This is a genomic window from Streptomyces sp. NPDC020597, from assembly GCF_044335095.1.
GTDB lineage: Bacteria > Actinomycetota > Actinomycetes > Streptomycetales > Streptomycetaceae > Streptomyces.
In genome coordinates this window covers 517,449-574,103 of sequence record NZ_JBIRUL010000001.1, presented here as the reverse complement: position 1 = coordinate 574,103, position 56,655 = coordinate 517,449, and the positions used below count along the sequence as shown (strand labels likewise).

At 72.8% G+C, this 56,655-nt stretch carries 49 protein-coding genes and 2 tRNA genes (2 of these 51 running past the window's edge); 19 read left to right on the top strand and 32 right to left on the bottom strand.

All coding sequences use genetic code 11. The annotated features are described in order from the left end of the window. The 3 genes from aroA to ACH4ZA_RS02700 all read left to right on the top strand — a co-directional run. On the top strand, positions 1-825 hold the 3' portion of the coding sequence (aroA, locus tag ACH4ZA_RS02710) for a 3-phosphoshikimate 1-carboxyvinyltransferase (protein ID WP_319278696.1). It extends 519 nt beyond the left edge of the window; the window shows 825 of its 1,344 coding nt (coding positions 520-1,344); its start codon lies off the left edge, out of view; its stop codon occupies positions 823-825. Between the two features lie 11 nt (positions 826-836). Then, positions 837-1,847 (top strand): ribosome small subunit-dependent GTPase A, encoded by a 1,011-nt coding sequence (gene rsgA, locus ACH4ZA_RS02705; RefSeq protein WP_398427669.1) that lies wholly within the window; start codon positions 837-839, stop codon positions 1,845-1,847. 199 nt (positions 1,848-2,046) lie between these two features. Further along, entirely contained in the window at positions 2,047-2,370 is a 324-nt protein-coding gene (locus tag ACH4ZA_RS02700; RefSeq protein ID WP_062642293.1) for a multidrug efflux SMR transporter, read from the top strand. Between the two features lie 39 nt (positions 2,371-2,409). Here the strand turns inward: ACH4ZA_RS02700 and ACH4ZA_RS02695 are convergent, their stop codons facing one another. Next, positions 2,410-3,021, bottom strand: a complete 612-nt coding sequence (locus ACH4ZA_RS02695; protein WP_319278699.1) for a helix-turn-helix domain-containing protein — start codon at positions 3,019-3,021, stop codon at positions 2,410-2,412. A gap of 168 nt (positions 3,022-3,189) precedes the next feature. Between ACH4ZA_RS02695 and hisN the strand changes: the two genes are divergently transcribed. From hisN to ACH4ZA_RS02680, 3 genes are all read left to right on the top strand, one after another. Then, on the top strand, positions 3,190-3,990 hold the full coding sequence (gene hisN / locus ACH4ZA_RS02690) for a histidinol-phosphatase (protein WP_319278701.1): 801 nt from the start codon (positions 3,190-3,192) through the stop codon (positions 3,988-3,990). Between the two features lie 158 nt (positions 3,991-4,148). Then, positions 4,149-4,541: a CBS domain-containing protein gene (locus ACH4ZA_RS02685; protein ID WP_319278703.1), complete on the top strand. Its 393-nt coding sequence runs from the start codon at positions 4,149-4,151 to the stop codon at positions 4,539-4,541. A gap of 116 nt (positions 4,542-4,657) precedes the next feature. After that, positions 4,658-5,077: a Fur family transcriptional regulator gene (locus tag ACH4ZA_RS02680; RefSeq protein WP_319278704.1), complete on the top strand. Its 420-nt coding sequence runs from the start codon at positions 4,658-4,660 to the stop codon at positions 5,075-5,077. Between the two features lie 123 nt (positions 5,078-5,200). Here the strand turns inward: ACH4ZA_RS02680 and ACH4ZA_RS02675 are convergent. From ACH4ZA_RS02675 to ACH4ZA_RS02660, 4 genes are all read right to left on the bottom strand, one after another. After that, positions 5,201-5,274 (bottom strand) — tRNA-Met (locus tag ACH4ZA_RS02675). A 125-nt stretch (positions 5,275-5,399) separates the two neighbouring features. Beyond that, positions 5,400-7,256 (bottom strand): tetratricopeptide repeat protein, encoded by a 1,857-nt coding sequence (locus ACH4ZA_RS02670; protein WP_319278705.1) that lies wholly within the window; start codon positions 7,254-7,256, stop codon positions 5,400-5,402. Positions 7,257-7,462: 206 nt separating this feature from the next. After that, a tRNA-Met gene (locus ACH4ZA_RS02665) sits at positions 7,463-7,536 on the bottom strand. Between the two features lie 40 nt (positions 7,537-7,576). After that, on the bottom strand, positions 7,577-10,546 hold the full coding sequence (locus tag ACH4ZA_RS02660; RefSeq protein WP_398427832.1) for a UPF0182 family protein: 2,970 nt from the start codon (positions 10,544-10,546) through the stop codon (positions 7,577-7,579). Between the two features lie 164 nt (positions 10,547-10,710). Between ACH4ZA_RS02660 and ACH4ZA_RS02655 the strand changes: the two genes are divergently transcribed. Further along, the gene (locus tag ACH4ZA_RS02655; RefSeq protein WP_319278707.1) at positions 10,711-11,253 is read left to right on the top strand and encodes a PPA1309 family protein; all 543 of its coding nucleotides are present in this window, start codon (positions 10,711-10,713) and stop codon (positions 11,251-11,253) included. A gap of 60 nt (positions 11,254-11,313) precedes the next feature. Here ACH4ZA_RS02655 and ACH4ZA_RS02650 read toward each other — a convergent pair whose 3' ends face one another. The 4 genes from ACH4ZA_RS02650 to ACH4ZA_RS02635 form a co-directional block, all read right to left on the bottom strand. Beyond that, a complete protein-coding gene (locus ACH4ZA_RS02650) occupies positions 11,314-12,405 on the bottom strand; it encodes a PDZ domain-containing protein (RefSeq protein ID WP_398427667.1) in 1,092 nt (363 codons plus the stop codon). A 54-nt stretch (positions 12,406-12,459) separates the two neighbouring features. Next, the gene (locus ACH4ZA_RS02645) at positions 12,460-12,654 is read right to left on the bottom strand and encodes a hypothetical protein (RefSeq protein WP_398427843.1); all 195 of its coding nucleotides are present in this window, start codon (positions 12,652-12,654) and stop codon (positions 12,460-12,462) included. Positions 12,655-12,842: 188 nt separating this feature from the next. Next, positions 12,843-13,304, bottom strand: coding sequence for a molybdenum cofactor biosynthesis protein MoaE (locus tag ACH4ZA_RS02640; RefSeq protein WP_319278710.1), 462 nt, complete (start codon positions 13,302-13,304; stop codon positions 12,843-12,845). A gap of 123 nt (positions 13,305-13,427) precedes the next feature. Then, positions 13,428-14,537 (bottom strand): SDR family oxidoreductase, encoded by a 1,110-nt coding sequence (locus ACH4ZA_RS02635; RefSeq protein ID WP_319278712.1) that lies wholly within the window; start codon positions 14,535-14,537, stop codon positions 13,428-13,430. Between the two features lie 192 nt (positions 14,538-14,729). Between ACH4ZA_RS02635 and ACH4ZA_RS02630 the strand changes: the two genes are divergently transcribed. Both ACH4ZA_RS02630 and ACH4ZA_RS02625 read left to right on the top strand, forming a co-directional pair. Further along, positions 14,730-16,190, top strand: coding sequence for a zinc-dependent metalloprotease (locus ACH4ZA_RS02630; RefSeq protein WP_319278714.1), 1,461 nt, complete (start codon positions 14,730-14,732; stop codon positions 16,188-16,190). Further along, positions 16,187-16,702: an NUDIX hydrolase gene (locus ACH4ZA_RS02625; protein WP_319278716.1), complete on the top strand. Its 516-nt coding sequence runs from the start codon at positions 16,187-16,189 to the stop codon at positions 16,700-16,702. The genes ACH4ZA_RS02630 and ACH4ZA_RS02625 overlap by 4 nt, the downstream gene beginning before the upstream one ends. Before the next feature lie 60 nt (positions 16,703-16,762). Here the strand turns inward: ACH4ZA_RS02625 and ACH4ZA_RS02620 are convergent, their stop codons facing one another. The 4 genes from ACH4ZA_RS02620 to ACH4ZA_RS02605 all read right to left on the bottom strand — a co-directional run bounded on the left by ACH4ZA_RS02620 (position 16,763) and on the right by ACH4ZA_RS02605 (position 20,623). Then, complete coding sequence (locus tag ACH4ZA_RS02620; protein WP_319278718.1) at positions 16,763-17,518, bottom strand: AIM24 family protein; 756 nt, start codon at positions 17,516-17,518, stop codon at positions 16,763-16,765. Positions 17,519-17,534: 16 nt separating this feature from the next. Then, positions 17,535-18,215: an AIM24 family protein gene (locus tag ACH4ZA_RS02615; protein WP_079659796.1), complete on the bottom strand. Its 681-nt coding sequence runs from the start codon at positions 18,213-18,215 to the stop codon at positions 17,535-17,537. Positions 18,216-18,226: 11 nt separating this feature from the next. Further along, the gene (locus ACH4ZA_RS02610) at positions 18,227-19,882 is read right to left on the bottom strand and encodes a TerD family protein (protein WP_398427665.1); all 1,656 of its coding nucleotides are present in this window, start codon (positions 19,880-19,882) and stop codon (positions 18,227-18,229) included. Positions 19,883-20,026: 144 nt separating this feature from the next. Next, positions 20,027-20,623 carry a M48 family metallopeptidase gene (locus ACH4ZA_RS02605; protein WP_319280577.1) on the bottom strand — a complete coding sequence of 199 codons (597 nt, stop codon included), beginning with the start codon at positions 20,621-20,623 and terminating at the stop codon, positions 20,027-20,029. Positions 20,624-20,862: 239 nt separating this feature from the next. Between ACH4ZA_RS02605 and ACH4ZA_RS02600 the strand changes: the two genes are divergently transcribed. Both ACH4ZA_RS02600 and ACH4ZA_RS02595 read left to right on the top strand, forming a co-directional pair. Continuing rightward, a complete protein-coding gene (locus ACH4ZA_RS02600) occupies positions 20,863-22,074 on the top strand; it encodes a TOMM precursor leader peptide-binding protein (RefSeq protein ID WP_398427663.1) in 1,212 nt (403 codons plus the stop codon). Next, positions 22,067-23,476, top strand: a complete 1,410-nt coding sequence (locus tag ACH4ZA_RS02595; protein WP_398427662.1) for an ABC1 kinase family protein — start codon at positions 22,067-22,069, stop codon at positions 23,474-23,476. The genes ACH4ZA_RS02600 and ACH4ZA_RS02595 overlap by 8 nt, the downstream gene beginning before the upstream one ends. A gap of 38 nt (positions 23,477-23,514) precedes the next feature. On the opposite strand, the gene ACH4ZA_RS02590 is transcribed toward ACH4ZA_RS02595, so the two are convergent. From ACH4ZA_RS02590 to ACH4ZA_RS02570, 5 genes are all read right to left on the bottom strand, one after another. Continuing rightward, positions 23,515-23,727, bottom strand: a complete 213-nt coding sequence (locus ACH4ZA_RS02590; protein ID WP_398427661.1) for a hypothetical protein — start codon at positions 23,725-23,727, stop codon at positions 23,515-23,517. A 135-nt stretch (positions 23,728-23,862) separates the two neighbouring features. Continuing rightward, positions 23,863-24,189: a hypothetical protein gene (locus ACH4ZA_RS02585; RefSeq protein ID WP_319280584.1), complete on the bottom strand. Its 327-nt coding sequence runs from the start codon at positions 24,187-24,189 to the stop codon at positions 23,863-23,865. Next, positions 24,186-24,554 carry a WhiB family transcriptional regulator gene (locus tag ACH4ZA_RS02580; protein WP_319280586.1) on the bottom strand — a complete coding sequence of 123 codons (369 nt, stop codon included), beginning with the start codon at positions 24,552-24,554 and terminating at the stop codon, positions 24,186-24,188. The genes ACH4ZA_RS02585 and ACH4ZA_RS02580 overlap by 4 nt, the downstream gene beginning before the upstream one ends. A 175-nt stretch (positions 24,555-24,729) precedes the next feature. Continuing rightward, entirely contained in the window at positions 24,730-25,047 is a 318-nt protein-coding gene (locus tag ACH4ZA_RS02575; RefSeq protein ID WP_319280588.1) for a hypothetical protein, read from the bottom strand. A 187-nt stretch (positions 25,048-25,234) separates the two neighbouring features. Then, on the bottom strand, positions 25,235-27,439 hold the full coding sequence (locus tag ACH4ZA_RS02570) for an ATP-dependent DNA helicase UvrD2 (protein ID WP_398427659.1): 2,205 nt from the start codon (positions 27,437-27,439) through the stop codon (positions 25,235-25,237). Between the two features lie 166 nt (positions 27,440-27,605). Between ACH4ZA_RS02570 and ACH4ZA_RS02565 the strand changes: the two genes are divergently transcribed. Beyond that, positions 27,606-27,863, top strand: coding sequence for a mycoredoxin (locus ACH4ZA_RS02565; protein ID WP_319280593.1), 258 nt, complete (start codon positions 27,606-27,608; stop codon positions 27,861-27,863). Between the two features lie 74 nt (positions 27,864-27,937). On the opposite strand, the gene ACH4ZA_RS02560 is transcribed toward ACH4ZA_RS02565, so the two are convergent. The 6 genes from ACH4ZA_RS02560 to ACH4ZA_RS02535 all read right to left on the bottom strand — a co-directional run bounded on the left by ACH4ZA_RS02560 (position 27,938) and on the right by ACH4ZA_RS02535 (position 38,625). Further along, complete coding sequence (locus ACH4ZA_RS02560; protein WP_319280595.1) at positions 27,938-28,060, bottom strand: hypothetical protein; 123 nt, start codon at positions 28,058-28,060, stop codon at positions 27,938-27,940. 117 nt (positions 28,061-28,177) lie between these two features. Beyond that, positions 28,178-29,122, bottom strand: a complete 945-nt coding sequence (gene nudC / locus ACH4ZA_RS02555) for an NAD(+) diphosphatase (protein ID WP_319280597.1) — start codon at positions 29,120-29,122, stop codon at positions 28,178-28,180. 151 nt (positions 29,123-29,273) lie between these two features. Next, positions 29,274-30,686, bottom strand: coding sequence for a dipeptidase (locus tag ACH4ZA_RS02550; protein WP_398427657.1), 1,413 nt, complete (start codon positions 30,684-30,686; stop codon positions 29,274-29,276). Positions 30,687-30,696: 10 nt separating this feature from the next. Further along, on the bottom strand, positions 30,697-34,404 hold the full coding sequence (locus ACH4ZA_RS02545; protein ID WP_398427656.1) for a UvrD-helicase domain-containing protein: 3,708 nt from the start codon (positions 34,402-34,404) through the stop codon (positions 30,697-30,699). 220 nt (positions 34,405-34,624) lie between these two features. Beyond that, a complete protein-coding gene (locus ACH4ZA_RS02540) occupies positions 34,625-37,972 on the bottom strand; it encodes an ATP-dependent helicase (RefSeq protein ID WP_398427654.1) in 3,348 nt (1,115 codons plus the stop codon). 266 nt (positions 37,973-38,238) lie between these two features. After that, complete coding sequence (locus ACH4ZA_RS02535; RefSeq protein WP_319280605.1) at positions 38,239-38,625, bottom strand: MGMT family protein; 387 nt, start codon at positions 38,623-38,625, stop codon at positions 38,239-38,241. Positions 38,626-38,811: 186 nt separating this feature from the next. On the opposite strand from ACH4ZA_RS02535, the gene ACH4ZA_RS02530 reads away from it, so the two are divergent. The 3 genes from ACH4ZA_RS02530 to ACH4ZA_RS02520 all read left to right on the top strand — a co-directional run bounded on the left by ACH4ZA_RS02530 (position 38,812) and on the right by ACH4ZA_RS02520 (position 44,865). Then, positions 38,812-41,499 (top strand): lysylphosphatidylglycerol synthase domain-containing protein, encoded by a 2,688-nt coding sequence (locus tag ACH4ZA_RS02530; protein ID WP_319280607.1) that lies wholly within the window; start codon positions 38,812-38,814, stop codon positions 41,497-41,499. 74 nt (positions 41,500-41,573) lie between these two features. Continuing rightward, positions 41,574-43,118 (top strand): alpha/beta hydrolase, encoded by a 1,545-nt coding sequence (locus tag ACH4ZA_RS02525; RefSeq protein WP_398427652.1) that lies wholly within the window; start codon positions 41,574-41,576, stop codon positions 43,116-43,118. Between the two features lie 178 nt (positions 43,119-43,296). Further along, positions 43,297-44,865, top strand: a complete 1,569-nt coding sequence (locus ACH4ZA_RS02520; RefSeq protein WP_319280610.1) for an alpha/beta hydrolase — start codon at positions 43,297-43,299, stop codon at positions 44,863-44,865. A 95-nt stretch (positions 44,866-44,960) separates the two neighbouring features. Here the strand turns inward: ACH4ZA_RS02520 and moeZ are convergent, their stop codons facing one another. From moeZ to ACH4ZA_RS02485, 7 genes are all read right to left on the bottom strand, one after another. Further along, entirely contained in the window at positions 44,961-46,139 is a 1,179-nt protein-coding gene (moeZ, locus tag ACH4ZA_RS02515; protein WP_319280613.1) for an adenylyltransferase/sulfurtransferase MoeZ, read from the bottom strand. A gap of 63 nt (positions 46,140-46,202) precedes the next feature. Continuing rightward, the gene (locus ACH4ZA_RS02510; RefSeq protein WP_398427650.1) at positions 46,203-46,961 is read right to left on the bottom strand and encodes a spherulation-specific family 4 protein; all 759 of its coding nucleotides are present in this window, start codon (positions 46,959-46,961) and stop codon (positions 46,203-46,205) included. Further along, positions 46,949-47,911, bottom strand: coding sequence for an NAD-dependent epimerase/dehydratase family protein (locus ACH4ZA_RS02505; protein WP_319280617.1), 963 nt, complete (start codon positions 47,909-47,911; stop codon positions 46,949-46,951). The genes ACH4ZA_RS02510 and ACH4ZA_RS02505 overlap by 13 nt, the downstream gene beginning before the upstream one ends. Before the next feature lie 246 nt (positions 47,912-48,157). Continuing rightward, positions 48,158-49,468 (bottom strand): hypothetical protein, encoded by a 1,311-nt coding sequence (locus tag ACH4ZA_RS02500; protein WP_398427649.1) that lies wholly within the window; start codon positions 49,466-49,468, stop codon positions 48,158-48,160. Continuing rightward, positions 49,465-51,261 carry a DUF3492 domain-containing protein gene (locus ACH4ZA_RS02495; protein WP_398427648.1) on the bottom strand — a complete coding sequence of 599 codons (1,797 nt, stop codon included), beginning with the start codon at positions 51,259-51,261 and terminating at the stop codon, positions 49,465-49,467. The genes ACH4ZA_RS02500 and ACH4ZA_RS02495 overlap by 4 nt, the downstream gene beginning before the upstream one ends. A 364-nt stretch (positions 51,262-51,625) precedes the next feature. After that, positions 51,626-52,729: a DUF3152 domain-containing protein gene (locus ACH4ZA_RS02490; RefSeq protein WP_398427647.1), complete on the bottom strand. Its 1,104-nt coding sequence runs from the start codon at positions 52,727-52,729 to the stop codon at positions 51,626-51,628. A gap of 310 nt (positions 52,730-53,039) precedes the next feature. Beyond that, positions 53,040-54,017 carry an alpha/beta hydrolase gene (locus ACH4ZA_RS02485; protein ID WP_319280623.1) on the bottom strand — a complete coding sequence of 326 codons (978 nt, stop codon included), beginning with the start codon at positions 54,015-54,017 and terminating at the stop codon, positions 53,040-53,042. Positions 54,018-54,305: 288 nt separating this feature from the next. On the opposite strand from ACH4ZA_RS02485, the gene ACH4ZA_RS02480 reads away from it, so the two are divergent. The 4 genes from ACH4ZA_RS02480 to ACH4ZA_RS02465 all read left to right on the top strand — a co-directional run bounded on the left by ACH4ZA_RS02480 (position 54,306) and on the right by ACH4ZA_RS02465 (position 56,283). After that, positions 54,306-54,524 (top strand): hypothetical protein, encoded by a 219-nt coding sequence (locus ACH4ZA_RS02480; protein ID WP_319280625.1) that lies wholly within the window; start codon positions 54,306-54,308, stop codon positions 54,522-54,524. A 181-nt stretch (positions 54,525-54,705) separates the two neighbouring features. Next, complete coding sequence (locus tag ACH4ZA_RS02475) at positions 54,706-55,347, top strand: TetR/AcrR family transcriptional regulator (protein ID WP_107442030.1); 642 nt, start codon at positions 54,706-54,708, stop codon at positions 55,345-55,347. A gap of 143 nt (positions 55,348-55,490) precedes the next feature. After that, positions 55,491-55,718, top strand: coding sequence for a DUF3107 domain-containing protein (locus tag ACH4ZA_RS02470; protein ID WP_189920010.1), 228 nt, complete (start codon positions 55,491-55,493; stop codon positions 55,716-55,718). A 295-nt stretch (positions 55,719-56,013) separates the two neighbouring features. Then, on the top strand, positions 56,014-56,283 hold the full coding sequence (locus ACH4ZA_RS02465; RefSeq protein ID WP_319280626.1) for a hypothetical protein: 270 nt from the start codon (positions 56,014-56,016) through the stop codon (positions 56,281-56,283). A gap of 153 nt (positions 56,284-56,436) precedes the next feature. Here ACH4ZA_RS02465 and ACH4ZA_RS02460 read toward each other — a convergent pair whose 3' ends face one another. After that, positions 56,437-56,655: the final stretch of a ferritin-like fold-containing protein gene (locus tag ACH4ZA_RS02460; protein WP_306949411.1), read on the bottom strand. The gene runs 519 nt beyond the window's last position; 219 of the gene's 738 nt are visible here — the last part of the coding sequence; its start codon lies beyond the right edge, outside the window; the stop codon is at positions 56,437-56,439.

Genomic DNA, 56,655 nt, shown 5'->3' with positions numbered 1-56,655 from the left:
GCGCTGGACGGCGGCCCGGTGGAGATCGACGCCTCGTCCTCGTCCCAGTTCGTGTCGGCCCTGCTGCTGTCGGGGCCGCGTTTCAACCAGGGCGTGGAGGTGCGGCACATCGGCTCCTCGCTGCCCTCGCTGCCGCACATCCGTATGACGGTCGACATGCTGCGCGCGGTCGGCGCCCAGGTGGACACCCCGGAGTCGGGCGGCGAGCCGAACGTCTGGCGGGTCACGCCCGGCGCCCTGCTGGGCCGGGACCTCACGATCGAGCCGGATCTGTCCAACGCCCAGCCGTTCCTGGCGGCGGCGCTGGTCACCGGCGGCCGGGTGCTGATCCCGGACTGGCCGGCCCGCACCACCCAACCGGGTGACCGGCTGCGCGAGATCTTCACCGAGATGGGCGGTTCCTGCGAACTGGCCGACTACGGCCTCGTCTTCACCGGCTCGGGCTCGATCCACGGCATCGACGTCGACCTCGGCGACGTCGGCGAGCTGACGCCGGGCGTCGCGGCGGTCGCCGCCCTCGCGGACTCCCCGTCCACCCTGCGCGGCGTCTCCCACCTGCGGCTGCACGAGACGGACCGGCTGGCCGCGCTGACCAAGGAGATCAACGAACTGGGCGGGGACGTCACGGAGACCGCCGACGGTCTGCACATCCGCCCGCGCCCGCTGCACGGCGGGGTCTTCCACACCTACGACGACCACCGCATGGCGACGGCCGGCGCGATCATCGGCCTGGCCGTGGAGGGCGTGCAGATCGAGAACGTGGCGACGACGGCGAAGACCATGCCGGACTTCCCGGAACTGTGGACCGGGATGCTCGGGGCGTAGGGACTTCTGCCATGCGCCGCTACGGCAAGCACACCGACGAGGACGACATCCGCAGCCGCCCGAACCGCAAGGGCAACCGGCCTCGCACCCATATCCGGCCCAAGCACGAGGACTCCGTCGAGGGCATGGTCCTCACCGTCGACCGGGGCCGGCTGACCTGCCTGGTCGAGGACCGCATCGTGCTGGCGATGAAGGCCCGCGAGCTGGGCCGCAAGGCGGCCGTGGTGGGCGACCGGGTCGACCTGGTCGGCGACCTGTCGGGCACCAAGGACACGCTGGCCCGCATCGTCCGCATCGGCGAGCGCACGTCGGTGCTCCGCCGCACCGCGGACGACGACGACCCGTACGAGCGCGTCGTCGTCGCCAACGCCGACCAGCTGGCCGTCGTCACCGCACTGGCGGACCCGGAGCCCCGCCCCCGTCTGATCGACCGCTGTCTCGTCGCGGCCTTCGACGGCGGTCTGACCCCCCTGCTGGTCATGACGAAGTCGGACCTGGCCTCACCGGACAAGCTGCTGGAGCTGTACGGCCACCTCGACATCCCGTATGTCGTCACCAGCCGTGACGAGCTGGAGAACGGCGCCGCCGCGGACGTGGTGCGCGAGCACCTGGCGGGGCGGATCACGGCGTTCGTCGGACACTCCGGCGTCGGCAAGACGACGCTCGTCAACGCGCTGGTCCCGCAGGAGCGGCGGCGGGTGACCGGCCATGTGAACGCGGTGACCGGACGCGGCCGCCACACCACGACGTCGGCGCTGGCCCTGCCGCTTGCGGGCACGGACGACTGGGTGATCGACACTCCGGGCGTGCGGTCCTTCGGTCTGCACCACGTCGACCCGTCCCGGGTGATCCTCGCCTTCCCCGATCTGGTGCCCGGCACCGAGGGCTGCCCGCGCGCGTGCAGCCACGACGAGCCGGACTGCGCGCTGGACGCCTGGGTGGCCGACGGCCACGCCGACCCGGCACGGCTGTACTCGCTGCGCAGGCTGCTCTCCACGCGCGAGCGCACGGAGGGCGACTGACCGTCGCGGCCGGTCCGTCGGTCGGCGGGTTCGTGGGCGGGTCCGCCTGCCGATGTGCCGGCCGGGGCGTCGGCCGACCTCGAGCCTGATGCTCCGTCACACTCACCGGCCGACCGCCGCGTTGTTTGCGTCGGCCCGGAGCCGGTAAGTGCATAATCGCACCGAGCCTGACCGGGCCGGTCAAACGGAGGGACAGCACATGGCGTGGCTGCTGGTCGTCGTGGCCGGACTGCTCGAGACCGGTTTCGCCGTCTGCCTCAAGCTGTCCCACGGCTTCACGAGGCTCTGGCCGACCATCGCCTTCTGCGCCTTCGCCCTGGGCAGCTTCGGTCTGCTGACCCTCTCGCTGAAGAAACTCGACGTGGGCCCCGCCTACGCGGTGTGGACGGGCATCGGCGCGGCGGGCACCGCCATCTACGGCATGGTCTTCCTGGGCGACCTGGTGTCGACGCTGAAGCTCGTCTCCATCAGCCTGGTGATCATAGGAGTGATCGGGCTGCAGCTGTCCGGTTCGGCGCACTAGGGGCGTCTTTCGAAAGGCCCGTGCGCCGGGTGGGGCCGCCTAGTTCCTCGACGGTCGGTGCAGGGCGCCCCGCACGAGGTCGCCGACCCCGTCCTCCCCCTGCGGCGGCGCGGCGACGCAGGACAGGGCGAGACGGACGGCGAGTTCGGAGCAGCGGGCGAGATCGGCCGCGTCGGCGCGGACGGCGCCGGGGCCGGAGAGCACGGCGACGGCCCGGTCGCGGACGGCGCCCACGAGGTCGGCGGGTGAGGGCAGCGGTCCGTCCGCCCGCCGCTGCGCCGGCACGGCGGAGGAGGACGGCACCGCCGAGAGCGTCGGCGAGGGCAGCCGTTCGCTCCAGAATCCGGTGAGGACGGCCCGTACGAGGACGTTCTCGCGGGCGGCGGAGGCGGTCCACTCGGCGGTGGCGGCGAGCCGCTCGCGGATGTCGCCGTGCGCGGCGAGCGCGCGCTCGACCCCGGCGAGGTATCCGTCGGCCTCGCGCCTGACCAGGGCCCGGGCCAGGCCCTCCTTGCTGCCGAACTCGTTGTACAGCGTCTGCCGCGACACCCCGGCGGACGCCGCGACGTCCACCATCCGCACCGCGGCCCACGGCCGTAGCGCCAGCGCCTCGAAGGCGGCGTCCAGTAGGGATTCCCGCGCTGCAGGCATGTCGCCTCCCGGGAGCGAGTGGCTCTGCGCCCAGATTTGACGCGCACGGCCGCACTGTCAAGGGTGGCGGAGGCACCGGACGGCGATCCGCGCCTTCCGGGCCGCCCCGGGCCTTCCTCCGCCGCCCCCTGTGGCCCCTGTTCGGCTTGGCCGGATACGGTTCGTCCCATGCCGGACTACCTGGACGACCTCCGACTCGCGCACGTCCTCGCGGACGCCGCCGACGCCGCGACCATGGCCCGTTTCAAGGCCCTCGACCTCAAGGTCGAGACCAAACCGGACATGACCCCGGTGAGCGAGGCCGACAAGGCCGCCGAGGAGCTCATCAGGGGCCACCTCCAGCGCGCCCGTCCCCGGGACGCGGTCCTGGGCGAGGAGTACGGCGTCGAGGGCACCGGCCCCCGTCGCTGGGTGATCGATCCGATCGACGGCACGAAGAACTACGTCCGGGGCGTGCCCGTCTGGGCCACCCTGATCTCGCTGACGGAGGCGGCTGAGGGCGGCTACCAGCCCGTCGTCGGTCTCGTCTCCGCTCCGGCGCTCGGCCGCCGCTGGTGGGCCGCGAAGGGGCACGGCGCGTACAGCGGCCGCAGTCTGTCGTCCGCGACCCGGCTGCACGTCTCGGGCGTCTCGCGGATCGCCGACGCCTCCTTCGCGTACTCCTCGTTGAGCGGCTGGGAGGACCGCGGGCTGCTGAACGGCTTCCTCGACCTGACCCGCGACGTGTGGCGCACGCGCGCGTACGGCGATTTCTGGCCGTACATGATGGTCGCCGAGGGCTCGGTCGACCTGTGCGCCGAACCCGAGCTCTCCCTCTGGGACATGGCGGCCAACGCGATCATCGTGACGGAGGCGGGCGGCTCCTTCACCGGCCTCGACGGCCGCCCGGGCCCGCACAGCGGCAACGCGGCCGCCTCGAACGGTCTCCTGCACGAGGAGCTGCTGGGCTATCTCGAACAGCGCTACTGAGGCGCGCCGGAAACGCCCAGATGAGCGCGCGCGCCCTCAATCGGCCGCGCGCGCCCTCTTGTTGACCCCTGCTTTACCTGCCACGCTGACAGCACCCCCACTTGTGAACTTGTGAATCCATGAACGACCCGTGGATTCTTAGGAGGTGGCATCAGCCCATGCTCGTCCGCGACGCCATGAGCACGGTGGTCCTGACCATCGGCCCCGCACACACCCTCCGCCAGGCCGCCGCCCTGATGGCCGCCCGCCGCGTCGGCGCGGCGGTCGTCCTGGATCCGGACGCCGGCGGCATCGGCATCCTCACCGAACGGGACATCCTCAACTCCGTCGGCCTCGGCCAGGATCCCGACATCGAACGCACCCACGCGCACACCACCGACGACGTCGTCTTCGCCGCCCCGACCTGGACCCTGGAGGAGGCGGCCGGGGCGATGGCCCACGGCGGCTTCCGCCATCTGATCGTCCTCGACCGCGGCGGACCGGCCGGCATCGTCTCGGTCCGCGACATCATCCGCTGCTGGGCGCCGGCCCGGCTGCAGGTGCCCGCCTGAGCGCGGAACTCGCCCGGCATCACAGGACACATCTACCTGGAATCCGTCCAAGTCCATCAGAAATCTAAAGTCACACTGGTTCGGGACCTGGTCAGGTCGACTGTTAGGCTGGATCCATGAGTGACCTTCTGGAGCGGCTGCGCGGACGCGGCTGGCGGATGACCGCACAGCGACGCGTCGTGGCCGAGGTGCTCGAGGGCGACCACGTCCATCTGACGGCCGACGAGGTGCACGCGAGAGCCGTGGTCAGGCTGCCCGAGATCTCCCGGGCGACCGTCTACAACACCCTCGGCGAGCTCGTATCGCTCGGCGAGGTGCTCGAGGTCGCCACCGACAAGCGCGCCAAGCGGTACGACCCCAACGCCCACCGTCCGCATCATCATCTGGTCTGCGCCCGCTGCGGCGCGATCAAAGACGTCCATCCCGTGGGCAACCCGCTGGCCGACCTCCCCGACTCGGAGCGCTTCGGCTTCGCCGTGTCGGACGTCGAGGTGACCTACCGCGGCATCTGCCCGAACTGCGCTGCCGCCGCCTGACCCACGCCCGGCCGTGGCCCCGGACTCCCCCACGGGAGGCCGGGGCCACGCTGTCGCCGCATGCGGTGACGGCGAACGCACCGAGGGCCGGAACCCTTTCGGATTCCGGCCCTCGGCCTTCAGTAGCGGGGACAGGATTTGAACCTGCGACCTCTGGGTTATGAGCCCAGCGAGCTACCGAGCTGCTCCACCCCGCGTCGGTGAACCCCACGTTACGTGAAGGGCGACGAGGAAGGCAAATCAATACGACGGCCACCCATACGCCCAGGTCAGCACGGTCGGGCGGGTCGAGGCCCGCGGGATCGGCGGCGCCGGCCACGCGTCACGCCGACAGCTCTTCCCGCAGCGCGTCGCGCAGCCGGGCCGCCCGCTCGGCCACCTCCGCCGGGCCGAGGGACACCGCCCGGTCGGCCCACCGCTTCCCCTCCGCCAGCTCACCGCGACGCGCGTAGACCAGGGCCAGCCGCAACGCCGCCCGCCCGTGCCCGGCGTCGGCCGCACGCGTCCACCACACGGCCGCCTCGGGCTCGCTGCCCTCCCGCGCGAGCAGCAGCCCCAGGTTGAAGGCCCCGTTGCGCGAACCGGCCTCCGCGGCCGTCCGGTACCAGCGTGCGGCCTCGACGACGTCACCGCGCGCGGCGGCCAGCATCCCGACGCGGACCTGCGCACGACGGTGCCCCTGGGTCGCGGCGCGCTCGTACCACTCCTCGCACTCGGTCTTCTCGTGCACGATCTCCCCGAGCTCGTGCGCGGGCTGGGGCGGCCTGCGCGCGTCGAGCACGGCCGCCAGCCGGTACGCGGCCTCCGCGTTCCCGCCGCCGGCCGCACACCGCAGATGCCTTTCTGCCTCCTGCTCGTCCCCGTCGCGCAGGCGCGCGATGCCGACCTGCAGCGCCGCCTCGGTGTGTCCGGCGGCCGCAGCCCGCTCGTACCAGCGCAGGGCGACCGCCTCCTCGCCGCGCCCGGCGAACAGGATCCCGAGGTTGAACGCGGCGTCGACGCTGCCCGCCTCCGCCGCCTTGGAGAACCAGGGCTCGGCCCCGGCCGTGTCGCCGACCTGGAGCAGCAGGACGGCGAGGGCGTTGGCGGCCTCCCGGTGCCCGGCGTAGGCGGCGCGCCGGTACCACTGCTCGGCCTGCGCGGTGCGGCCCTGCTCGGCGCAGAGCAGGGCGAGGTTGTAGGCGCCGTTGTCGTCCCCGGCGTCCATCGCGGCCCGGTACCAGCGTTCGGCGGTCTGGGTCTGCCCGCGCTCGGCGTGCAGCGCGCCCAGCGCGTTCGCCGCGTTGCCGTCGCCGTCCTGTGCGGCCCGCAGCCACCAGACCGCGGCGTTCTCGGTGTCGCCGGCGTCGCGCAGCAGGAATCCGAGCGCGCAGGCGGCCCGCGCCTCGCCGTCCTTGGCCGACGTGAGGTACCAGCGCCCGGCCTCCTTCAGATCGCCCCGGCCCTCGAGGATCGTCCCGAGGTGCAGCGCGGCGCGGCGGTGTCCGCGCGCGGCGGCCTGCCGGTACCACTGCTCGGCCTCGGTCCGCCCGGCGACACCGTTGTCGCGTGCGCCCTCTTCCGGGGCGCCGTCCTGGAGCGGGCCGCGGTGCTGGTCGAGGGCGCGGGCCAGCCGGTAGGCCGCCTCGCGGTGGCCGCGCTCGGCGGCGACCCGCATCCACTGCTCCGCCCCGGCGTCCCCGCGGTGCTCCAGCAGGTCGGCGAGGGCGTACGCGCCCAGGGTGTGCCCCTGCTCGGCGGCCTGGCGCAGCCAGTACTCGGCGGCCGGCTCGTCCCCGCACTCGCGGCGGTGGCGGCCCAGCGCGTGGGCGGCCGCGGCGGAGCCGGCCACCGCGGCGACCCGCCACCAGCCCGCGGCCTCGTCGGGGTAGCCGCGCTGGTGGAGCAGCACGCCCAGGTTGTTGGCGGCGGCGCGGTCGCCCTCCGCGGTGGCGGCACGCAGATGGGGCTCGGCGCCGTCCAGGTCGCCGCGGCGCAGCAGCATGGCCCCGAGGACGCTCATGGCCTCGGCGTCGCCGGCTTCCGCCGCGAGCCGCAGGCGCATCTCCTCGACGGCCTCCCCCGTGTCGACGGCGTCGGCCGTCTCGTCCCGGCTCTCGTCCGGGGTCGCTTCCTCTTCGGAAGTCTGCACAAACCGCCCTGTCTCGAACAGAGTTGCCTTGTCCCCCATAACGTCCATCGTCGCACCACCCGCAACCCGGGTACACCTGGTATACCGCGGCCCGTAAGGTCACTTCAGCGTTTTGTCGACTTGCCCACAGAGAGACAAGTCAAACACAGATGGCGCAACTCCCCACAGCGGCGCGGCCATCGGTTTTTCCGGCACATGCGTTCGCACACCACGAAGGCCCGGATCCGTTTCCGGATCCGGGCCTTCGTCTTCAGTAGCGGGGACAGGATTTGAACCTGCGACCTCTGGGTTATGAGCCCAGCGAGCTACCGAGCTGCTCCACCCCGCGTCGTGTTCCACAACCGTACCACGACGCGGGGTGAGCATGATCAGCTGCTGCTGGGGCTCGGTGTCGGACTGGGTTTGCCGGCGGATCCGCCGCTCGGACTCGCCGAACCGGTGGGACTCGCGCTCGGGCTGCTGCTCGGCTTGACGCCCTTGTCGGCCGCCGCCTGCGCCTCCTCGGCCCGCTTCAGCGCGTCCTCGAGGTCCTTCTGCGCCTTGGCGTACGCGGCCCAGTCGGGCTTCTTCAGAGCCTCCTGGCCGGCGGCGAAGGCCTTCTGGGCATCGGCCAGCGCCTGCCGGACGGTCGGGTTGCTCGACGTCGGCGGCGGAGTGGTGCCGCCCCCCTCGTCCGTCGGCGGCGGGGTGGTCCCCTCCGCGCCGAAGACCTTGTTGAGGGCCTCGTCCAGGGTGTCCTCGAAGGCGGTGTTGCCGCCGTAGGTCACCAACACCTTCTTCAGGAGCGGGTACTTGAGCCCGCCGCCGCGCACGTAGACAGGTTCCACGTAGAGCAGTCCGCCGTCGAGCGGCACCGTCAGCAGGTTGCCGTACTCGATGTCGGAGTCGCCGCCCTTGAGGAGCCTGATGGACTCGGCGATGTCCTGTTCGGAGTTGAACTGGCTCTGCACCTGTTTCGGCCCGTCGACGGTCGTGCTCGTCGGCAGTTTCAGGATTCTGATCTTGCCGTAGTCGGGAGTGCCCGCTTCGGAGTCGACCGCCATGAACGCGCTGAGGTTGTCCCGGCCGTTGGGCGTGAGCGTCGTCGTCAGCGAGAACGCCTGTGCCTTCTGGTCGGGCATCTTCATGCTCAGGTAGTACGGCGGCACCGCGTCGCCCGACTTGTTGGACGGGTCGTCCGGCACCTGCCACACCTCGCTGCCGCTGAGGAACGTCGTGGCGTCCTTCACGTGGTAGCGGGTGAGCAGCTCGCGCTGCACCTTGAACAGGTCCTGCGGGTACCGCAGATGGGCCATGAGCGACTTGGAGATCGTCGACTTGGCCTTCACCGTGCCCGGGAACGCCTTCATCCACGTCTTCAGGACCGGGTCCTCGGTGTCCCACTGGAAGAGCTTGACCTCGCCGCTGTACGCGTCGACGGTGGCCTTCACCGAGTTGCGGATGTAGTTGACCTGATTCTGCTGGGCCACCACCGCGCGGTTGTCGTTGGTCGCGGTCAGCGAGTCGGCCGTCGTGTCGCCGAGGGTCGTACGGGAGGCGTACGGGTAGCCGTTCGTCGTCGTGTACGCGTCGACGATCCACTGGATGCGGCCGTCGACCACGGCCGGGTAGGCGTCGCCGTCGATGGTCAGCCAGGGGGCGACGGCCTCCACGCGCTCCTTGGGCGTGCGGTTGTACAGAATCCGCGACCCCTCGCCGATCGCGCCGGAGTAGAGGATCTGCGGCTCGCCGAACGCCATCGCGTACGCGGCCCGGTTGACCGGGTTGGAGAGGTTGACCCCGCTCTTGCCCTGGTAACTGGTGGTCTTCTCCCCCGCGTCGTCGGAGTAGTCGATCTCCTTCTGGGGACCGCCGACGATCGAGTACGTGGTGGTCTTCTCGCCGTAGTAGACGCGCTGCTCGTACGTGCCGAGCTCGCCCTCGGACGGCAGGTTGGACTCGGTGAACAGGGGCCGGCCCTCGGAGTCGGACGTGGTGCCCTTCGCCGCGACCACCCCGTAACCGTGGGTGTAGCGGAAGTGGTTGTTGATCCAGTTCTGCTTGTCCACGCCCGCGAGGTTCAGCTCGCGCAGACCGATCACCGTGTCCTGGTCGGCGCCCTTCACGCTGTAGCGGTCCACGTCCAGGTTGGTCGGGAACGCGTAGTACTTGCGCATCTGCTGGAGCTGCTGGAACGTCGGGGAGACGATGTTCGGGTCCAGGACGCGGATGCTGGCGGTCGCGTCGACGTCGTCGCGCAGCGTCGTCTTGTCCTTGGTGGTGCTCGTGCCCGAGTACTCGGTGACCTGCGTGCCGTCGATGCCGTACGCCTCACGCGTCGCCTTGAGGTTCTTCGCGACGTACGGGGCTTCCTTGGCCTGCTCGTTGGGCTGGACCTGGAACTTCTGGACGATCGCCGGGTAGAGCCCGCCGATGAGGATCGCCGAGAGCACCATCAGGCCGAAGCCGATCACGGGCAGCTGCCAGGTGCGCCGCCACAGCGTGGCGAAGAACAGCAGGGCGCAGATGACCGCGATGCAGAACAGGATCGTCTTGGCCGGCAGGTAGGCGTTGGCGTCGACGTACCGCAGGCCCGTCCAGTTGTCCGTGGCCTTGAAGTCGCTGGACTTCACCGCCAGGCCGTACCGGTCGAGCCAGTAGGCGACCGCCTTCAGCGCGACGAAGACGCCCAGCAGCACCGACAGGTGACCGGTGGCCGCGGAGGTGGCACGCGCGCCGGGGCTGGTGACGCGCAGCCCGCCGTACAGGTAGTGGGTGAGCGCGGCGGCGATCAGGGAGAGGATCGTGGCGGCGAAGCCGAAGCCGAGCAGGAACCGGTACCAGGGCAGGTCGAAGGCGAAGAACGACACGTCGAGGTGGAACTGCGGGTCCTTCTGCCCGAAGGGCACGCCGTTGACCCACATCAGCCAGGTGCGCCACTGTCCCGCCGCCGAGGCTCCGGCGATCAGGCCGACCAGGGCGGTGATGCCGAGCAGCAGCCACGTCTTGTACGGCGCGATGCCCATGCGGTAGCGGTCGAGACTCTGCTGCTCCACCGACATCGCGCTCAGCGGCGGCCGCAGCCGGTGGGCCAGCCAGATGTTGAAGCCGACCGCGAGGGCCATCAGCAGGCCGAAGACGAAGAACAGCCCGATCTTGGTCCAGAGCATGGTCGTGAACACGGACGAGTAGTTCACCGAGCGGTACCAGAGCCAGTCCGTCCAGAACCCGGCGAACATCGTGAACGCCATGCCGAGTACGGCTAGGACGCCCAGTGTCGTCAGCAGGGTCCGGACGCGCCGGGACGGGCGGCCCACTCTGATCCGCGGCCCCGTGGGGCCTCCGCCGCGGTCCGGCATCTGGAAAGCCAAGGTGCGCACCTCGAATGTCGCAGTTGATCCGTCAGGCCCGCGTGTTCGTGGACCGTGCGTGGCCCCCCGTGATCGCGGGCCCACACCTATGCAACTTACTCACCGTTTACTCGGTTCCCGATTCCGCCCAGGAACGAGAGAGGATTGTGACCATGTCCAACACTCCCATGGCGGCGAGCCCGCTCACCCGGGCCGTACTCGAGATCGACGAGTACGCCTCCGGCCTCGGCTGGGACCAGCCCGCCCGCCTTTTCGCCCTCGTAGACACCGCTCGGCTGCGAGCCCAGGAACCGTCGCTCGCGACCCAGCTCGGCCTTCAGGACGAGCCCGAGACCACCGGTCTCACCCCGATCGAGCAGGACGAAGTGCCAACGGACAAGCCGCTCGACGAGTTCCTCGCCACGATCGCCTGGCCGGACGCGGTGGTGGGCTGCGCCCTCACCGTCGAGCGCCTGATGCTGCCGCCGTCCGCCGAGTCCCAGGTCCCGAAGGGCCTCAGCGAAGCGAAACTCGCGAAGTGGGTGGCCGAGCACCCCGACCGCCACGAGGTCCGGATGACGGTCGGCGTGCTGCGCGACGGCACCCGGGACTCGGCGCTGCGGCTGCGTGAGAAGGACGCGCCTACGGAGGTGCTCACGGGCGCCGGGCTCGTCCCGGGTCTCGCGGAGGCGCTGTCGGCGACGTTCGCGGAGTAGCGGCGCCCCGCGGCCCCGGCGGGGCGGCCCGGGGCCTGTCCTCCGATCAGGCCCCGGCGGCTACTTCGTGCACTTCGGCAGGGCCGCCGTGTCGCCGCTGCGGATGTCCTCGAGGGCGGCGAGGGCGTCGTCGATGGTGTCGACCTTGACGAGCCTGAGTCCCGAGGGGGTGTCCGCGGCGGCCGCCTTGCAGTTGTCGGCGGGCGTCAGGAAGAACTGGGCGCCCTTGCTGCGCGCGCCGACGGTCTTCATCTCGATGCCGCCGATCGGGCCGACCTTGCCGTCGTCGTCGATGGTCCCGGTGCCGGCCACGAACCTGCCGCCGGTGAGACTGCCCGGGGTGAGCTTGTCGTAGATGCCGAGCGCGAACATCAGGCCGGCGCTGGGGCCGCCGACGTCGGCGAGCTTGATGTCGACGGTGAAGGGGAAGGTGTGGTCGGTCCCGGCCGAGATCCCGACGATCGCGCGCTTCGTGCCGCTGTCGTCGGAGGCCGCGGTGGTGATCGAGACCTTCTGCGTGGCGGTCGCGGTCCTGTGCGCCTTCTCGGCCGCCGCCTGCTCCTTCGCCGGAACGATCGTGAAGACGACCTTCTCGCCGGCCTTGTGCTTGGTCACCAGCTTCGCCACGTCACCCGGCTCCTTCACCGCGGCGCCGTCCACGGCCTTGATCACGTCCCCGGCGTGCAGCCTGCCCTCCGCCGGGGACCCCTTCACCACGGTCGAGACGATCACCCAGGACGTCACCGGGACGTTCAGCTCCTTCAGGGCGGCGACCTTGGCGCTCTCCTGGGACTGGCTGAACTCCTCGGCGTTCTCCTGGGTGGACTGCTCCTCGGTCTTGCCGTCCGGGTAGAGGGTGTCGTGCGGGACGACCCTGTTGTCGTGCGCGAGCCATCCGTAGACGGCCTCGACGAGGTTCATCCGGTAGTCGGCGCTGGTCACCCGCACGGTGGTCATGTTCAGGTGACCGGTGGTCGCGTAGGTCTTGCGTCCGGAGACCTGCAGCACCGGCTCACCGTCGTGGTCTCCGAGCGTGTTCACCGTCGGCCCCGGGGACATCTCCGAGTACGGAACGGGAATGAGTACTCCCGCGCACAGAAGTGCGATGAGCATCAGGGTGGAGGCGAGCATCGTCGCGGTGCGGCGTGGCATGACTCGACAGTACGGGACGCCTCTGTCAGCGCACGGTCAGGGCTGCCACCCGGGTCACGCGCGGGAGTGCGGCTTCTCCATGGCGGCCCGGAAGCGGGCGTATCCGTCCAGCTCAGGGCCGTCACCGCGAGCCTTGCGGGTCCGGTTCGCCCAACTCCCCCACAGTCCCGCGCCGATCGCGGCGACAAGCGGAATCAGCAACCAGGCGAGCGCCGCCATGCCGACCTCCCAACCCCGGTGAGCAACCACAACTGACTGATCAGCAGATTAACCATCCGCAGTGACAACGCTCACGGCAGGGGGCCGGTTACGCAACCGGACGGGTGGTGCCCGATGGATCAGGGCGAGCGGCCGGTCGATCAAGGGGGTGGCCGGTCGGTGAGGAGGGGGTGGTCGGTCGATCGGGACGGGTGGCCGGCGGGTCGGGTGTCCGAGGGTCAGCAGGCCCCCACCCACTCCTCGGTGCCGTCGGAGAACCTCTGGTGCTTCCAGATGGGCACCTCGTGCTTGAGGTCGTCGATCAGCTTCCGGCACGCCTCGAAGGCCTCCCCGCGGTGCGGGCAGGACACGGCGACGACGACCGCCAGATCGCCCACGGCCAGCTCCCCCACCCGGTGGACGGCCGCCAGCGCCCGCACCGGGTACTCGGCGGCGATCTTCTCCGCGATCCGCCGCATCTCCGCCTCGGCGCTCGGGTGGCAGGAGTATCCGAGCGCGTCGACGTCGGCGCCCGCGTCGTGGTTGCGCACGGTGCCCACGAAGAGCGCCGTCCCGCCGGCGGCGTCGTCCCCGACGGCCTTGAACACCTCGTCCAGAGAGAGCGCGGTGTCGCGAACGGCGATCAGCTTGATGGGATCCTGCGCCGCCCGCTCGCCGGGGTGCTCGTCGTTGGCTGCCATACCCACCATCGTGCCGCACCGCGGTAAACCGGCGAAATAGCGTGATCGCCCGGCACGCGCGCGTGGTGCTTTGGAGCGACCTCCAAGGGGGCCCGCGGCGCAGCACGCCGCACGCCCCCGCGCTCAGCGCCGCCGGGCTCTGCGGGCCCGTCTCACCACGGCCGCCGCACCCAGCAGGGCGACCGTCGCCCCGGCCGCGCCCGCGGCCGTCGCGTCCTTGCGCCCGAGCCGCCGTCCGACGACGGTGTGCCGGCCGGCCACCTCCTCCAGCAGCTCCGCCAGGACCTCCTCGTTGGTCCAGCCCGGCCGCCACCCCGCGTCGTGCAGCCGGCTTCCGCTCACCACCCAGGGGTACATCGTGTACGCCAGGTCGCCCGCCGGGGACGGCGTCAGCCCGATCCGGTGCAGCCGCGCGGCAGCGCCCAGGGCCACCGCCGACGGCAGCTCCATGCGCCGGATCCCGCTGAGCTCCTCGACCTCCTCCTGCTCCAGCCACCCGTCGCACCCGACGGCGAGCTCCCCGTCGACCTTCTCCAGGACGGCGTACTCCAGGGCGCTCACCAGGTCCTCGACGTGGCAGAACTGCCAGGCCGGCCGCGACCCGGCGACGACCAGCAGCCGCGGCGACTCGAAGTACCGGGTCAGCGCCGTGTCCGTGCCGCCGACCAGGGTCGCGGGCCGCACCACGGTGACGTTCAGACCGGGATGCGCCCGGGGCGCGCGGCGCGCGAGCCGCTCGATCTCCAGGAGGTCCCCGACGCCGGTCGCCTCCGCCGTCGCCCGCAGCTCGGCGTCCTCCGAGAGCGGCAGCTCGTTGTCCTCCAGCGCTCCGTAGACCATCGCGGAGGTGCACAGCACGACGCGGCGCACCCCGGCCGCCGCGGCGGCCGTCAGGACGGTCTGCGTGCCGCGCACGTTGTAGGCCGTCCGGGCGGCGGCGTCACTCCCCAGGTCGAGGTCGAGCGCGAGGTGGACCACGACGTCCGCGCCGCGCAGCTTGTCGGCGATCGCCGGATCGCGGACGTCGAGGATGTGCCACTGCGCCGCGTCGCACTCGCCTCGCCGCTCGTCGATGGCGACGACCTGCTTGATCTCCTCCGACGCGGCGAGCCGCTCCGTGAGCAGCGCGCCCACCCCGGTCGCCGCGCCGGTCACGGCGACGACGGGCCCGCGGGCGCCGGCCCGGGGCGAAGGGTTTCGCGCTGCGCGAACCTGCGGATCTGGGGAACTCACCAGGTGTCTCCAGCGGTTGTCTTGGCATACGGGCGCGAGTGACGCGTACGTACCAGGTGGCATCCATCCTGCCGCAGCGCGGGAGTCGGCGAAGCACCGAGGCCCTATCGAGCCGGGGTGTCTACGCTGGGTGGTGTTGCAGGGCAGTCGCCGCCGGCCGCAAACCGGTGGCCTTACCAGCCGAGGAACCCCGTGAGTGACACCCCATTCGGATTCGGCCTTCCGCCGGAGGAGCCGGAAGACGGCGACGAGGGCAAGAAGAAGGACTCGCAGAGCGGCGGTGGTCAGGGACAGGCCAACCCGTTCGGCTTCGGCGGGCTGCCCGGCGCCGGCGGCTTCGGCGCCCCCGGCGCGGACAACCCGCTCGCCGCGATGTTCGGTTCGCTGAACCCCAACGACCTGGGGGCCGCGTTCCAGCAGCTCGGTCAGATGCTCTCGTACGAGGGCGGCCCGGTGAACTGGGACATGGCCAAGCAGATCGCCCGGCAGACGGTCGCCCAGGGCACCTCCGACGGCGTCAAGGACTCCAGCGTCGGTCCGTCCGAGCGCACCGCCGTCCAGGAGGCCGTCCGCCTGGCCGACCTGTGGCTCGACGACGCCACGTCGCTGCCGTCCGGTGCCGCCTCAGCCGTGGCGTGGTCCCGCGCGGAGTGGGTCGAGGCGACCCTGCCCGCCTGGAAGGAGCTCGTCGACCCGGTCGCCGAACGCGTCGGCGCGGCCATGGGCGACGTCCTGCCGGAGGAGATGCAGGCCATGGCCGGCCCGCTGATCGGCATGATGCGCTCCATGGGCGGCGCGATGTTCGGCTCGCAGATCGGCCAGGCCGTGGGCGTGCTCGCGGGCGAGGTCGTCGGCTCGACCGACATCGGTCTGCCGCTCGGCCCGGCCGGGCGCGCCGCGCTGCTGCCGGTGAACATCGAGGCCTTCGGCAAGGACCTGGGCGTCGGCAAGGACGAGGTGCGGCTCTACCTCGCACTGCGCGAGGCCGCCCACCAGCGCCTCTTCGCGCATGTGCCGTGGCTGCGCTCGCATCTGTTCGGCGCGGTCGAGGGGTATGCGCGGGGGATCAAGGTCGACACCGCCAAGCTGGAGGACGTGGTCGGCCAGTTCGACCCGCAGAATCCCGAGCAGCTGCAGGAAGCGCTCCAGCAGGGCATGTTCCAGCCGGAGGACACCCCGGCGCAGAAGGCGGCCCTGGCCCGTCTGGAGACGGCTCTGGCGCTCGTCGAGGGCTGGGTGGACGCCGTGGTGCACGCCGCTGCGAAGCCGCGTCTGTCGTCCGCCGACGCGCTGCGCGAGACCCTGCGCCGCCGCCGGGCCACGGGCGGTCCGGCCGAGCAGACGTTCGCGACGCTGATCGGCCTGGAGCTGCGTCCCCGCCGTCTGCGCGACGCCTCCCGCCTGTGGGCCTCGTTGACGGACGCGCGCGGGGTCGACGGCCGGGACGCCCTGTGGGCCCACCCGGACATGCTGCCCACCGCCTCCGACCTGGACGACCCGGACGGCTTCGTGCACCGCGAGCAGATGGACTTCTCGGAGCTGGACAGGATGCTCGGCGAGGCGGCCGGCGGCGGCCTCGGCGACGGGCCGAACCTGAAGAAGGACGACACCACGGACGACGGGAACGACTCCGGGGGCGACGACGCCAAGTGAGCCTGCACGACGACGCGGTCCTCGTCCTGAAGGGGTACGAGGGCCAGGAAGAGCTGTGCCGGACCTACCTGGACCATCTCGCGGCCCATCCGGACGGCGTGTGGAAGGGCTGCGCGGACGGGCACATCACGGCGAGTGCGCTGGTGATCGACCCGGAGCGCGGCCGCGTGCTGCTCACGCTGCACAGGAAGCTGCGGATGTGGCTGCAGACGGGCGGTCACTGCGAGCCGGTCGACGCGACGCTGGCGGGCGCGGCGCTGCGGGAGGGGACGGAGGAGTCGGGCGTGCCGGGGCTGAGCCTGCTGCCCGGCGGTCCGGTGCGCCTGGACCGGCATCACACGCCCTGCGCCTGGCACTACGACGTCCAGTACGCGGCGCTCGCCCCGGCCGGGGCGGTGGAGAGCATCAGCGGCGAGTCCCTGGACCTGCGCTGGTTCGCCTATGACGAGGTGGGGAGCGTGGCCGACGCGTCGGTCGTGCGTCTGCTGGAGGCGGCCCGGGCGCGGCTGTGACCGGGACGGGTGAGGGGCGACCACCCGGGTGGTCGCCCCTCACGTCTGCCGTGCGGACGGTCAGCTCCAGACGTTGCCCTGGTTCTGTCCCCGCGCGCCTTGCTGGCCCATGCCGTACTGCGCGGCGATACCGGACCCGAACTGGGCGTTCTGCGGCGGCAGCAGCTCGCTGGGCTGGACCAGCGCGTAGCCGGCGCCCATGAAGCTGAGCTCCCAGCCCTCACCGGTGTTGCCGCGCCGCCGCCAGACCCCGGAGGAGTGCGTCTGCGCCTGCATCTGCACGCGCAGTCCGGTGGACCAGGCCACGATGGCGTCGGCGTCGCAGTTGACGTACTTGTCGGGGGTGACCTGCATCATCAGCGGCGCGCCCGAGGTCATCAGGGCGACCTTGCCGCGGCCGGTGATGTTGAGCTGGTACTTCCCCGAGCCGGAGATGCCGTAGAGGCTGTCGACGGCGATGACTTCGTGGTGCAGCGAGGAGTCCATGGCCAGCACATAGCTGCTGTCCACGGTCAGCCCGTCCTGCTCCACGTCCATCACGTGGATGTGCTGGGCCAGGTTGGCGAGGTACACGGTGCCCTGGCCGTGGCAGCGCATCAGGCTCAGGCCCTCGCCCGTGTGGGCACGCGCGCGTCCCTGCTGGTTGCTCTGGTACTCGGCGTCGAACTCCATGAGGCCCTGGTAGGCGACCATCGTCCCCTTGCGGGCGAGGATGTCGTCGTGGCCCTCCAGGGTGACCCGGAGCATCTGCTTGTTCTGCAGGCTCCAGCGGTCCTGGGTCTGCGAGTCGTTGTGTGCGAAAAGTGAGCTCTGCATGGTGTTTCCGGCTCCCTCAGCCCCGTACCCGGAGGCGGTCGGTGCTGTCCTCGCTGGGCTGGACGACGACGATGCCCTGACCGGAGAAGGCCATCTGGTAGGCCTCGCCGCTGCCCCGGCCGATGAGCGACTGCGCCTTGAAGCTGCGCTTGCCCTTCACCTTGAGGTTCGGTGACCAGGCGACGAGCGCGTCGGGGTCGACGTACGTCTCGTCCTCGCCGCCGCCGCAGTCGACGACGATCGGCTTGCCCCGGGAGGTCAGCGCGACCCAGCCCTGCCCGGAGATCTTGGTGTTCCACAGCCCCTGGCCGGCGAACTTCGCGAGACCCTTGACGCGCTCGACGCCCCAGGTCAGGTGCGCGTCGAAGGCGAGCAGATTGGTGGCGTTGACGGAGATGCCGTCGCCGTTGAGGTTGATGACGACGACGTTCGCACCGTAGTCGGCGAGGTAGAGCAGACCGTCGCCGGTGCACTTCATCAGGGGCGCGCCCTCGCCGGTCATCCAGTCGCGGGCGATCTGGCGTACGGCCGGCGGGTTGGGCTCGTACTGGACGAAGCCCTCGTAGGCGACCATCGAGCCCACGCGCGCGAAGAGGTCGTTACCGGTCTGCATGGCGACCTTCAGCATGTGGTTGCCGTGGTTCTCCATGCGGGCGGTGACGGGTGCGGGCGCGTAGCCCGCGAGCGGCTGGTTCATGACGGGCTCCCTCAGACCTCGTACGGCTGGACGACGATGAAGTTGCCGGGAGCGCCCCGGAACTGGAGGTTGACGCTCTCTCCGGTGTCGCCCGGGTAGGCGTTGCGGCGCATCCGCACCTGGCTGGAGACGACCACCTGGGAGGCCGCCGACCAGGCGACGACGGCGTTGCAGTCGGCGAACGTGGTGGGCGTCACCGGCAGGACCACGGGGGTGCCGTGCGTCTTCACGACGATCGTGCCGGTGCCCTGGAACTGCATGGTGAACAGCGCGCCGCCGGGGATGCCGTGCCCCTCGATGCGACGGACCTCGTACTGGAGGCTCTCGTCGAAGGCGAGGACGTTCTCGGCGGAGACGCAGATCGCGTCACCCTGGAGCTCGATGGGGTGCACATGGGTGGAGTTCTCGGCGAGGAACACCTGCCCCTGGCCGGTGCAGCGCATCAGCTGCATCTCCTGGCCGGTGGCGTTGCCGACGATCCGGCCGGCGAACCCTGCGCCCTTGTAGCTGAAGTCGACCTTGCCCTGGTAGAGGACCATGCTGCCCTGGCGGGCGAGGACGGGCTGGCCGCCGATGCCGAGGTCGACCCGGATCATCTTCCTGTTCTGCTGCGTCCAGCGCTGCCCGGTGGGCGTCTCCTTGAACTGCTGGAGTGCCGACGCCACGCCGGCGCCGCCCTCGGGCGCGCCCTGCGGCACGCCGTAGGCCTGCTGTCCCGGGACCTGCCCGAAGGGGGGCTGCTGACCGTAGCCGGGCGGCGGGGCCGGCTGTCCGTAGCCGGGCGGGGCCTGGGGGGCCTGCGGCTGCTGCCCGTAGCCGGGGGGCATCGGCGCGGCCGGCGCGGGGCCCTGGCCGTACGGCTGGGGCTGCGGCGGCTGACCGTAGGGAGCCGGGGCGGGGGCGGGCGGCGGGACGTGGCCGCCGGGAGGGACGAGCGGCGCGACGATGGTCGGCGCGGCGTGCACCGCGGGAGCGGGGGCCGGCGGCGGGGTCGCGCCGGGCGGGGGCGCGAAGCCCTGTGCGGCGGGCTGCGGCTGCTGCGGCGCGGGCGCCGGAGCGGGGGGCGCGCCGAAGGCGGGCGGGGCGAAGCTCGGAGCGGCGCCGGTCTGCGGCTGCTGCGGCGCGGCGGGCGCCTCCTCCTCCGCGACCTCGCCGCCGAAGTTCTTCAGCAGCGCTTCCAGGCCGCCGTCGAAGCCCTGGCCGACGGCCGCGAACCGCCACACGTCCTTGAGGTAGAAGTCGCCCAGCATCACGGCCCGCTCACTGGTGAACTCGGAGCCGTTGAACGCGTAGCGGGCCACCTCCTCACCGCCCGCGACGATGCGCAGGTAGCCGGGGTTGATCTGCGACATCTGCCCGGCGCCGTCCAGCGTCGCCGTGAAGGACAGCTTCTGGATCTGCGGCGGGATCCGGTCGAGGGTGATGCGGAAGGACTCGGTGTCGCCCGCCTGGGGGCCCAGGAGCTGGATGGACTCCTCGGGGGACTTGGGCTGGTTGAAGAAGACGAAGTACCGGTCGTCCGAGAGACGCTCGTCGGCGTCGAGACCGAAGCAGCTGATGTCGAAGGTCAGGCCGGGGGCGGTGATCTGCACGCCTACGTACAGATCGGTACCCGCCGTGAGGTCACTGATCCTGGCCTTGTGGCCGCGTTGGAATTCCCTGGGCATGCGTAACGACCGTCCCCCATCCCGATTGCGAGTGCGTCGCGTCAGGCTAACGGCAAAGTCCGACAACGCACGATGTCGGTACAGAGCCGGTACACAAGCGACGTCACGGGACGCCCGCGAGGTTCACCCCACGCGCGCCGCAGGTCACTCCCCGTTCGGGTCCGGCGGGTGGGGCAGGCGTTCCGCCGCGACGACGCCCTCGAGATAGCCCCGGGCGCGCTCGGTGCGCGGGTAGGCCTCCAGCAGCCGCCAGAAGTCGGGGCCGTGGCCCGGCACGAGCAGATGCGCGAGCTCATGGGCGAGGACGTAGTCGATGACGTACTCGGGCATGCCCTTCAGGCGGTGCGACAGCCGGATGCTGCCCTCGGCCGGTGTGCACGAGCCCCAGCGGGTGTTCTGGTTGGTCACCCAGCGCACCGAGGCGGGCCGGGCCCGGCCGTCGAAGCACTGGGCCGACAGGCGCTCGGCGCGTTCGGCGAGCTCGGCGTCGCCGGGCACGCGCCGGCTCTCCTGCGCGGCGAGCTTGTCGAGCATGACGGTCACCCAGCGTTGCTCCTCGGCCTCGGACATCCGGGCGGGGATGAGCACGATGGTGCGATCGCCCTCGCGGTACGCGGAGACCGTCCGACGTCGCCGGGCGCTTCTGCGGACCTCGATCGCGCTCGCCCCCGAGCCGCTCGGCGGCGGGCTCGTCGTGCTGCGCTGTGGTGGTCCGGCGCGGTGCAGGGGGTCGGCGGGCACGCCCCGACGTTACCCGTTGCCCAGGGGGGAAGTCCCGACTCCGGGTCGGGTGGGTTCCGATCCGACCTGCCGCTTTTGCCTCGTACGACGCATTTATACGACGAATGCGGGTGCCTGTGGACAACTTTCGGCGGGCTCGGTCGGGCCCGGGCATGCTGGCAGTCGTCGGCGGAGCGAGGACACCCCACGCCCCGCTCCGTCGACATGACGGGGAGTTTCCAGGCATACGGGGGCCTTCGATGCATCCGACGGTGAAACCCGCGCTCCGGCGCGGCTGGCGCGACCTCAACACGGTGCAGTTCGGCATGACGCCGGCGCACGCACTGACACTCGGCCCGGTGGACACGGCCACGGGCAGCTTCCTCGACCTGCTGGACGGCACCCGCGGGCTCCCCCTGCTGCGGGAGGAGGGCCGCCGGATGGATCTGCCCGACGGCCATGTGGACCGGCTGGTCGAGCGGCTGGCCCGGGCGGGACTGCTCGACGACGCACACGGCGGCGGGCCGCAGGCCTGCGCCCTGCGGGAGAGGAAGGAGGTCATGGACCGGCTGCGACCCGATCTCGCCGCGCTGTCCCTCGTCACCTCGCAGCCGGGTGACGCCGTCGAGCACCTGGCGGCCCGGCGCGGGATGCGGGTGCAGGTGCGCGGCGCGGGCCGGGTGGGCGCGGCGCTGGCGGCGCTGCTGTCGGGCGCGGGAGTCGGTGAGGTGGACGTGCTTGACGGCGGAAAGGTGGAGCCGGGCGACGTCACGCCCGGCGGGCTGCCCGCCGAGGCGGTCGGCGAGCGTCGGGACGAGGCGGCCCGCCGCGTCGTGCGCCGGGCCGCACCCGGCCGGCCGCCCCGGCGGAGCGGGAACTCCCCCGCCGAGGGCGCCCCTGGCTTCTCGCTGGTGATCCTCGCCCCGCGGGACGACGTGTCCGTGCACGCACCCGCTCCCTCCGCGGCGGAGCCGCTGATCGCCTCGGGCACCCCGCATCTCTACGCCGGCGTCGTCGAGGGCACGGGTGTCGTGGGCCCGCTCGTCCTGCCGGGCGAGACGGGATGCGCGGGCTGTCTGCATCAGGAGCGCACCGACCGGGACCCGGCGTGGCCGCGACTGGTCGCCCAGTGGCACTCCGGTCACCGGCGCACGGCGCGCGCCTGTGATGTGACGCTGGCCACTACGGTGGCCGGGCTGGCCGCCGCCCACGCGCTCGCTTTCCTCGACGGCCGCGCCCCGTCGAGCGTGGGCGCCCGGTGGGAGGTCTCGGCACCCGCGCTCCAGTGGCGCTCCCGGCCGGTGGGGCCACACTGGGCCTGCCCGTGCGGGGCCGCGGAGAAAGGTAAGCGGGAACACACCCCCGAGGAGGGGGGTTCGCACGTGACAATGGGAGAGCAACGTCATTCGACGGAGTTACGCGGTACGACGGACACCGCGCGGCTGGCTGGGACTTGGAGGGCGCATGTCTGATCTTCCCCGGAAGGCGGTCACCCGGACCGCCAAGCTCGCCGCGCTCCCGCTCGGCTTCGCCGGGCGCGCCACCTGGGGTCTGGGCAAGCGGATCGTGGGCGAGTCCGCGGAGATCGTCGGCCGTGAGCTGCAGCAGCGCACCGCGGAACAGCTCTTCAAGGTGCTGGGCGAGCTGAAGGGCGGTGCGATGAAGTTCGGGCAGGCCCTGTCCGTCTTCGAGTCGGCCCTGCCCGAGGAAGTGGCCGGCCCTTACCGCGCGGCCCTCACCAAGCTCCAGGACGCTGCGCCGCCGATGCCGACCCGCACCGTGCACGCCGTGCTCACGGAACACCTCGGCGAGGACTGGGCCGGACTGTTCCTGGAGTTCGACGACAAACCCGCCGCGGCGGCCTCGATCGGCCAGGTGCACCGAGGGGTGTGGCACGACGGCCGGGAGGTCGCGGTCAAGGTCCAGTACCCCGGGGCCGGCGAGGCCCTGCTGTCCGACCTGAACCAACTCAGCCGCTTCGCGCGCCTGTTGGGCCCGCTCATTCCGGGCATGGATGTGAAGCCGCTGATCGCCGAGTTGCGCGACCGGGTCTCGGAGGAACTGGACTACGGTCTGGAGGCGCAGGCCCAGCAGGCCCACGCGGAGGAGTTCGCCGGGGATCCCGACGTCGTGGTGCCGGCGGTGGTCCATCAGTGCGACCAGATCCTGGTCACCGAGTGGATCGACGGCGTCCCCCTCTCCGAGGTGATCTCCGAGGGCACCGAGGAGCAGCGTGACCGTGCCGGCCAGCTGCTGTCCCGCTTCCTCTTCTCCGGCCCGGCACGCACCGGCCTGCTGCACGCCGACCCGCACCCCGGCAACTTCCGTCTCCTGCCCGGCGGGCCGGAGGGCGCGGACGACTGGCGGCTGGGCGTACTGGACTTCGGCACGGTGGACCGGCTCGCGGGCGGCCTGCCCGGCCCGATCGGCGAGTCCCTGCGCCTGACCCTGGACGGCGACGCGGAGGCGGTCTACGAACTCCTCTGCGCGGAGGGCTTCGTGAAGGACACCATCGAGCTCGACCCGGACGCGGTCCTCGACTACCTCCTGCCGATCATCGAACCGGCGCGCGCGGAGGAGTTCACCTTCACCCGCGGCTGGATGCGCAGTCAGGCGGCCCGGATAGCGGACCCCCGTTCTCCCGCCCACCAGCTGGGCAAACAGCTCAACCTGCCGCCGGCGTACCTGCTGATCCACCGGGTGACCCTCAGCACGATCGGCGTGCTGTGCCAGCTCGGGGCGACGGTACGGCTACGGGACGAACTGGAGGACTGGCTGCCCGGGTTCCTCCCGGAGGAGGAGCTGGAGGCCCCGGAGGACCTGGCGCAGGAGGCGGAGGACCCCCTGGCCGAGGACGCGGTGGCGGAGGCATGAGCCACGGATACGGGACTCCTGCCCATCTGTGAGATGCCTCACCACCAGTCGGAGTCGAGCCGTCCTTCGATCGCCCGGAGGTTCTCCCGGGCGCAGGCCTCGCAGAAGTGACGGCGGACGCCGTTCTCGACGGAACACGCCCAGGTGAGCGGCGGCGGATCCGCGGCCAGGGCTCCGCAGCGGCCGCACACCACGGGCGGGGGCTCCGCCGGTGAACCGTCCCGGTCGCCGTCTTCGGTCGGACTCGCCATGCCCTGGACGATAACGCCGCAGGCTCCGGATCGGGCGCAGAGCGCACCGCGGGGGCCGGCCCGTTCGGACGGACCGGCCCCCGCGGGGAAAGCTTCGCCTCCCTCTCGGGAGGCCACCGCTTCAGGTGTGTGCGGTCAGTGCATCACGGCCATGGCGAGCGCCCGGCGGGCGCGCATCGAGGCGCGCTCGGCCCGACGCTGCATCCGGCGAGCGGCGACCAGGCGCACGGCCTGACGCTCCCGCTCGACCTCGTGCATGCGGTCGTGCATATGCGCACGAGCCAGGGCTTCTGGGATGAGTTGCATCTCGCGTGTCCTGTTCTGACGCGAGTCGTACGCGCCGGTGGTGATGGTGAGGTCTTCGGTCGCGGAGCCTGCGGGCTCGCTGGTGAACGGCTTCATCGGGGCCTGCTTCTTGGGGTCTTGCGTGAGGGGACGGTCGATTGTTCCTGCGGTGTTCATGCCGTGACCGGGTTCTTGCGCGGGCGACCACGCGGCCGCTTGCGGGCGACGACGACACCCTGGACGAACAGCTCGCCACCCCAGACGCCCCAGGGCTCGCGCCGCTCCTTCGCGCCGGCGAGGCAAGCCTCCATCAGCGGGCAGGTACGGCAGAGGGACTTGGCGTACTCGACGTCGGCCGGCGTCTCGGCGAAGAAGACCTCCGGGTCGTACGAACGGCAGGGGACGGGCACGCCGAGGTTCTCGATGGCGTCGTCGAGCGCGGTGAGCGCCGTGAGCGGGGTCAAGGTGGAGTCCTCCGTGAGGCCGGGCGGGGGGATCGTTTCGGAAGGCGGTACGGACGGGGCGTGCGCTTCGAGTTGCACGGTTCGTCTTCCTCGTCTGTCGGTCCGGTCCTGTGGGACCGGGTGTCGGCTGGGTACCGGGTTCTTTTCTTGTCCCGAGGCCCCTTCGCTCCGTCGTCCCCGTTCGGGGAAAACAGAAGGGCCGCGGATCCCGGGTGGGGTTCCGCGGCCCTGAAGGCGCCGGCCTGATCGACGATCAGGCTGGATCACTCCAGGGTTCTGGCCCACGGAAGGCCCACATCAGGTGGTGCTGCGTCGTCTGCTTGCCAAATCCGGCACCGGCCGCCGCGAAGGCATAGGCGTGCGCCTGTGCCTCTACTGCTTCCAGTGCCTTGGTCGGTCGCTCATTGCGCTCACGGCCGAGAAGACTCACGGGCGAGACAGAGGAGGACGCCGGCCGATCGGCACGGATGCCGGACAGACCGGTGCCCAGGACCGAGGCGCCGAGCATGCACGTGGAGACGACCGAGCGATCGGTCAGTTTGGCGGTGGAGCTGCGGTTGATGATGATCACTGGAATCGCCTCCTCTCGGCGTCTCGGGGGACCGGGGTGAGCCGGTCCGACGGATATGCAAGTACAGCACGGAATCAGGGCCTTCGAGAAGGCCGCCGTTCCGGTGTCTAAGAACCTATGGGGATTCCCGGGGCATGCGCAAACTATTTTTCCGACGAGTTCGGATCAATCTTCGGCCGCCCCTCCCTCAGTCACCTTCGTCACCCTCCACCACGTCCTGGCCTGCGCAGATGGCCAGAACGTCGGTTCCGTAGCGGTGCAGCTTGCGCACACCGACCCCCGGGATCCGGGCCAGCTCGCCCTCCTCGTCGGGGACTGCCTCGGCGATCGCCATCAGCGTCTTGTCGGTGAAGACGCAGAACGCCGGCTGGCCGGCCCGCCTCGCCTGGACCGCCCGCCAGTCCCGCAGCCGCTCGTACAGCCCCTCGTCCATGTCGGAGGGGCAGTCCTCGCAGCGCATCAGCTTCATCTCGCCGGCGTCGGTCAGGGTGCGCCCGCAGACCCGGCAGCGGGCCGGGGTGCGCTGTGTCCGGCGCGGGGCCCGGCCGGCGCCCGCGGCGAGACCGGGGAACCCCCGCTCGACGCCTCCGGCGCCCCCCGCGCCCCCACGGCCCACGGCGGCGCCCGAACCGGGACGAAGACCGTCGAGGAAGCGGCTCGGGCGACGGCTCGGGCGACCGCCCGGCGAGCGGGAGAGCGCCCACGAGACGTGCAGCCGTGCACGGGCGCGGGTGACCCCGACGTAGAGCAGGCGGCGCTCCTCCTCGATCTGCTCGTCGGTTTTGGCGTAGGTGATCGGCATCATGCCCTCCGCCACGCCGACCAGGAAGACGACGTCCCACTCCAGGCCCTTGGCGGAGTGCAGGGACGCCAGGGTGACGCCCTGGACGGTCGGGGCGTGCTGGGCGCTCGCCCTCTCGTCGAGTTCGGCGACCAGGTCGGCGAGGGTCGCCCCGGGCCGGGCCGCGGCGAAGTCCTGTGCCAGGTTGACCAGGGCCGCCAGGGACTCCCAGCGCTCTCTGACGGCCCCGGAGCCCGCCGGGGGCTGTGTGGTCCAGCCTTCGCCGGAGAGGACGGCACGCACCTGCGAGGGCAGGTCGACGGCGTCCTCGAGGAGCGTGTCGTTGCCGCCGAACCGGGCCGCGCCGCGCAGGGCGACACCGGCCTTGCGCACCTCGGGCCGGTCGAAGAAGCGCTCGGCGCCGCGCAGCAGGTACGGGATGCCGAGGTCGGCGAGGGCCTGCTCGTAGGTCTCCGACTGGGCGTTGGTGCGGAACAGGACGGCGATCTCCGCGGCCGGGACCCCGGCGTCGAGGAGCTCGCGGATACGGCGGGCCGCGCCCTCGGCCTCGGCGGGCTCGTCGGCGTACTCGGCGTAGCCCGGCTCGGGTCCGGGAGCGCGCTGGGAGACCAGTTCCAGCCGGTGGTCGGCAGCGCGACCGCGGGCCTGGGCGAGCAGACCGTTGGCGAGGTGGACGACCTGGGGGGTGGAGCGGTAGTCGCGGACCAGCTTGACGACGGTCGCGCCGGGGTGACGGGTGCGGAAGTCGAGCAGGTGGTCGGGGGTGGCACCGGTGAAGGAGTAGATCGTCTGGCTGGCGTCCCCGACCACGCACAGATCGTCCCGGTCGCCGAGCCACAGCTCGAGCAGGCGCTGCTGGAGCGGGCTGACGTCCTGGTACTCGTCGACCACGAAGTGCTGGTACTGGGCGCGGACCTGCTCGGCGATGTCGTGCCGGTCCTGCAGCACCGCGACGGTCAGCAGCAGGACGTCCTCGAAGTCGATGACGGCACGCTCGCGCTTGAGGTCCTCGTAGGCGGCGTAGAGCTGGGCGATCTCGGCGGGGTCGCGGGGGGCCTCACGGCCCGCTTTGACGGCGGCGAGGGCGTAGTCGGCGGGGACGGTCTGGGTGACCTTGGACCACTCGATCTCCGCGGTGACGTCCCGCAGCTCACCGCGATCGAGCCGGACACGGCACGCGGCGGCCGCGTCGGCGACGAGCTGCACCTTGCGGTCGACGAGCCGGGGCAGGGAGCCACCGATCGCTTTCGGCCAGAAGTACTGCAGCTGTCGAAGGGCCGCGGAGTGGAAGGTGCGGGCCTGGACACCCTGGGCGCCGAGCTGGCGGAGCCGGCCGCGCATCTCGCCGGCGGCCCGGTTGGTGAAGGTGACGGCGAGCACGCTGGAGGGCTGCAGGATGCCCGCACGCACCCCGTAGGCGATGCGGTGGGTGATGGCCCGGGTCTTGCCCGTGCCGGCTCCGGCCAGCACGCACACCGGACCGTGCAGGGCCGTGGCGACCTCGCGCTGCTCGGGGTCGAGCCCGTCGAGCACCGCGTCGGCCGAGTCCGGTGCCTGCGGGAACAGGGTGGAGTGCGTTGCTGCTGTCACCCCGCCATGCTGCCAGGTCGGCGGAGGCGGGCGGGACGGTTGTCCACAGGCGTGCACCCGCGGTCGTACTGGTGACGGCGGACGCCACTGCCGGGAATGGCGGCCCCGTCGGCCGCGTTCCCCTTAGGATCCCCCGTCCCCCGACCGCCGAAGGAGCATGAGAGACATGCTGGGCACTGTGACGATGTACAGCACCACGTGGTGCGGCTACTGCCAGCGGCTGAAGAAGCAGCTGGAGCGCGAGGGCATCGCGTACACCGAGATCAACATCGAGCAGGACCCGGAGTCCGCGGCGTTCGTGGAGAAGGCGAATGGCGGAAACCAGACGGTGCCGACCGTCCAGGTGGTTCCCACCAGCGGTGGGGCTGAGGTCGTCATGACGAACCCGAGCCTCGCCCAGGTGAAGCAGGCGCTCAGCGCCTGACCCTCGCGGGACGCAGCCCCCGACCGGCCTGACGCCGATCGGGGGTTTCGCGTGGCCCCGGCAGAGCCGCAGGTTCAGAGCGCCGGCACGGGCCGGGTGGAGAAGTCCTCGGAAAGGTCCTCGCCATCCGGGCCGTACACGAACTCGACCATGGACGGGTTGCGGTTGGCGGTGGCCAGGGGCAGCCACGCCGGCATGTGGCCGTAGCCGCCGCACACCGACTCGCCGGGGAGTTCGGCGTCAGGAGATCGACGGGGCCCGTCCCGGTGTGGGGCGGCCCCCTCGATGTGCGGGGGGTGTCGGGCGGGCGGGCGTCAGACGGTGCTGCGCGTCGGGAGCGGCTTGCCGTACCAGAGCTCGATCAGTCGGGCCGCGATGGAGATGCCGTACGGGGGCAGTACGTCGCCGGACTCGAAGGCGGCGCCGAGCTCGTCACGGGAGAACCAGCGGGCCTCGTGGATCTCGTCGCCGTCGACGTGGATGTCGGTGGACGTGGCACGGGCCATGAAGCCGAGCATGAGGCTGGACGGGAAGGGCCAGGGCTGGCTGGCGACGTACTCGACGTGGCCGACGGTGACGCCGGCCTCCTCGAAGACCTCGCGGCGCACGGACTGCTCGATGGACTCGCCGGGCTCGACGAAACCGGCGAGGGTCGAGAAGCGGCCCTCGGGCCAGTGCACCTGGCGGCCCAGGAGGATACGGTCCTCCTCGTCCGTGACGGCCATGATCACGGCCGGGTCGGTGCGCGGGTAGTGCTCGGCGCCGCAGGCGGGGCAGCGGCGGATGTGCCCGGCGGCGGCGATCACCGTGCGCTCGCCGCAGCGGGAGCAGAAGCGGTGGGTGCGCTGCCAGTTCTCCAGACCCACGGCGTGCACCATCAGGCCCACGTCGCGCGGCGACAGCAGCAGACCCGCCTCGCGCAGACCGGCCGGGCGCGCGGACTGGTCGATACGGCCGGGCAGCGTGTCCTTCTGGAGGGCGAAGTAGCTGACGCCGTCGTCGTCCGTCCCGAGGAAGTAGCGGTGCGCCTCGGTGAGAGGCGCCTCGAACGACGGGATCATGACGAGTTCGGTGCGGCCGTCGGTGGTCTCGTCGATGAGGACCTGGCCTCCGGAGACGACGAAACAGCGGGTCGTGGGGTGGCTCCACGCCGCGGCGAGCCAGGCCTCGTCGAGCCGGTGGTGGGCGGCCCGGTCCACGCCGCTCGGCGCGGTGAGCGAGATGGGTCGATCGGCGTTCTGGTCGGTCCAGGTGGTCACGGGTACTTCCAACTCCCCCGGTGGAACGGTTGTTTCTGCGGGCGGTTCAGCGGGATGTACGGCAGGGGGCGACCGGTCGTGGAGCGGCGCGGCGCGGGCTGCTGCTTCAGTGTGCGCCGCGTGTGCGTCCTCTCAGGACCGGTCGGGGTCGTCAGGGCGCATGACGCCAGTGCGCGGCGAGGTCGCTCCAGAGGTACGCGGCGGTCTCGACGCCCTTGAGGAGGAGGTCCAGCTCGACCTTCTCGTTGGGCGCGTGCCAGCCGTCCGAGGGGACGGAGACGCCCAGGAAGAGCACCGGGGCGCCGAGAACCTCCTGCAGGTCGGCGGCCGGTCCCGAGCCTCCCTCGCGGGTGAAGCGCACGGGCTTGTCGAAGGCCCGGCCCATGGCACGAGCCACGGACCGCAGGGCGGGGTGGTCCAGCGGGGTCAGGCAGGGACGGGTGGCCGGGCTGAACGCGATCTCGTACCGGATGCCGGCGGGCGCCTGTTCGGCGACCCAGGCGCGGACGGCCTTCTCGACCTGGTCGGGGTCCTGCCCGGCGACGAGCCGGAAGGACAGCTTCACGAAGGCCGAGGACGGGACGATCGTCTTGCTGCCGGGCCCCTGGTAGCCGCCGCCGATGCCGTTGACCTCGGCCGTGGGGCGGGCCCAGATCCGCTCCAGGGTGGTGTGCCCGGCCTCCCCGTGGGCGGCGTGCGACCGGGCGGTGCGCAGCCACTGGTCCTCGTCGAAGGGCAGCTCGGCGAAGAGCTCCCGCTCACGGTCGGTGAGCTCGACGACGCCGTCGTAGAAGCCGGGGACGGCCACGCGCGCGTGCTCGTCGTGCAGGGCGGCGACGAGGCGGGCGATCGCGGTCGCCGGGTTGGGCACCGCCCCGCCGAAGGAGCCGGAGTGGATGTCCTGGTCAGGGCCGAGGAACCGGATCTCGCACTCGGCGAGGCCGCGCATTCCGGTGCACACCGTGGGAGTGTCCTCGGACCACATGCCGGTGTCGGAGACGATCACGGCGTCCGCGGCGAGACGCGCGGCACGCTCTTCCACGAGGGCCCGGAAATGCGGGGAGCCGGACTCCTCCTCGCCCTCGATCAGCAGCTTGAGGTTGACGGCCGGCGCGGTGCGGCCGGTGGCGGCGAGGTGGGCGCGGACGCCGAGGGTGTGGAAGAAGACCTGTCCCTTGTCGTCGGCCGCCCCGCGCGCGTGGAGACGGTTTCCGCGGACGACGGGTTCGAACGGGTCGCTGTCCCAGCCGTCCTCGCGGGCGGCGGGCTGCACGTCGTGGTGGCCGTAGACCAGCACGGTGGGCGCCTGCGGATCGCCGGAGGGCCACTGCGCGTAGACGGCCGGCGCGCCCGGCGTCGGCCAGACCTCGACGATCGGGAAGCCGGTCTCCGTGAGCCTGGCGGCGAGCCAGTCCGCGCTGCGCCGTACGTCCGGGGCGTGCTCGGGCTGCGCCGACACCGACGAGATGCGCAGCCATTCGGCGAGGTCGTCGAGGAAGGCGGCGCGATGCTGCTCGACGTACGTGCGGACGGCGCTGACGGCACTGTCAACGGGATGGCTCATGGTCACGAGCCTATCGGCCCGCACCGGCGTCCTCGCCGGGCCCCGGTGCGCGGCCGACGCGCCCGGCCGGTCGGTCGCGGCCGCCCCCGGCGCCCTCCTTCCCGGTCAACAGGCGCTCCAGGGCGGGACGATCGGGCAGCCCCTCCGGTCGTACGACGTCGCCGGTGCGCACATACAGGAACGCCGCTGTGACGGATTCCACGGGCACCCCCTGCTGCTCGGCCCAGGCGAGCCGGTACAGGGCGAGCTGCAGGGGGTCCGCGGTATGCGCGCGATGGGTCTTCCAGTCGACGATGTCGTACGTGGCCGATTCGCCGTCGCCCTCCTTGTAGACGGCGTCGATGCGGCCCCGGACGACACGGCCCGCGAGGGCGAGCTGGAAGGGGGCCTCGATCCGGTAGGGCGTGCGGCGGGCGTACTCGGTGCGCTCGAAGGCCTCCTTGAGGGCCTCGAGGTCGTGTTCGTCGTCGATCTCGGCGTCGTGGCCGGGCAGTTCGTCCGGTTCCAGCAGGGGGAGCGTCAACTCCTCGAAGCGGGCCTCCACCCAGGCGTGGAACCGGGTGCCCCGGCGTGCGGCCGGTTGCGGGGGGCGTGGCATGGGGCGCGCGAGTTCCTGTGCGAGACCGTCCGGGTCGGCGGCCAGGCGCAGGACCTGCGAGGCGGTCAGGCTCGTCGGCAGGGGGACGTCCGTGACGGTCCGGCGGGCGCGCAGCAGTTCCCCGGCGAGCGCGTCGAGGTCGCGGTCCCAGGAGGCGACGGTGCGTGCCTCCTCCGGGGTGAGGGAGTTCCGGCGGGCGCGGGCGCCGGGCGCCTCCGGCGCCGTGCCCTGATGAGGGACGGAGGCGTGCGCGGCGGGACGGACGGGAGAACCGGCCGAGGTCCGCCCGTGCCGGTCCGCGGGGTCGCCCCCGGCCGGCGGCGCTTCGTGGGAGGCGTCACCGGAAAACCCGCCCTCGGAGGGGGCTTGTTCGAAGGGCCCTTGCTCGAAGGAGCGTTGCTCGAAGGGGTCGGCGTCGAAAGGGTCCGCGCCGCGGGGGTCCGCGTCGGAGAGGGTCGTGTCGAAGGGGTCCGAGCCGAACGGATCGTCCTCGTCGTGGGGCGGCTCGTCGTCGTGGGGCGGCTCGTCGTCCGGCGGGGGCGGCCAGTCGGGGTCGTCGTGGGCGTCCGGGTCGTGGGCGGCAGCGGGCCGGCCGTCGTCGTGCGGGGCGAGGTCCTCGAGGTCCTCCAGGTGGGCCAGGACGGTCTCGGCGGCGGCACGGCGGCGGGCGAGGGCCGCGTCGTCCAGCGGGAGCGGCCAGACCTGGTCGACGCTCGCCCGGTGCAGCGCGGGGTTCTCCTCGTCCTCCTGCGGGGGGTCTGCCCAGACCTCGATCTCGCCGTGTCCGGCCACGCAGTGGTCGTGCAGGGCCAGCAGGAAGTCGGACGGGCCGCGGGGCTTCTTCTGGGCGGGGCCCCACCAGTGGCCGGAGCCGAGGAGCAGGGACCGCGGGCGGGTGAAGGTGACGTAGCCGAGACGGAGTTCCTCGGTGTGCTGGTGGTCCTTCATGGCTTCGTGGAAGGCCTTCATGCCGCGTGCGTCCCAGGAGGCCAGGTCGGGGAGCGTGTCGGCGTCGCCGCGCAGTGCGTGCGGCAGCACCTTGGCCTGCGCGGTCCACTTCTCGCGGCCCTGTCCGCTGGGGAACGTTCCGCTGACCAGGCCGGGGACGGCCACCACGTCCCACTCGAGGCCCTTGGACTTGTGCGCGGTGAGCACCTTGACGGTGTTCTCGCCGCCCGGGAGGGCGTTGTCGAGGCCCTTCTCGTACTGGGCGGCGGTGCGCAGGAAGCCGAGGAAGGCCAGCAGGCTCGCCTCGCTCTCGCCGGCCGCGAAGGACGCGGCGATGTCGAGGAAGTTGGACAGCGTCTCCCGGCGGCGGGCGGCCAGGGCGTGCGGGGACGCGGAGAGTTCGACCTCGAGGCCGGTCACGGCGAGGACGCGGTGCAGGACGTCCATGAGGGGGTCGGCGAGGGAGCGGCGCAGGTCGCGCAGTTCGGCGGCGAGACGGGCGAACCGCACGCGCGCGTCCGGCGAGAACGGCAGCCCGTCGTCGTCCCCGCCGTCCCCGCCGTACAGCGGCGTCTCCAGGAACGTGTCGAGGGCGTCCGCGAGCGATATCACCTCGGACGGGTCCACCCCCTCGACGGCCTCGGCGAGACGCCGGTCCGGGTCGTCGTCGCCCCCGCGCGCGTGGCTGACGAGCCGCCTGGCCCGTCGGCCGAGGAGGGCGAGGTCGCGCGGCCCGATGCGCCAGCGCGGGCCGGTGAGCAGACGCACCAGGGAGGCGTTGGCGCCGGGGTCCTGGAGGACCTCGCACACGGCGACCAGGTCGGCCACCTCGGGCAGGTGCAGCAGTCCGGACAGTCCGACGACCTCGACGGGGACGTCCCGGGCGACCAGCGCGCCCTGGATCTGCGCGAAGTCGGTGGCCGTCCGGCACAGGACGGCGATCTCACCGGGCGCCTTGCCGGTGCGCACCAGGTGGGCGATGGAGTCGGCGATCCAGTCCATCTCCTCGGCGTGGGTGGCCAGCAGGGCGCAGCGGACCACGCCGTCGCGCTCCGCGCCGGGAGCCGGACGCAGGGCCTCCACGCCCGCGTGCATGGCGCGCAGCGGCTCGGCGAGGCCGTTGGCGAGGTCCAGGAGGCGGCCGCCGCTGCGGCGGTTCTCGCTGAGCGACTGGCGCCGCGCCCTGCTGCCGTCGGCGTGCGCGAAGTGCTCGGGGAAGTCGTCGAGGTTGGCGACGGAGGCGCCGCGCCAGCCGTAGATGGCCTGGCAGGGGTCGCCGACGGCGGTCACGGGGTGTCCGGTGTCCCCGCCGAAGAGTCCGGCGAGGAGCACACGCTGGGCGACGGACGTGTCCTGGTACTCGTCGAGGAGGACGACGCGGAACTCGTCGCGCAACAGCGGGCCGACCTCGGGCACCTGGGCGAGCCGGGCCGCCAGGGCGATCTGGTCGCCGAAGTCGAGCAGGTCGCGTTCGCGCTTGGCGGCCCGGTAGCGCAGCACCAGGTCGGCCAGTTCGCGTCGGGCGGCGGCCGCTTCGGGCGCCTTGCGCAGGTCGGCGTTGGTGAGTCCGACGCCTTCGAGGGTGTGCAGCAGTTCCGCGTCCCAGGCACGCAGGTCCTCGGGGCGCACGAGGTGTTCGGCGAGTTCGCCGTCGAGCGCGAGGAGGTCGCTGATCAGGTCGGCGAAGGAGCGGGTGAGCGACGGGTAGGGGCCGGGGGCCTCGCGCAGCACGCGCGCGGCGAGCTGGTAGCTGGTGGCGTCGGCGAGCAGACGGGAGGTGGGTTCCAGGCCGATGCGCAGGCCGTGGTCGGCGAGCAGACGGCCCGCGAACGCGTGGTAGGTGGAGATGACCGGCTCGCCCGGCGGGTTGTCGGGGTCGATGACGTCGGGGTCGGTGACGCCTGCCCGGACGAGTGCCTTGCGGACGCGTTCTGCGAGTTCTCCGGCCGCCTTGTTGGTGAAGGTCAGGCCGAGGACCTGTTCGGGGGCGACCTGGCCGGTGCCGACCAGCCACACCACGCGTGCGGCCATCACGGTGGTCTTGCCCGACCCGGCTCCGGCCACGATCACCTGCGGGGCGGGCGGCGCGATGACGCAGGCCGTCTGCTCCGGGGTGAAGGGGATCCCGAGGAGCTCCTTGAGCTGCTCGGGATCGCTGATACGGGCGGGCATGGGGAGAGGCTAGCGGCGGGCACCGACAGTCGATGACAAATCACCCGCCACGGGGAGATGCGTGCAGGTCAGGGCAGGTGGTGCGGTCCATCACACCGCCCGCCCCGGACCACCGTGCACACGGCCCGGTCCACCCCGCGACACCGTCGCCGGGCCCCGGCCGCGCCCGGCGACCCGCTGGCACGGCCCCGGTCCCCCCGCACACGGTCCGGTCCGCCCCTCACTCGACGACGTGGCGTCCTTCGGGGCGGGCGCTGCACGAGGCGCGGAACGCGCAGTGGGTGCACTGCTGGCCGGTGGTGGGCGTGAACCGCTCGTCGAGGACCTTGCCGGCGGCCGTGGCGAGGAGTTCGCCGACCCATTCGCCTTCCAGCGGCTCCTGCGCCTGCACCTTGGGCAGCGCGTCGCCGCCGTCCCGCCGTGCGGCCCCCTGGCGCAGGTGGACGAGTTCGGCGCCGCCCGGTTCGGGGCGTACCCCGTCGAAGGCGTCGTCGAGGGCTCCCTCGCGGACCGCGAGCTGGTAGACGGCGAGCTGGGGGTGGCGCTCGACCTCGCGCGCGGTGGGCGTCTGCTTGCCCGTCTTGAAGTCGACGACGTAGGCGCGGCCGTCGGCGTCCGCCTCGACGCGGTCCATCTGGCCGCGGATGCGCACCTCGTAGTCGCCGGCCTCCAGCGTGACGTCGAAGTCGTGCTCGCTGGCGACCGGTGTGCGGCCCGTGCGGTCCATCACGTGCCACTGCAGGAAGCGTTCGAGCGCCACGCGTGCGTGCGCCTTCTCCTGGGTGGACTTCCACGGCGCGTCGAAGGCGAGGGCGTTCCACACGGAGTCGAGGCGTTCCATGAGGACGTCGAGGTCGGCCGGGGTGTGCCCGGAGGCGACCTCGTCGGCGAGGACGTGCACCACGTTGCCGAAGCCCTGGGCGGCCGTGGCGGGCGCGTCGGCCTTCACCTCGCGCCCCAGGAACCACTGCAGGGCGCAGGTGTTGGCGAGTTGTTCGAGGGCGCTGCCGGAGAGCACGACGGGCTGCTCGCGGTCGCGCAGCGGCACCTTGCTCTCGGTCGGCTCGAACATGCCCCACCAGCGGTACGGGTGGGCGGCGGGTGCCAGGGGCCGGCCCTCCTCGTCGGCGAGCGCGGCGAGCCGGGCGAGCCGGCGGGCGGCCGCCTCCCTGAGGGGTGCGGAGACGCGCGGGTCGACCGTGGTGGCGCGCAGTTCGGCGACGAGCGCGGCGACCGACAGGGGCCGACGGGGGCGCCCTGTGACGTCCTTCGGTTCGGCGCCGAGCTCGGTGAGGAACCGGGAGGGCTGGTCGCCGTCGTCGGCGGGCGCCTTGACGGCGGTGACGACGAGACGGTCCCGCGCGCGCGTGGCGGCGACGTAGAAGAGGCGGCGTTCCTCGGCGAGCAGCGCACCCGGGGTGAGCGGCTCGGCGAGTCCGTCGCGGCCGATGCGGTCGGCCTCCAGAAGGGAGCCGCGGCGACGCAGGTCCGGCCACAGGCCTTCCTGGACGCCGGCCACGACGACCAGACCCCACTCCAGGCCCTTGGCGCGGTGGGCCGTCATCAGGCGTACGGCGTCGGGGCGCACGGCGCGCCGGGCGAGGGTGTCGGCCGCGATGTCCTCGGCCTCGATCTCGGCCAGGAAGTTCAGTGCGCCGCGTCCGCCGGTGCGTTCCTCCGCGCGCGCGGCGGTGGCGAACAGCGCGCACACCGCGTCCAGGTCGCGGTCGGCGTTGCGGCCGGCGGCGCCGCCGCGCCGGGCGGCCCGCTCCAGGCGCGCGGGCCAGGGCGTCCCGTCCCAGAGGTCCCACAGCGCTTCCTCGGCCGTGCCGCCCTGCGCGAGGCGCGCGCGGGCCGTCGCCAGCAGCGCGCCGAGGCGCTGGGCGCCGCGCGCGTACGTCGGGTCGTGGGCGACGAGGCGCTCCGGCTCGGTCAGGGCGCGCGTGAGGAGTTCGTCGGAGGGCGGCGGCAGCGGGTTGCCCGCGGCCCGTTCCTCCTCGCGCAGGGCCCGGCCTAGGCGGCGCAGGTCGGCGGCGTCCATGCCGGCGAGGGGTGAGGCCAGCAGGGTCAGGGCGGTTTCGGTGTCGAGCCAGCCGGGCGCCTGCCCGGTCGTGCCCACCGCCGCCGCGTCGCTCTGCGCGCCGGGCGCGTCCTCGGCCGGCGCGCCGGCGGAGGCCTCCGCCGTGGCCACCGAACGCAGGGCCGCCAGCAGGGGCGCCACCGCGGGTTCGTGGCGCAGGGGGAGGTCGTCGCCGTCGATGTCGAGGGGGACGCCCGCGGAGGTGAGGGCACGGCGGACCGTCGGGATCGTGCGCGATCCGGCGCGCACCAGGACGGCCATCTCGCCCCAGGGCACGCCGTCCTCCAGGTGGGCGCGGCGCAGGATGTCGGCGACGTTGTCCAGTTCGGCGCCGGGCGTCGGATACGTGTAGACCTCGACCCGGCCGCCTTCGCGCGCGGCGGTCAGGTCGCGGTGGGCGCGGACCTTCTCCGACGGGAGCCGGGTCAGCGGCATCCGCTGCGTCAGCAGCCGGGTGGCCGCCAGCAGGGCCGCGCCGGAGCGCCGGGAGGTGCGCAGCACCTCGACGGGGGCGGGCGTGCCGTCGGGGCGGGAGAAGGCGTGCGGGAACTCCAGGATGCCGTTCACGTCGGCGCCCCGGAAGGTGTAGATCGACTGGTCGGGGTCGCCGAAGGCGACCAGGGTGCGGCCGCCGCCGGCCAGGGCGTGCAGCAGCCGGACCTGAGCCGGGTCGGTGTCCTGGTACTCGTCGACGAAGACGGCGTCGTAACTCGCGGCCAGCCGCTCGGCGACCTCGGTGCGGTGGGCGAGGAGCACCGCGCGGTGGACGAGTTCGGCGTAGTCGATCACTCCGTGCAGGTCGAGCACGTCGAGGTACTCGGCGAGGAAGGCGGCCGCGGCGCGCCAGTCGGGGCGCCCGATGCGGTGGGCGAACGCGTCCAGGGACGCGGGGTCCAGGCCCAGTTCGCGGCTGCGGGCCAGCACCGCGCGGACCTCGTCGGCGAAGCCTCGGGTGGTGAGGCAGGCACGCAGCTCGTCCGGCCAGCGCACGTGGGCGAGGCCGAGCCGTTGCAGGTCGAGCTGGCCGGCGAGCAGCTCGCGCACGGCCACGTCCTGTTCGGGGCCGGACAGCAGCCGCAGCGGCTCCACGAACAGGTCGGCGTCCTGGTGGGCGCGGACCAGGGCGTAGCAGTACGAGTGGAAGGTGGTCGCCTGGGGCGCGCGGGCGGCGCCCATGCGCCGCGCCATCCGGTCGCGCAGCTCGACGGCGGCCTTGCGGCTGAACGTGAGGACGAGGATGCGCGCGGGGTCGCCGCCGCGGGCGATCCGGGCCGCCACGGACTCGACGAGGGTGGTGGTCTTCCCGGTGCCCGGGCCCGCGAGGACGAGCAGGGGCCCGGAGCCGTGATCAACCACCGAGCGCTGAGCTGCGTCCAGACGAGGGGGATCCACCCGGGCGGGCGGGGTACGCACCAGTCGGTAAGCGCCACGGTTCCCCTGTCGCCCCGGGTGGGGCGACAGGCGCCTGGTGGAGGAAGAGGTGCTCACGTGGTTCGCCGGTCCTGGTGGGTGTGCTGGTCGACGGATCGTCGTCCGGGGAGGTCGGTGATCGCGGGATGAGAGGGACGCGTGCCGCCGACGCTACGCCGACGACCGGCCCGGAAGGACGGCTTCCGCTTCTTCCCTCGGGCCCCGCACGTCCCGGGGGTCCCTCGCCCCACGAACGTACGCCATGCCGCGGACGTGCCCTGTACGCACCGTTTCGCCCGTACGGGCCACAGACGGCCCCCGGGCCCGTCCGATGGCGGACGCTGTCAGGTGTGACCCGCCGTGCGTTCGCCGCCGTCCCACCTCGCCCGCCGCATGTCGAGACGCGGGACGTGGCCCTCCGCGGCCCTGCCCGCCGCCTTCAGCGGAGTGCCCTCGGTGCGGTAGCGCTCGAGCGCCCGCAGCTCGTGCCCCGGGAGCAGCACCCCGTCCGCGCGCACGACACGCCACCACGGGACGGCGCCGCCGTAGAGGGCCATCACCCGGCCGACCTGTCTCGGGCCGCCCTCCTCCAGCCACTCGGCGACGTCCCCGTACGTCATGACCCGCCCGGGCGGGATCAGGTCCGCGACCTCGAGGACCCGCTCGGCGTACTCCGGCAGCGCTTGCGTGTACTCCGGGCGGGCGTCGTCCGGAAGGCTCTGCTCGCTCATCCGCCCCATCCTGCCCCACCGCACCGACAATGCGACGGGCCGGCGACGCAGTGTGACCCTCGCTCCCGGGCGGGGCTTCGGGCAGACTGTGCGCCCCCGCATTTGCACCCTGATGCCCCCGTGTGTCAGCGGAGCATGCCACCATCGTGCGGGCGGTGACCGGTGATACGAGACCAAGAAGAGACGATGAAGCAGCAGGGCGTGCACGCAGAGGACGCGCAGGGCGCCTCTGACGCCGCGTCGCGCCCGGACGTCCCCGACGAGCCACGGGAGGAGGTGCACATCGACGAGGTCGAGGGTGACGAACCCCTGCTCCCCGCGCGCGTGCACCGCCCCTCCGACCTGATGCGGCTGATGATCGGCGTGCTCGCCGTCATCGTGCTCCTGGGCATCGCCGCCTTCGCCCACGGAACCACCTCGGGCCTCGAACAGGACATCAACAAGGGCACCGGCCAGGCACCCGACCTGCTCATCAAGATCGCCGGACTGGCGTCGAGCATCGCGATCCTGCTGGTCCCGGTCGCGTTCGCGATCGAGCGGCTGATCAAGCGGGACGGGCTGCGCATCGCCGACGGCGTGCTCGCGGCGGTCCTCGCGCACGGTGTGACGCTCGCCACCGACCTGTGGGTCGCGAAGGCCGCTCCGGGCTCCATCCAGGAGGCGCTGACCCAGCCCTCCCCCGGTGACATCCACGCCCTGACCGACCCGGTGCACGGCTATCTCGCCCCCGTCATCGCGTACATGACGGCCGTCGGCATGTCGCGCCGCCCGCGCTGGCGCTCGGTGCTGTGGATCGTGCTGCTCCTCGACGCCTTCTCGATGCTCGTCACCGGATACACGACGCCGTTCTCGATCATCCTCACCGTGCTGATCGGCTGGACGGTCGCGTACGGCACCCTGTACGCCGTCGGCTCGCCCAACGTACGGCCCACGGGACGGACGCTCATGGCGGGCCTGCGGCACGTGGGCTTCCGGCCGGTGAGCGCCGCGCGCGAGGAGACGCCGGACGCGGCGGAGGGCGACCGGGGAAGACGCTACTTCGTCACCCTGGAGGACGGGCCGCCGCTGGACGTGACGGTCGTCGACCGGGAGCAGCAGGCCCAGGGCTTCTTCTACCGCGCGTGGCGCAATCTGGCCCTGCGCGGCTTCGCCACCCGCAGCAGCCTGCAGTCGCTGCGCCAGGCGCTGGAGCAGGAGGCGCTGCTCGCCTACGCGGCCATCGCGGCCGGCGCCAACGCGCCGAAGCTGATCGCGACCTCCGAGCTCGGGCCCGACGCGGTGATCCTGGTCTACGAGCACACCGGCGGCCGCACCCTCGACTCGCTGGCGGACGAGGAGATCACCGACGACCTGCTGCGCAACACCTGGCACCAGGTGCGGGCCCTGCAGTCACGGCGCATCGCGCACCGGCGGCTCGCCGGCGACGCGATCCTGGTGGATCGTTCCGGCACGGTGATCCTCACCGATCTGCGCGGCGGCGAGATCGCGGCCGGCGACCTGCTGCTGCGGATGGACGTCGCCCAGCTGGTGACGACACTGGGCCTGCGGGTGGGCGCCGAACGCGCGGTGGCCTCCGCGGTGGGCGTGCTCGGGCCGGACGCGGTCGCGGACTGCCTTCCGATGCTCCAGCCCATCGCGCTGTCCCGCTCCACGCGCGCGACGCTGCGCCGGCTTGCCCGCGAGCGCGCGCAGCGCGAGCGGGAAGCGGTCCTCGAAGCGTCCCAGCAGGCCAAGCAGGCCCGCGCGGAGGCGGCCGAGGCCGACACCGAGCCCGCCGTCGCGGAGAAGCCCGGCAAGAAGGCCGTGCGCGCGGAGGCCCGGGCCGAGAAACGGGCCATCGACGAGGCGCTGGAGGGAGCACGCGAGGAGGACCTGCTGACGCAGATCCGGCACGAGGTGCTGCTGATCCGCCCCCAGGCGCCGGTCGAGCCCGCCAGGCTGGAGCGAGTACGGCCGCGCACCCTGATGAGCTTCATCGCCGGCGCCATCGGCGCGTACTTCCTGCTGACGCAGCTCACCCACATCGAGTTCGGCCCGCTGATCGCCAACGCCGAGTGGGGCTGGGTCGCCGCGGCCGTGCTGTTCTCGGCGATGAGCTACGTCGCCGCCGCGATGAGCCTGCTGGGCTTCGTGCCGGAGCGGGTGCCGTTCCCGCGGACCGTGGCCGCGCAGGTCGCCGGGTCCTTCGTGAAGATCGTCGCGCCGGCCGCGGTCGGCGGCGTCGCCCTCAACACGCGCTTCCTGCAGCGCGCGGGGGTACGGCCGGGGCTCGCGGTGGCCAGCGTCGGCGCCTCGCAGCTCTTCGGGCTCGGCTGCCACATCCTGATGCTGCTGTCCTTCGGCTATCTGACCGGCACCGAGAAGACGCCGTCGCTGTCGCCGTCCCGCACGGTCATCGCCGGCCTGCTCACGGTGGCGGTGCTCGTGCTCGTGGTGACCTCGGTGCCCTTCCTGCGCAAGTTCGTCAGCACGCGCGTGCGGTCGCTGTTCGCGGGCGTCGTGCCGCGCATGCTGGACGTGCTGCAGCGGCCGCAGAAACTGGTCACCGGCATCGGCGGCATGCTGCTGCTCACCGCCTGCTTCGTGATGTGCCTGGACGCGTCGATCCGCGCGTTCGGCGACGAGTCGACGTCGCTGAGCATCGCGAGCGTCGCCGTCGTCTTCCTCGCCGGCAACGCGCTCGGTTCCGCGGCGCCGACCCCGGGCGGAGTCGGCGCGGTCGAGGCGACCCTGACGGTCGGCCTGATCGCGGTGGGTCTGCCCAAGGAGGTCGCCGCGCCCGCGGTGCTCCTCTTCCGGCTGCTGACCCTGTGGCTGCCGGTGCTGCCGGGCTGGCTGGCCTTCAACCATCTGACCCGCAAGGGCGCTCTCTAGACGGGCTCCGACGGCCGTACCCCGGACGGCCCGCGCCCCGCGCGCGGGCCGGTACGCGACCTCAGGATGGGATCATGCCGATCCCCTCCCGCTCGCGTGCGGCCGCCGTGACCGCCACCGCTGTGCTGCTGTCCACGCTGGTGGCGGGCTGTGCACAGGACGCACGGTCAGGGGATCTGACGGAACAGAAGCTGAGCTGGAAGGACTGTCCCGCCCCGTCCCGGTCGGAGGGCGGCGGCAGCGCCCCGTCTCCGCTGCCGGACGGCGACCCGTGGAGCTGCGCCACCATGAAGGCCCCCCTCGACTGGGACGACCCCGAGGGCGACACGATCGACCTGGCGCTGATCCGGGCCCGGGCCAGCGGCGACAAGAGCCGGCGCATCGGCTCGCTGATCTTCAACTTCGGCGGTCCCGGCGGCTCGGGCGTCTCGACCCTGCCGGCGTTCGGCGACGAGTACGCGACCCTGCGCACCCGGTACGACCTGGTCAGCTTCGACCCGCGCGGGGTGGGCCGCAGCGCCGGAGTGCGGTGCGAGAACGACCAGCAGCTCGACGCGTACTTCCAGCAGGACGCCACCCCCGACGACGCAGCGGAGCGCACCGCGCTGCTGGACAACACCAGGAAGTTCAACGCGGCCTGCGAGAAGCACTCGAAGAAGATGCTGCCGCGGGTGCGGACCACCGACGCGGCCCGCGACATGGACCTGATGCGCCAGGTGCTCGGCGACGACCGGCTGCACTACTTCGGCATCTCCTACGGCACGGAACTCGGGGGCGTGTACGCCCATCTGTTCCCCGAGAAGGTGGGACGGGCCGTCTTCGACGCGGTCGTGGACCCGACCCAGACGTCCGAGCAGGGCTCGCTCGGGCAGGCCAGGGGCTTCCAGCGCGCGCTCGACAACTTCGCGAAGGACTGCACGTCGAAGCCCCAGGACTGCCCTGTCGGGGACACCGCGCAGGACGTCGAGGCCCGCATCGCCGCGCTGCTGAAGCGCCTCGACGCCAAGCCCATCCCGGGGATCTTCCCCCGTTCCCTGACCCAGAGCGCCGCTACCAACGGCATCGCTCAGGCGCTGTACTCGGAGGACTTCTGGGAGTACCTCACCGAGGGCCTGGAGCAGGCCTACGACGGCGACGGCCAGATTCTGATGCTGCTGTCCGACCTGATGAACGGCCGCAGCGAGAACGGCGAGTACAGCAACAGCGTGGCCGCCAACGTCTCCATCAACTGCGCCGACGACAAGCCGCGTTACTCGACCGCCTACGTGGAGGAGAAGCTGCCGGAGTTCCGGGCGGCCTCCGCGCTGTTCGGCGACTTCCTGGCCTGGTCGATGGTCGGCTGCACCGACTGGGCCGTGCCCGGCGCCGCCGACCACCCGGACGTGAGCGCGCCCGGGTCCGCGCCGATCCTCGTGGTGGGAAACACCGGCGACCCGGCGACCCCGTACGAAGGGGCGCGGAAGATGGCGGACGCACTGGGCCGGGGGGTCGGCATCGAGCTGACGTACAAGGGGCAGGGGCACGGCGCGTACGGCAGCAAGAGCCCGTGCGTGCAGCGGGCGGTGGACGGCTATCTCCTGAACGGCAGGACGCCGGCCGCCGGGACCGTCTGTTCCTGACCGCAGCCGCAGCCGCAGCCGCAGCCGCCCCGGCATCGCACCCGATCGCACCCGGTCGCGCGATATTCGCAGGTCACAGGGTTATCCACAGGCTCGGACGGGTGGGGTTGCCGACGCCTAACATGGCCTGAGAGCCGTCCGCCGCCGAGCGTGGACGGCCTGCAGGGGGGAGGCGCGCATGACGCGATTCGCACGGTGGACGGTGTGGGGGGCCGCCGTCGCACTGCTGGCCACGGGCTGCAGTGGCGGCGCGTCGGGCGAGAGGACGGGCGGCGGGGGCGGCACGGCCGACGCCCGGCCCACAGCCGGTCCCGCCTCGGCCGCGGTCACCCCCTCGGCGGTCCTGCCCGCCGCGCTGACCGGGCAGAAACCCGACTGGGGCCGCTGCGGACCCACCGCGGACTCCTCGCCGCCGGGCGGCGACTGGCAGTGCGCCACGCTGAAGACGCCGCTGGACTGGTCGCAACCCGGCGGCCGTACGATCGATCTCGCCCTCGTCCGCGCCAAGTCCCGCGCCGAAGGCAGCGACCGCATCGGTTCGCTCCTGTTCAACTTCGGCGGCCCCGGCGCCTCGGGGGTCTCCACGCTTCCCTCCTACGGCTCGACCCTCTCCTCGCTCCGCGACCGCTACGACCTCGTGAGCTGGGACCCGCGCGGGGTGGGCGCGAGCGAGGGCGTCCGCTGCCGCAGCGACCACGACATCCAGGCCGCCGAATCCCTCGACTCCACCCCGGACACCCCCGTCGAGGAGCGGGCGTTCTTCCAGGACGCCACCGCCTTCGGCGAGGGATGCGGCAAGGCCGCGGGCACGCTGCTGGCCCACGTGTCGACCACCGACACGGCCCGCGACATGGACCTGATGCGCCAGGTGCTCGGCGACCGGAAGACGTACTACTTCGGCATGTCGTACGGCACCGAACTCGGCGGTGTGTACGCCCACTTGTTCCCGCACAACGTCGGCAGGCTCGCCCTCGACGCGGTCGTCGACCCGAGCGCCGACGCGGTCGGCCACGCCCTGAACCAGGCTCGCGGATTCCAGCGGGCGCTGGAGGACTACCTCGCGTCGACCGGCCAGAACCCCGAGACGGGCAGCACGAGGATCGCGGCTCTGCTGGACCGGCTGGACGCCCACCCGCTGCCCGGGGCCGACGGGCGCAAGCTGACGCAGGCGCTCGCGGTCATCGGCATCGTCCTGCCGTTGTACAGCGAGGCGGGCTGGCCGAGGCTCACCAGCGCCCTGAAGGCCGCGCAGGCAGGGGACGGCTCCGAGCTGCTCGAGCTCGCCGACCGCTACAACGAGCGGGACTCCTCGGGGCGTTACGGCACGACGGTCCACTCCCAACGGGTCATATCGTGCCTGGACGACAGGCGGCGGCCGACCGCGCAGGAGACGAAGCTGCTGGTGCCACGGTTCGAGAAGGTGTCTCCCGTGTTCGGGGACTTCCTCGCCTGGGACACGGGCGGCTGGTGCCACGACTGGCCGGTGGCCGGGCAGTACGACACCCCGGAGGTGAGCGCGGCGGGCGCGGCGCCGATCCTGCTGGTCGGCACCACCGGGGACCCGGCGACGCCCTACGAGGGCGCGCGGAGGATGGCGGACGAGCTCGGCAAGGGCGTCGGCGTGCTGCTCACCTGGAAGGGCGAGGGGCACATCGCGTACGGGAGCGGGAGCTCGTGCGTCGACTCGACGGTGGACGACTACCTGCTGAAGGGGGTGGCCCCGCGGGACGGCACGGTCTGCTCATGAACGCGGCGGGGGCTTCGCACACCCCTGGTGCGCAAAACCCCCGCCGATCCCGCCGGGAGGCCCGACGGGTCTGCCGGGCCGGGCGAACATCCGGGTCAGTAGACGGGCTTGCTCGGCTCGATCTGGTGGACCCAGCCGATCACGCCGCCGCCGACGTGCACGGCGTCGGAGAAGCCCGCCGACTTCAGCACGGCGAGGACTTCCGCACTGCGGACACCCGTCTTGCAGTGCAAGACGATCTTCTTGTCCTGCGGCAGGCCCTCCAGGGCGGTGCCCATCAGGAACTCGTTCTTGGGGATCAGCTTGGCGCCCGGGATGGAGACGATCTCGTACTCGTTCGGCTCGCGTACGTCGATGATCTCGATGCTCTCGCCGTCGTCGATCCACTCCTTGAGCTGCTTGGGAGTGATCGTCGAGCCGGCCGCCGCCTGCTGGGCCTCCTCGGAGACGACGCCGCAGAAGGCCTCGTAGTCGATGAGCTCGGTGACCGTCGGGTTCTCGCCGCAGACCGCGCAGTCGGGGTCCTTGCGGACCTTGACCTGGCGGTACTGCATCTCCAGGGCGTCGTAGATCATCAGGCGGCCGACCAGCGGCTCACCGATGCCCGCGAGCAGCTTGATCGCCTCGTTGACCTGGATCGACCCGATGGACGCGCACAGCACGCCCAGCACGCCGCCCTCGGCGCAGGAGGGGACCATGCCCGGCGGCGGGGGCTCCGGGTACAGGCAGCGGTAGCAGGGACCGTGCTCGGACCAGAAGACGGACGCCTGGCCGTCGAAGCGGTAGATGGAGCCCCACACGTACGGCTTGTTCAGCAGCACGCACGCGTCGTTGACCAGGTAACGGGTCGCGAAGTTGTCGGTGCCGTCGACGATCAGGTCGTACTGGCTGAAGATGTCCATCACGTTCTCGGCCTCGAGCCGCTCTTCGTGAAGGACCACGTTGACGTACGGGTTGATGCCGAGGACGGAGTCGCGGGCGGACGCGGCCTTGGAGCGGCCGATGTCGGCCTGGCTGTGGATGATCTGCCGCTGCAGGTTCGACTCGTCGACCTCGTCGAACTCCACGATGCCGAGCGTGCCCACGCCCGCCGCGGCCAGGTACATCAACGCCGGCGAGCCCAGGCCGCCGGCGCCCACGCACAGCACCTTGGCGTTCTTCAGCCGCTTCTGCCCGTCCATCCCCACGTCGGGGATGATCAGGTGGCGGGAGTACCTGCGGACCTCGTCTACGGTGAGCTCGGGGGCCGGCTCGACCAGGGGTGGCAGCGACACGGGGACTCCGTTGGTCGGTCAGTCATGACGGTTGTTCTCCCCGTAACAGTGCCATGGCCATTTTCATTCCGAGACACCTGTTCCGATCCGCGAGACGATTTCGTCCCAGTAGCCGGGCATGGTCTCCCAGGGGTCGCGTGCGCCGCCGCGTTCGACGCCGTCCGTGAACCAGATCGTCGCGGCGCCCTGCCAGCGGGCGATGCGCAGCGCCTCGTCGAGATGCCCGCGCGGCACGCCGTGCACGAAGTGGCAGAAGCGCTCCGGCGGGTGCTCCGCCGTCCACTCGGCCACCTGCGACCAGCGGTAGTCGCTCCAGGGGCCGGAGAAGGTGACCAGCTGGTCGGCCAGTTCGGTGTAGCCGGGGCAGGGGTGGATGCCGTGGTCGAGGACGACGTGGGGCGCCTCGTGGAGTGTGCGCAGCGCGCCGGTCGTGCGGCGCATTCCGGGCAGCGTCGTGCGGTCGGCCGGGCAGCGGTCCAGGAGGAAGCCGTCGACCTGGTACCAGTCGAGGTAGCGTTGCGCCTCGGAGATCATTTCGGCGAGGGCGCGGGCCCCGTACAGCGCGTCGATGCGCCCGAGGACGCGGACGCCGGCGTTGCGCAGCCGGCCCGCGGATTCCAGACAGCTCGGGTCGGGACGCGAGCCGGGTCCGTCGCAGACGTCCAGGGCGGCCCAGTGCACAGGCCTCCCGGGCCGGGCGAGTTCGCCCCATTCGGCGGGCGCGAGCAGTGGGTGCGCGAGGCCCGGGACACCGAGGCCGGTGCGGACGTCGGTCGTGCCGGGGTGCGCGTTGCCCGCCGGGGTTCCGGTCAGATACGACATGCCGCCTCCATCCAGATGTCGGCGAGGGACTCCTCGAGGTTGATCCGGGGACGCCAGCCGAGCCGGTCGCGGGCGGTGCGCACGTCGGCCTGCTGCCAGCTGCCGCAGCCGTCCGGGTACGGGTACGCGACCGGGCCGCCGTGGTCGGCCTCGGGGCGGGGGTGGCCGATGGCGGACCGCAGGTGGCCGCCGGGCGGCCCGTCGAGCTCGTGGAGGGCGCCTCCGTATCCGGCCACACGCGCGAGGATCGCCGCGGCGTCGCGCAGCCGGACGGCGCGCCCCGAGCCGATGTTGATGACGCCCTGTGCGGCGGAGAGCGAGGCGGCGTGCACGGCCCGGGCCACGTCACGGACGTCGATGAAGTCCCGCTGCACGCCGAGACCGCCGAGTTTGAGCTCGCCGTCGCCGGACTGCATGGCGCGGCGCATGGCCTCGGCGAGGCGGCCCAGCGGGGAGCCGGCGGGCGTGCCCGGGCCCGCGGGCGAGAACACCCGGAGCACGACGGCGTCGAGTCCGGAGCCGAGAACGAGTTCGGTCGCGGCGAGTTTGCTGACGCCGTACGGGCCGCCCGGCCGGGGCACGGCGTCCTCGGCCGTGGAGGAGCCGGGCTGGCTCGGGCCGTACTCGGCGCCGCAGCCGACCTGGACCAGCCGGGCGCCGCAGCCGCTGCGGCGCAGGGCCTCGCAGACGGTGGCGACGGCGACGGTGTTGTGCCGGGTGAGCTCGCGGGCGCCGCCCCGGGTGGTGCCCGCGCAGTTGACGACGACCTGGGGGTGGACCGCGTCGAGGAAGCGGGTGAGCGCGCCGGGACTGCCGGACGCGAGGTCGAAGCGGACGTCCGCGTCGTCGCCGCGACCGAGCGCGGTGAGCTGGACGGCGGGGTCGGCGAGCAGACGGTCGGCGACGAAGCGGCCGAGGTAGCCGTTGGCTCCGATCAGCAGAACCCTCATCGTGCGCCTCCCGGGGTGTGCGCCGTGGCCTGGGCTGCCGGGACCGGGGTGCGGGCGACCGCGGGTGCCCCGGTGGCTGCGGTCGTTCCGGATCGGGAGGTGGTCATCTGGTCTCTCCTTCAAGGGTGTTGCGGTGGGCTGCGGCCAAGTGCGGGAGCGCGGGCGTCGTGCGGTCGGGGCACGGTGGGGGATGCGCCGCGTGGGGTGGTCGCGGTGGCTGCGGGGACTGGCGGGGGCGGGCTCGCGTCAGCACGGCTGGTCCGTTCCCGCGTGGGCCGAGGCCCGGGTCAGCGTGCGGGCGGCGTGGACCAGGAGGACCAGGGCCGCGCTGCCGCAGACGAGTACCGGGACGCCGGCCGGCCCCCAGGCGGCGGCCAGGTCGTTCACGGGGACGGCCAGGAGGTCGCAGCCGGGCAGGCGGCCGGAGAAGACCGCGGCCGGGGCCAGCGCCTCGGCCGCGCCGGCCGCCCCGAGGACGACGGCGGGGGCGTGGGGGAAACCGTGCACGACGAGGAGGCGGGCCAGGAAGAGGAGGCCGCCGAGCGTGAGGGTGTGGCCGTATCCGGCGGGCTCGCCCAGGAAGGCCGCGCTGAGAGCGGTCAGCGCGGCGAGCGCGCACAGGAAGAGAGCGAGGACGCCGAGCAGCAACGGCTGCACGGAGGCGGCGAACTCGTCGAGGCCGCGGCTGGTGTCCAGCCGGCGGCGGGCCCGCGCGGCGAACAGGTGGGCGCACCAGGCGGCGGGCGCGCAGCCAAGGGTGAGGGCGAGCAGCGGTGCGGCGGCCGCGGGCCAGGGGCCGTCCGTCGTCCCGTCGGGCAGGCCGTCGGGGCCGCCGCCGACGGCGGCGCGCAGGAGGCTGTCGCCGAGCGCCGCGTAGGCGAGAAGCCAGCAGGTCCAGGCCTCCGTCCGGTACGGACCGGGGTGCGCCCCGCGCCGCCGGCTCAACGGCCCCCGGCGCAGCGCCGCGTGCACGGCGAGGACGACGGCGAGGAGGCCCGCCGCGGCGACGAGGAGAGCGGTGCGCCCATGGGTGAGGCGCACGCCGGTCACGGTGGCGGCGCACAGGACGCCGGGCAGCAGGGTGAGCAGCGCCCAGTCCAGGCGGGGCCGCGGGGCGGCGGTGGGCGCGGCGGGCGGCGGTGCGTCCCCGTCGCGTGGGACGCGGACGTACATCTCCTCGGCGAGGGAGAAGACGTCCCGGTGCCGGAAGCGTGCGGCGGTGCGGTCGGTGACCCCGTGGGCCTCGAGGCCGGCCGCGATCTCCAGCGGATCGACGGCCCGTTCGCACAGTTCGCGGTGCCGGTGCATCAGGGTCTTCACCGGGTCCGCTCCGCCGCGGCGGGGCGCGGCCGGTCCCGGACCGCCGGCCGCGGCGACCTCGTCGGCGGGTGTGCGCAGGCGGGCGCCGACGGCATCGCCGGCGGCGTGAGCGGCACGCGCGTCGACCCGGCCGGGGGCGTCCGCGGGGACCCCGTCGGCGGCGGCACCGGCGGCACCGGCGGCGGAGCCACTGTCGTCAGGGGTTGCCGGTCTGCCCGGTTCGTCCGGTCCGCTCATCGTGCTCCCTCCGTCGCGGCGACCGGCGAGGCGCCCCGGGCCTGTCGGTCCGCCGCAGCCCAGGCGGGACCCGGGCGGGCGGTGAACGACGCGCCCGGGCCGGCCCACAGGCCGGGCAGACACGCCTCGGGCGGGACGGCGAACGGCCGGGGGTCGCCGTCGTCGTCGACGAGGTACCGGCGCATCGGGGCCTGCGCGACGAGCTCGAGGTAGATGCCGTGGAACGCCGTGACGTTCTGCTCGACCGTGAACAGTTCGAGGGCGCGGGCGCGGGCGGCCGCACCCAGGCGCGCACGGCGCTCGGGGTCGTGCAGCAGGGCGACGCAGGCGTCCGCGAGCGCCCGCGGATTGCGCGGCGGTACGACCAGTCCGGTGCCTCCGATGACCTCGACCACCGCGCCGACGTCGGTCGACACGGTCGCCCGGCCGCAGAGCATCGCCTCGACCAGGCCGACCGGGAAGCCCTCGACGACACTGGACAGGACGACGACCGCCCCGGCCGCGTACGCCTCGGCGAGGGTGGCCGACTCCGGGCCGCCGATCTCCTCGAAGGAGACCGGGTTGTCGCCGACGGCGTGCGGTCCGTCCGCCTCGTCGGGGAAGAGCTGGGCAGCCAGCATCCGGCAGTGGCCGAGGTAGGCCCGGCCCTCCTCGCCGGTCGCCGCACCGATGATCCGCAGCCGGGTGCGGGGCTCCTGCTTGCGGATCTCCGCGAAGGCGTGCAGCAGGGACACCAGGTCCTTCGCCGGTTCCACCCGGCCGACCCAGACCAGCGTGTGGGGGTCGGCGGCGTCCGGGGAGTCGCCCACGTCGGCGAAGCGGGACGTCTCCATGCCCGGGTAGACGGTGCGCAGCTTGGCGCGGTCGGCGCCGCACCGCTCCTGCCAGCGGCGGGCGTGCGCGTTGCCGGGTGTCACGCACGCCGCCTGCCGGTAGACCTCGGCCGCGAGCCTGCCGTGGAAGGCCGCGAGCAGGGCGCGCACGGCGGGAGCGGGGGTGTGAGCGGCGGCGGCCGCGGCAGCGGACGGCGGGCTGCCGGGACCCTCGCAGGAGGCTCCGTGCCCCGAGCTCAGGTAGTGCGTGCGCAGTCGCACCCCGTACTCGGTGACCAGGAGCGGCACGTCGAAGAAGTGGCGGGCGAGGAGTCCGGGCAGGGCGGCCGCGCCGCCGGACGCGGCGTGGCAGACGTCGACCGCGCCGAGGCCCCGGCCCGCCTCCTCGCCCTGGTCGTCGTACCAGTCGAGCGAGAGGGGGCGCAGGGCGCTTTCGAGGTGTGCGGCGACGGCGAGCAGATCGGGTACGCGCGCCTCGCGCGCCGTGCGCAGCGCGCCGGGCGCGCGGCAGGCACGCTCCAGGGCGCGCACGGCGCCCTCCGAGCGGAGCGCTCCCACCAGGCCGCCCTCGTCACGGGCGAGTTCGGCGAGGCCGTACAGCGCAGTGGCGAAACGGTCCGCCTGAGCGGTCGGAGCGGCCTGCGGGAGGGCAGCGGCGTCCGACGAATCCCCCTCGCACAGGGCTGCCGCCAGCTCCCCGTAGGACTCGGCGAAGCGCCGGCGCGCCCGTCTGCCGTGGGCCGCCCCGTCGTCCCGCGCCGTCCACAGCGGTGCGGTGCGCACGCGGCTGACCTGCGGCGGCAGGGCGACCCAGCCGGCGTTCTCCTGGCCTTCGGTCCGGCTGAGCGCGTACACCTCGAACTCATGCTGTTCGAGGCCGCGCACGAGCCGGTCGCACCAGAGTCCGGCGTCACCGCTCACATACGGATAGCCACCCTCCGTCAGCAGTCCGATGCGCACGCGCACTCCCGATCTCCCGTTTGGTGAGCCGTCGTTGACCCGGCGGCTCGCAGCGGGAAGAACGTATGCGGACAAGGCGGTGGCGCGACGGACGGTTGTCCGTCGCGCCACCAAAAGGGGTGAACGGTCGTAACTTTCCCGTGCGGGTCGCGTTCGGTCGCGCTAAGAGATCATCCGACTGCGCAACGTCACTCCGCGCGGTCGGGGACGGCGCCCCTTCGGCCCGCCCGCCGCCGTGCGCGCCCTGCGGGCGGCGACCGCCACGCCCGACCGGTCGCCCTCGATCGCCGTGCGGACCCGCCACGGAGCGCCGAGACAGTCGCGTCCGGGAGGAGGCGTGCCCGGGGAGGCGTGCCGAGCGGCGTCAACTCCCGGGGAAAGCCCAGGCGTTGGGCTTGCAGTGGATCCCGTCGTGGTCGAGGAACTTCGTCTGCTGCTGCATGACGGGCGCGAGCTCGCCGTCCTTGTCGCAGGTGACATGGCCGAAGCCGAGCCGGTGGCCGACCTCGTGGTTGATCAGCATCTGCCGGTAGGCGTACATCGCGTCACCGAAGGTCGACGATCCCTGTGCCCACCGGTAGGCGTTGATCATCACGCGCTCGGTGGCGGCCGAGTCGCAGGAGACGTTGTCCTCGGTGGTGTCCAGGCCCGACTTGGCGCACCACTCGGCGGTGGTGCCGGGGCTGGCGAGCGTGATGACGAAGTCGGGCTTGCCCGAGTGGATCCGCTCGAAGGTGCGGGCGCCGCCGTGGGCCCAGCTGCGGTCGTCGTTGAGCGTCTTCTGCACGGCCTGGGCGAACAGTTCGCCGTCGAGCCCGAGCCCTTGCTCGACGTCGACCCGGTAGGTGTACTTCCGCCCCTTGCCGGGCGCCTTGGCGACGCCCGCGATCGCGTCGAACCTCCCCGGCCCCTTGAGCCCGGCGGCCAGGGGGTACTTGGCGGACATCTTCTGCGTGTACGTCAGCGGGACGACGCCGGGCGACACCGAGGGGCTCGGCCGGTCGTCCCCGCGCGTGGCGTCGTCGGCGGAGCCCCGTTCGGCCCGCTCGGTCGCGGACTGGGACCGCACGGCCTGGTCGTCCCGCCCGTCGGTGACCTGTCCGGCCACCACGACGGCCAGCACCGTGGTGACGGCGGCGGCCGCGATGCCGGTGAACGCCCGCCCCTTGCCGCCCCTGGCGGCGGACACGGACCCGTCGGCGGGCGGCACGCCGTCGCCCCGGCCGGCGGCGACCGGGGCGCTCTCGCGGGAGACGGCGTCCGTGTCGGACGCGGGGGTGTACGGCCCGCGCTCCCGGGGGCGCGGCGGCGCGTACGTCGGTCTCGCGCGCGTGAAGACGTCGTCTTCGTCGTCGGGGACGAAGGCGTCGAGATAGTCCTGGCGTGGCCCCTGGCGCGCCCCGTGACCGGAAGGACGGGGGCCCTGGCCCGGGGCGCTCGGGGGAACGGGTCGCTGGCGCGGTATCACGGGCTGCCCGGTACCCGGCTGACGCGCTCTCAAGTCCCCCCAGCCGCCTCCGGTCTCACGCTGCTCGGGGTGACCGCCGCGGACCTGCGGGAACCCGTGGGCGGGCGTCCCGTCGACGAAGCGGGGCACACCGTATCCCGGGGTGCCGTCCGGGCTCAGAGGCGGGGCCTGGACGCGGCCGCCGTGGGCGTCCGCCCGCGACGGTCCCGCGGGACTCCCCTGAGGGGTCCCCTGTGACGCGCCCCGGGGGGCGCCGTCCCCCGCACGCTTGGGCGCGGGTCCACGCCGGCTGTGACGTCCCACGTCGGCCTCAGCCCCCCGGGGTCTCGGTAGGGGCCGCGGTGTCGGCCAGGAGTTCCCGGAAGGCTCTCGCCACCGTGTCGGGGTACTCCATCATCGCCACGTGCCCGGCGTCCGGCAGCGTCAGCAGACGGGAGCCGCGGAAGGCACGGGCGGAGCGCTGGGCCATGCGGTAGCCGACGAGCTGGTCGCGGCCGCCGTAGACGAGGAGCGTGGGGGCGAGGACCCGCTCGGCCTGGCGCCACAGCCCGTGCTGCCCGCCCAGCGTGTAGGCGCTCAGCAGCCCGCGTGTCGAGCGCGTCAACGCGTCCCAGAAGTACGGCAGTCTCAGCCGCCGCTCCAGCTCCTGCACCGCGTCGCGGAACGCCTCCGGGCTGACCCGGCCGGGATCGCCGTAACAGAGGCTCATGACGCCGCGGACGCGCTGTTCGGCGGTCCACTCACGGGTGAGCCGGCTGAAGAGCGCGGCCACACCGGGCAGGCCGACCAGGCCCGTGGGGACGGCGGTGCGCTGCACCCGGAGCTCCGGGAGGGCGGGCGAGACCAGCGTCAGGGTGCGCACGAGGTCCGGGCGGACCGCGGCGACCCGCGTGGCCACCGCGCCGCCGAGGGAGTTGCCGAGGAGGTGGACGGGGCCGAGCTCGGATGCGTCGAGGTAGCGGATCACGGCACGCGCGTGCGCCGTGATGGAGTAGTCGCCGTCGTCCGGCGGCGGGGAGTCGCCGAAGCCGGGGAGGTCGACGGCCTCGCTGGCCACCACCCCGTCGAGCGCGGCCATCAGCGCGGACCAGTTCTGCGAGGAGCCGCCGAGGCCGTGCACGTAGAGCGCGGGCTGCAGTCCCTCGCGCGCCGGGGGCCGCGAGCGGACCGTCAGCGTGACGCCGGGCAGCCTCACGGACCGCAGTCGCTCGCCCTCCGCGACCCGTACGGCGGCCGCCTTGGGCAGCGCGCTGGTGGGCGGCACGGAGGGGAGTTCGGTCGAAGACATGCGGGCAATGTTACGAGACGATCACGCGCGACCTTGTGTGTTCGCCGTCACACGCGTGGGCGGTGTGCCCGATGAGGCGGTCCGCGCGGCGTCCGCGAGCCGGTCGGCGTCCGGGCGCCGGCCCGGGGCCGGGCAGATCCGCTCCCAGGGGTCATACCTGCGGGAATCAGGGGCACTCCGCACACCGATCGCATAGCGTCCGAAACGGGTGTCTCCTAGGCTCGTATCGAGGGCACCCGCTGGTGGCCCCCGCAGTTAGCAGGGGCGTTCGTAGGAAGGGAGCCCGCCATGACCGTTGACCCCAGCGACCCGGAAGCCTTCGGCGAGGACGACGACTTCGGGGAGATCGACGTGGAGGCGCCCGAGGAGGACACGGCCGAGCAGTACGCGGACGTCACGCAGGAGCGCGACGATCCACTGGAGGAGGCCGATCCCGCCCGGGCCAACGAGGCCGATCTCGCCGAACAGGCGCGCGTCGTCTCGATCGACGAGGACGACTACCGCTGAAGGGCGCTGAGCAGGAACGGAGGTCGAGTCTGCCCGGAACCTACCGTTTCGAAACCATCTCGGCCACTTCTGTCCTCGTCCAGTCCGTGAAATTCTGCGCTCGCACCGCGCACACCGGGGTTACCGAAAAGTACGATGACGGCGCGGCGCTCACCGCAAGAGGACGACCTAGGGAGGCGGCGTGACAGCCATCGAGCAGACAGAGGCGGCGCGCCCGCGGGGCACACGCCTGCCGCGCCGTGCCCGGCGGAACCAGCTGCTGGGCGCCGCCCAGGAAGTCTTCGTCGCACAGGGCTACCACGCGGCCGCGATGGACGACATCGCCGAGCGGGCCGGCGTCAGCAAGCCGGTGCTCTACCAGCACTTCCCCGGCAAGCTCGATCTGTATCTCGCCCTGCTCGACCAGCACTGCGAGTCGCTGATCCAGGCCGTGCGCGGCGCGCTCGCGTCGACGACCGACAACAAGCAGCGCGTCCGGGCCACCATGGACGCCTATTTCGCGTACGTCGAGGACGACGGCGGCGCCTTCCGCCTCGTCTTCGAATCGGACCTGACGAACGAGCCGGCGGTGCGCGAGCGCGTCGACAAGGTCACGGGCGAGTGCGCCGAGGCGATCTGCGAGGTCATCGCAGAGGACACCGGCCTCTCCCGCGCCGAGTCGATGCTGCTCGCCTCCGGCCTCGGCGGCCTGGCGCAGGTCGTGGCCCGTTCCTGGCTGCACAGCGACCGCAGCGTGCCGCGCGACCAGGCGGTGCAGCTGCTGGCCTCGCTGGCGTGGCGGGGCATCGCCGGGTTCCCGCTGCACGGGATCGACCAGCACTGAGCGGGCGGGGCGGGCAGATGTTCCCGCCCGCTGTTCGCTCCTGGCGTGGAAGGGCGCACCGTGCACGTCCCCTCACCGGGCTAATGTGTGCAGCGTACGGCGCGGACGCCCGCGCATCTCATGACCGTCGGAGGGACAAAGCCGTGGAGGTCAAGATCGGCGTGCTGCACGCGCCTCGCGAGATCGTTCTGGAGAGCGGTCAGACTCCCGAGGAGGTCGAGCGCGTAGTGGCCGAGGCCCTGGCCGGGAAGTCGCAGCTGCTCAGCCTCGTGGACCAGCACGGCCGCAAGGTCCTGGTTCCGGCCGACCGTCTGGCCTACGTCGAGCTGGGCGAGGCCGCCCCGCGCAAGGTGGGCTTCGGCGCACTGTAAGGCGCAGCGATCCGCGGGAGGGGCCCGGCGACCGACACGGTCGCCGGGCCCCTCCCCTTTGCGGGCTCCCCCTGGCGGGCGCGCTCTTCGGGGCTGCCCCGCCTCCCGGCGCCGGCTCGTCGCGACGACTCGCCGCGGCTCGTCCCGCCACTGTCCCTGTGGCCCCGTCAGCCCCGTCCGTACCGCCGCGCGGACGGCGCACGACACGGCCCCGGGGGAGGATTGCATTCCGCAGGTCACGGGTATGACGCGCTACGACGTTGGTGCACAGCCCCGCCGCCTGGGAGGGACCCAAATGATCTTGGAAGCGCTCGGCTCCGCTGTGCTCGGTCTCGTGCTCGCGTGGGCGGCGGTCACCCGCCTCTCCCACCGCCTGCCGGTCCGCACGCTCGTCTTCGCGACGGGGGTCGCCGGAGCCCTGTTCGGTGACTTCGTCACCCGCAGCGCGCTGGGTTCCGGCAGCATCCTGGCGAGCCTCCTCGGCGCGGCGATCATCTCCGCCGCCTCGCTCTCCCTGCTGCTGCGCCCCGCCGGAGGGCTGCGCCGACGATCGGCGCCGGCGTGACCCCGGGGGTGGCCGGGGCGCCGAGCTGAGGCGCCCGGCCCGCCCTGCGTATGCCCGCCTTGCGTATGCCCGCCCTGCGTATGCCCGCCCTGTGTATGCCCGCCCTGCGTATGCCCGCCCGACGCCGGCGGCCCGTCCGAGGCCCGCGCCGCCTCAGGCCGCGAGCCCCAGAGCGGCCATCCGCTTGGTGTGCGCCTCGGTGATCCGGGAGAACATCCGGCCCACCTCGGCGAGGTCGAAGCCGTCCGCGACCCCGCCCACCAGCATCGTCGACAGCGCGTCGCGGTCCGCGACCACCCGCTGGGACTGCGACAGGGCCTCGCCCATCAGCCGCCGGGCCCACAGCGCGAGCCGGCCGCCGACCCTCGGCTC

Bases quoted from the DNA above. Each gene is read 5' to 3' on its own strand.
- ACH4ZA_RS02520 (WP_319280610.1), top strand. From the start codon at position 43,297: ATGACGCGATTCGCACGGTGGACGGTGTGGGGGGCCGCCGTCGCACTG.
- ACH4ZA_RS02585 (WP_319280584.1), bottom strand. From the start codon at position 24,189: ATGAACACCGCAGGAACAATCGACCGTCCCCTCACGCAAGACCCCAAG.
- ACH4ZA_RS02550 (WP_398427657.1), bottom strand. From the start codon at position 30,686: ATGAGCCATCCCGTTGACAGTGCCGTCAGCGCCGTCCGCACGTACGTC.
- ACH4ZA_RS02590 (WP_398427661.1), bottom strand. From the start codon at position 23,727: ATGGCGAGTCCGACCGAAGACGGCGACCGGGACGGTTCACCGGCGGAG.
- hisN (WP_319278701.1), top strand. From the start codon at position 3,190: ATGCCGGACTACCTGGACGACCTCCGACTCGCGCACGTCCTCGCGGAC.
- ACH4ZA_RS02610 (WP_398427665.1), bottom strand. From the start codon at position 19,882: ATGCCCAGGGAATTCCAACGCGGCCACAAGGCCAGGATCAGTGACCTC.
- ACH4ZA_RS02655 (WP_319278707.1), top strand. From the start codon at position 10,711: ATGTCCAACACTCCCATGGCGGCGAGCCCGCTCACCCGGGCCGTACTC.
- ACH4ZA_RS02510 (WP_398427650.1), bottom strand. From the start codon at position 46,961: ATGTCGTATCTGACCGGAACCCCGGCGGGCAACGCGCACCCCGGCACG.
- ACH4ZA_RS02600 (WP_398427663.1), top strand. From the start codon at position 20,863: ATGCATCCGACGGTGAAACCCGCGCTCCGGCGCGGCTGGCGCGACCTC.
- ACH4ZA_RS02620 (WP_319278718.1), bottom strand. From the start codon at position 17,518: ATGCAGAGCTCACTTTTCGCACACAACGACTCGCAGACCCAGGACCGC.
- ACH4ZA_RS02485 (WP_319280623.1), bottom strand. From the start codon at position 54,017: ATGTCTTCGACCGAACTCCCCTCCGTGCCGCCCACCAGCGCGCTGCCC.
- ACH4ZA_RS02650 (WP_398427667.1), bottom strand. From the start codon at position 12,405: ATGCCACGCCGCACCGCGACGATGCTCGCCTCCACCCTGATGCTCATC.
- ACH4ZA_RS02565 (WP_319280593.1), top strand. From the start codon at position 27,606: ATGCTGGGCACTGTGACGATGTACAGCACCACGTGGTGCGGCTACTGC.
- ACH4ZA_RS02640 (WP_319278710.1), bottom strand. From the start codon at position 13,304: ATGGCAGCCAACGACGAGCACCCCGGCGAGCGGGCGGCGCAGGATCCC.
- ACH4ZA_RS02465 (WP_319280626.1), top strand. From the start codon at position 56,014: ATGATCTTGGAAGCGCTCGGCTCCGCTGTGCTCGGTCTCGTGCTCGCG.
- ACH4ZA_RS02615 (WP_079659796.1), bottom strand. From the start codon at position 18,215: ATGAACCAGCCGCTCGCGGGCTACGCGCCCGCACCCGTCACCGCCCGC.
- ACH4ZA_RS02660 (WP_398427832.1), bottom strand. From the start codon at position 10,546: ATGCCGGACCGCGGCGGAGGCCCCACGGGGCCGCGGATCAGAGTGGGC.
- ACH4ZA_RS02560 (WP_319280595.1), bottom strand. From the start codon at position 28,060: ATGCCGGCGTGGCTGCCCCTGGCCACCGCCAACCGCAACCCGTCCATG.
- ACH4ZA_RS02545 (WP_398427656.1), bottom strand. From the start codon at position 34,404: ATGCCCGCCCGTATCAGCGATCCCGAGCAGCTCAAGGAGCTCCTCGGG.
- ACH4ZA_RS02595 (WP_398427662.1), top strand. From the start codon at position 22,067: ATGTCTGATCTTCCCCGGAAGGCGGTCACCCGGACCGCCAAGCTCGCC.
- ACH4ZA_RS02670 (WP_319278705.1), bottom strand. From the start codon at position 7,256: ATGGACGTTATGGGGGACAAGGCAACTCTGTTCGAGACAGGGCGGTTT.
- rsgA (WP_398427669.1), top strand. From the start codon at position 837: ATGCGCCGCTACGGCAAGCACACCGACGAGGACGACATCCGCAGCCGC.
- ACH4ZA_RS02685 (WP_319278703.1), top strand. From the start codon at position 4,149: ATGCTCGTCCGCGACGCCATGAGCACGGTGGTCCTGACCATCGGCCCC.
- ACH4ZA_RS02505 (WP_319280617.1), bottom strand. From the start codon at position 47,911: ATGAGGGTTCTGCTGATCGGAGCCAACGGCTACCTCGGCCGCTTCGTC.
- ACH4ZA_RS02500 (WP_398427649.1), bottom strand. From the start codon at position 49,468: ATGAGCGGACCGGACGAACCGGGCAGACCGGCAACCCCTGACGACAGT.
- ACH4ZA_RS02700 (WP_062642293.1), top strand. From the start codon at position 2,047: ATGGCGTGGCTGCTGGTCGTCGTGGCCGGACTGCTCGAGACCGGTTTC.
- ACH4ZA_RS02525 (WP_398427652.1), top strand. From the start codon at position 41,574: ATGCCGATCCCCTCCCGCTCGCGTGCGGCCGCCGTGACCGCCACCGCT.
- ACH4ZA_RS02480 (WP_319280625.1), top strand. From the start codon at position 54,306: ATGACCGTTGACCCCAGCGACCCGGAAGCCTTCGGCGAGGACGACGAC.
- ACH4ZA_RS02535 (WP_319280605.1), bottom strand. From the start codon at position 38,625: ATGAGCGAGCAGAGCCTTCCGGACGACGCCCGCCCGGAGTACACGCAA.
- ACH4ZA_RS02680 (WP_319278704.1), top strand. From the start codon at position 4,658: ATGAGTGACCTTCTGGAGCGGCTGCGCGGACGCGGCTGGCGGATGACC.
- ACH4ZA_RS02695 (WP_319278699.1), bottom strand. From the start codon at position 3,021: ATGCCTGCAGCGCGGGAATCCCTACTGGACGCCGCCTTCGAGGCGCTG.
- ACH4ZA_RS02530 (WP_319280607.1), top strand. From the start codon at position 38,812: ATGAAGCAGCAGGGCGTGCACGCAGAGGACGCGCAGGGCGCCTCTGAC.